The organism is Streptomyces sp. NPDC002838 (assembly GCF_040295365.1).
In the GTDB taxonomy this organism is placed as follows: Bacteria; Actinomycetota; Actinomycetes; order Streptomycetales; family Streptomycetaceae; genus Streptomyces.
This window is the reverse complement of the sequence record NZ_JBEOVF010000010.1, coordinates 68,388-126,058: the sequence shown is the minus strand read 5'-3', so window position 1 is coordinate 126,058 and position 57,671 is coordinate 68,388. Positions and strand designations below refer to the sequence as shown.

46 protein-coding genes and 2 pseudogenes (1 of these 48 only partly in view) are annotated in these 57,671 nt (G+C 73.2%); 21 read left to right on the top strand and 27 right to left on the bottom strand.

Features of this window, described 5'->3' with window-relative positions:
- Nucleotides 1-46, top strand: partial view of a PadR family transcriptional regulator gene (locus ABT063_RS16050; protein WP_351057960.1) — the 3' portion only. The gene continues 287 nt to the left of window position 1, outside the view; the window shows 46 of its 333 coding nt (coding positions 288-333); its start codon lies off the left edge, out of view; its stop codon occupies nt 44-46.
- Between the two features lie 430 nt (nt 47-476).
- On the opposite strand, the gene ABT063_RS16045 is transcribed toward ABT063_RS16050, so the two are convergent.
- From ABT063_RS16045 to asnB, 20 genes and pseudogenes are all read right to left on the bottom strand, one after another.
- Nucleotides 477-1,118 (bottom strand): permease prefix domain 1-containing protein, encoded by a 642-nt coding sequence (locus ABT063_RS16045; protein ID WP_351057959.1) that lies wholly within the window; start codon nt 1,116-1,118, stop codon nt 477-479.
- 246 nt (nt 1,119-1,364) lie between these two features.
- Nucleotides 1,365-7,694 (bottom strand): annotated as a pseudogene (locus ABT063_RS16040) (type I polyketide synthase); the annotation flags it as partial.
- Nucleotides 7,695-7,806: 112 nt separating this feature from the next.
- Nucleotides 7,807-11,352, bottom strand: coding sequence for a type I polyketide synthase (locus ABT063_RS16035; RefSeq protein ID WP_351057957.1), 3,546 nt, complete (start codon nt 11,350-11,352; stop codon nt 7,807-7,809).
- A 181-nt stretch (nt 11,353-11,533) separates the two neighbouring features.
- Complete coding sequence (locus ABT063_RS16030; RefSeq protein ID WP_351057956.1) at nt 11,534-13,144, bottom strand: FAD-dependent monooxygenase; 1,611 nt, start codon at nt 13,142-13,144, stop codon at nt 11,534-11,536.
- A gap of 148 nt (nt 13,145-13,292) precedes the next feature.
- Entirely contained in the window at nt 13,293-14,834 is a 1,542-nt protein-coding gene (locus tag ABT063_RS16025) for a multicopper oxidase family protein (RefSeq protein WP_351057955.1), read from the bottom strand.
- A 218-nt stretch (nt 14,835-15,052) separates the two neighbouring features.
- Nucleotides 15,053-16,543 carry a peptide MFS transporter gene (locus tag ABT063_RS16020; RefSeq protein ID WP_351057954.1) on the bottom strand — a complete coding sequence of 497 codons (1,491 nt, stop codon included), beginning with the start codon at nt 16,541-16,543 and terminating at the stop codon, nt 15,053-15,055.
- Entirely contained in the window at nt 16,540-17,544 is a 1,005-nt protein-coding gene (locus ABT063_RS16015; RefSeq protein WP_351058060.1) for a ketoacyl-ACP synthase III family protein, read from the bottom strand. The genes ABT063_RS16020 and ABT063_RS16015 overlap by 4 nt, the downstream gene beginning before the upstream one ends.
- 50 nt (nt 17,545-17,594) lie before the next feature.
- A complete protein-coding gene (locus ABT063_RS16010; protein WP_351057953.1) occupies nt 17,595-17,918 on the bottom strand; it encodes an antibiotic biosynthesis monooxygenase family protein in 324 nt (107 codons plus the stop codon).
- The gene (locus ABT063_RS16005; protein WP_351057952.1) at nt 17,915-18,259 is read right to left on the bottom strand and encodes an antibiotic biosynthesis monooxygenase family protein; all 345 of its coding nucleotides are present in this window, start codon (nt 18,257-18,259) and stop codon (nt 17,915-17,917) included. Before ABT063_RS16005 ends, ABT063_RS16010 begins: the two co-directional genes overlap by 4 nt.
- A gap of 2 nt (nt 18,260-18,261) precedes the next feature.
- The gene (locus ABT063_RS16000; protein ID WP_351057951.1) at nt 18,262-19,014 is read right to left on the bottom strand and encodes an SDR family oxidoreductase; all 753 of its coding nucleotides are present in this window, start codon (nt 19,012-19,014) and stop codon (nt 18,262-18,264) included.
- Nucleotides 19,011-19,493 carry an SRPBCC family protein gene (locus ABT063_RS15995; protein WP_351057950.1) on the bottom strand — a complete coding sequence of 161 codons (483 nt, stop codon included), beginning with the start codon at nt 19,491-19,493 and terminating at the stop codon, nt 19,011-19,013. Before ABT063_RS15995 ends, ABT063_RS16000 begins: the two co-directional genes overlap by 4 nt.
- Complete coding sequence (locus ABT063_RS15990; protein WP_351057949.1) at nt 19,490-19,753, bottom strand: acyl carrier protein; 264 nt, start codon at nt 19,751-19,753, stop codon at nt 19,490-19,492. Before ABT063_RS15990 ends, ABT063_RS15995 begins: the two co-directional genes overlap by 4 nt.
- 31 nt (nt 19,754-19,784) lie before the next feature.
- Entirely contained in the window at nt 19,785-20,999 is a 1,215-nt protein-coding gene (locus ABT063_RS15985; RefSeq protein WP_351057948.1) for a ketosynthase chain-length factor, read from the bottom strand.
- Nucleotides 20,996-22,267: a beta-ketoacyl-[acyl-carrier-protein] synthase family protein gene (locus ABT063_RS15980; protein ID WP_351057947.1), complete on the bottom strand. Its 1,272-nt coding sequence runs from the start codon at nt 22,265-22,267 to the stop codon at nt 20,996-20,998. The genes ABT063_RS15985 and ABT063_RS15980 overlap by 4 nt, the downstream gene beginning before the upstream one ends.
- Nucleotides 22,264-22,695, bottom strand: a complete 432-nt coding sequence (locus tag ABT063_RS15975; protein WP_351057946.1) for a cupin domain-containing protein — start codon at nt 22,693-22,695, stop codon at nt 22,264-22,266. The genes ABT063_RS15980 and ABT063_RS15975 overlap by 4 nt, the downstream gene beginning before the upstream one ends.
- Before the next feature lie 41 nt (nt 22,696-22,736).
- Nucleotides 22,737-23,063, bottom strand: coding sequence for a TcmI family type II polyketide cyclase (locus ABT063_RS15970; RefSeq protein ID WP_351057945.1), 327 nt, complete (start codon nt 23,061-23,063; stop codon nt 22,737-22,739).
- A gap of 75 nt (nt 23,064-23,138) precedes the next feature.
- Entirely contained in the window at nt 23,139-23,621 is a 483-nt protein-coding gene (locus tag ABT063_RS15965; RefSeq protein WP_351057944.1) for a PNPOx family protein, read from the bottom strand.
- Nucleotides 23,622-23,626: 5 nt separating this feature from the next.
- The gene (locus ABT063_RS15960) at nt 23,627-24,562 is read right to left on the bottom strand and encodes a hypothetical protein (protein WP_351057943.1); all 936 of its coding nucleotides are present in this window, start codon (nt 24,560-24,562) and stop codon (nt 23,627-23,629) included.
- A gap of 111 nt (nt 24,563-24,673) precedes the next feature.
- Nucleotides 24,674-25,717 carry a methyltransferase gene (locus ABT063_RS15955; RefSeq protein ID WP_351057942.1) on the bottom strand — a complete coding sequence of 348 codons (1,044 nt, stop codon included), beginning with the start codon at nt 25,715-25,717 and terminating at the stop codon, nt 24,674-24,676.
- Nucleotides 25,718-25,785: 68 nt separating this feature from the next.
- A complete protein-coding gene (gene asnB, locus ABT063_RS15950; RefSeq protein WP_351057941.1) occupies nt 25,786-27,648 on the bottom strand; it encodes an asparagine synthase (glutamine-hydrolyzing) in 1,863 nt (620 codons plus the stop codon).
- Between the two features lie 312 nt (nt 27,649-27,960).
- Between asnB and ABT063_RS15945 the strand changes: the two genes are divergently transcribed.
- Both ABT063_RS15945 and ABT063_RS15940 read left to right on the top strand, forming a co-directional pair.
- Entirely contained in the window at nt 27,961-28,416 is a 456-nt protein-coding gene (locus tag ABT063_RS15945; RefSeq protein WP_351057940.1) for an anthrone oxygenase family protein, read from the top strand.
- Complete coding sequence (locus tag ABT063_RS15940; RefSeq protein ID WP_351057939.1) at nt 28,413-29,891, top strand: MFS transporter; 1,479 nt, start codon at nt 28,413-28,415, stop codon at nt 29,889-29,891. Before ABT063_RS15945 ends, ABT063_RS15940 begins: the two co-directional genes overlap by 4 nt.
- 57 nt (nt 29,892-29,948) lie before the next feature.
- On the opposite strand, the gene ABT063_RS15935 is transcribed toward ABT063_RS15940, so the two are convergent.
- Nucleotides 29,949-30,833 carry a DUF6410 domain-containing protein gene (locus tag ABT063_RS15935; protein ID WP_351057938.1) on the bottom strand — a complete coding sequence of 295 codons (885 nt, stop codon included), beginning with the start codon at nt 30,831-30,833 and terminating at the stop codon, nt 29,949-29,951.
- 297 nt (nt 30,834-31,130) lie between these two features.
- Entirely contained in the window at nt 31,131-31,601 is a 471-nt protein-coding gene (locus ABT063_RS15930) for an anthrone oxygenase family protein (RefSeq protein WP_351057937.1), read from the bottom strand.
- Nucleotides 31,602-31,794: 193 nt separating this feature from the next.
- On the opposite strand from ABT063_RS15930, the gene ABT063_RS15925 reads away from it, so the two are divergent.
- The 5 genes from ABT063_RS15925 (at nt 31,795) to ABT063_RS15905 (ending at nt 40,519) form a co-directional block, all read left to right on the top strand.
- Entirely contained in the window at nt 31,795-33,054 is a 1,260-nt protein-coding gene (locus ABT063_RS15925; RefSeq protein ID WP_351057936.1) for an acyltransferase domain-containing protein, read from the top strand.
- A 43-nt stretch (nt 33,055-33,097) separates the two neighbouring features.
- Complete coding sequence (locus tag ABT063_RS15920; protein ID WP_351058059.1) at nt 33,098-35,158, top strand: multicopper oxidase family protein; 2,061 nt, start codon at nt 33,098-33,100, stop codon at nt 35,156-35,158.
- A 59-nt stretch (nt 35,159-35,217) separates the two neighbouring features.
- Nucleotides 35,218-36,213, top strand: a complete 996-nt coding sequence (locus ABT063_RS15915; RefSeq protein ID WP_351057935.1) for a methyltransferase — start codon at nt 35,218-35,220, stop codon at nt 36,211-36,213.
- 152 nt (nt 36,214-36,365) lie between these two features.
- On the top strand, nt 36,366-37,529 hold the full coding sequence (locus ABT063_RS15910; RefSeq protein WP_351057934.1) for an exonuclease SbcCD subunit D: 1,164 nt from the start codon (nt 36,366-36,368) through the stop codon (nt 37,527-37,529).
- On the top strand, nt 37,526-40,519 hold the full coding sequence (locus ABT063_RS15905) for an AAA family ATPase (RefSeq protein WP_351057933.1): 2,994 nt from the start codon (nt 37,526-37,528) through the stop codon (nt 40,517-40,519). The genes ABT063_RS15910 and ABT063_RS15905 overlap by 4 nt, the downstream gene beginning before the upstream one ends.
- 2 nt (nt 40,520-40,521) lie before the next feature.
- Here ABT063_RS15905 and ABT063_RS15900 read toward each other — a convergent pair whose 3' ends face one another.
- Nucleotides 40,522-40,968 carry an Lrp/AsnC family transcriptional regulator gene (locus ABT063_RS15900; RefSeq protein WP_124444108.1) on the bottom strand — a complete coding sequence of 149 codons (447 nt, stop codon included), beginning with the start codon at nt 40,966-40,968 and terminating at the stop codon, nt 40,522-40,524.
- Between the two features lie 85 nt (nt 40,969-41,053).
- Between ABT063_RS15900 and ABT063_RS15895 the strand changes: the two are divergent.
- From ABT063_RS15895 to ABT063_RS15885, 3 genes and pseudogenes are all read left to right on the top strand, one after another.
- A pseudogene (locus ABT063_RS15895) lies at nt 41,054-41,398 on the top strand (rhodanese-like domain-containing protein); the annotation flags it as partial.
- Between the two features lie 44 nt (nt 41,399-41,442).
- The gene (locus tag ABT063_RS15890; protein WP_351057932.1) at nt 41,443-41,958 is read left to right on the top strand and encodes an immunity 21 family protein; all 516 of its coding nucleotides are present in this window, start codon (nt 41,443-41,445) and stop codon (nt 41,956-41,958) included.
- A gap of 65 nt (nt 41,959-42,023) precedes the next feature.
- Complete coding sequence (locus ABT063_RS15885; RefSeq protein WP_351057931.1) at nt 42,024-42,869, top strand: SDR family oxidoreductase; 846 nt, start codon at nt 42,024-42,026, stop codon at nt 42,867-42,869.
- Here the strand turns inward: ABT063_RS15885 and ABT063_RS15880 are convergent, their stop codons facing one another.
- Entirely contained in the window at nt 42,870-44,561 is a 1,692-nt protein-coding gene (locus ABT063_RS15880) for a DUF885 domain-containing protein (RefSeq protein ID WP_351057930.1), read from the bottom strand.
- Nucleotides 44,562-44,593: 32 nt separating this feature from the next.
- A complete protein-coding gene (locus ABT063_RS15875; RefSeq protein WP_351057929.1) occupies nt 44,594-45,088 on the bottom strand; it encodes an Lrp/AsnC family transcriptional regulator in 495 nt (164 codons plus the stop codon).
- 60 nt (nt 45,089-45,148) lie between these two features.
- On the opposite strand from ABT063_RS15875, the gene ABT063_RS15870 reads away from it, so the two are divergent.
- Both ABT063_RS15870 and ABT063_RS15865 read left to right on the top strand, forming a co-directional pair.
- A complete protein-coding gene (locus ABT063_RS15870) occupies nt 45,149-46,324 on the top strand; it encodes a trans-sulfuration enzyme family protein (protein WP_502990821.1) in 1,176 nt (391 codons plus the stop codon).
- 15 nt (nt 46,325-46,339) lie between these two features.
- Nucleotides 46,340-46,501, top strand: coding sequence for a hypothetical protein (locus ABT063_RS15865; protein ID WP_351057925.1), 162 nt, complete (start codon nt 46,340-46,342; stop codon nt 46,499-46,501).
- On the opposite strand, the gene ABT063_RS15860 is transcribed toward ABT063_RS15865, so the two are convergent.
- Nucleotides 46,498-47,949 (bottom strand): GNAT family N-acetyltransferase, encoded by a 1,452-nt coding sequence (locus tag ABT063_RS15860; protein WP_351057924.1) that lies wholly within the window; start codon nt 47,947-47,949, stop codon nt 46,498-46,500. The two genes, ABT063_RS15865 and ABT063_RS15860, sit on opposite strands and share 4 nt — an antisense overlap.
- A 122-nt stretch (nt 47,950-48,071) precedes the next feature.
- On the bottom strand, nt 48,072-49,646 hold the full coding sequence (locus ABT063_RS15855) for an alkaline phosphatase D family protein (RefSeq protein WP_351057922.1): 1,575 nt from the start codon (nt 49,644-49,646) through the stop codon (nt 48,072-48,074).
- A gap of 280 nt (nt 49,647-49,926) precedes the next feature.
- On the opposite strand from ABT063_RS15855, the gene ABT063_RS15850 reads away from it, so the two are divergent.
- The 8 genes from ABT063_RS15850 (at nt 49,927) to ABT063_RS15815 (ending at nt 57,510) form a co-directional block, all read left to right on the top strand.
- On the top strand, nt 49,927-50,421 hold the full coding sequence (locus ABT063_RS15850) for a hypothetical protein (RefSeq protein ID WP_351057920.1): 495 nt from the start codon (nt 49,927-49,929) through the stop codon (nt 50,419-50,421).
- The gene (locus ABT063_RS15845; RefSeq protein WP_351057918.1) at nt 50,405-51,367 is read left to right on the top strand and encodes a bifunctional lysylphosphatidylglycerol flippase/synthetase MprF; all 963 of its coding nucleotides are present in this window, start codon (nt 50,405-50,407) and stop codon (nt 51,365-51,367) included. Before ABT063_RS15850 ends, ABT063_RS15845 begins: the two co-directional genes overlap by 17 nt.
- Before the next feature lie 43 nt (nt 51,368-51,410).
- Entirely contained in the window at nt 51,411-52,553 is a 1,143-nt protein-coding gene (locus ABT063_RS15840; protein WP_351057916.1) for an acyl-CoA dehydrogenase family protein, read from the top strand.
- Between the two features lie 153 nt (nt 52,554-52,706).
- Nucleotides 52,707-53,807, top strand: a complete 1,101-nt coding sequence (locus ABT063_RS15835; protein ID WP_351057914.1) for an SDR family oxidoreductase — start codon at nt 52,707-52,709, stop codon at nt 53,805-53,807.
- A complete protein-coding gene (locus ABT063_RS15830; RefSeq protein ID WP_351057913.1) occupies nt 53,804-55,087 on the top strand; it encodes an aspartate aminotransferase family protein in 1,284 nt (427 codons plus the stop codon). Before ABT063_RS15835 ends, ABT063_RS15830 begins: the two co-directional genes overlap by 4 nt.
- Before the next feature lie 35 nt (nt 55,088-55,122).
- Nucleotides 55,123-55,590 carry an aromatase/cyclase gene (locus tag ABT063_RS15825; RefSeq protein ID WP_351057912.1) on the top strand — a complete coding sequence of 156 codons (468 nt, stop codon included), beginning with the start codon at nt 55,123-55,125 and terminating at the stop codon, nt 55,588-55,590.
- Complete coding sequence (locus ABT063_RS15820; protein WP_351057911.1) at nt 55,562-56,191, top strand: flavin reductase family protein; 630 nt, start codon at nt 55,562-55,564, stop codon at nt 56,189-56,191. The genes ABT063_RS15825 and ABT063_RS15820 overlap by 29 nt, the downstream gene beginning before the upstream one ends.
- Nucleotides 56,188-57,510: an NAD(P)/FAD-dependent oxidoreductase gene (locus ABT063_RS15815; RefSeq protein WP_351057909.1), complete on the top strand. Its 1,323-nt coding sequence runs from the start codon at nt 56,188-56,190 to the stop codon at nt 57,508-57,510. The genes ABT063_RS15820 and ABT063_RS15815 overlap by 4 nt, the downstream gene beginning before the upstream one ends.
- Nucleotides 57,511-57,671: the final 161 nt, after the last annotated feature.

Here is a 57,671-nt window from a genome sequence, read left to right as displayed (position 1 = left end):
GGCGATGGTCGAGGGCGTCCTGCGCCCGGGACCGGCGACGGCCTGACGCTGCCGGGCAGCACCGTGCGGACGGGGGGTCCGGCCGTGCGGTGGCGCCCGGGTGCGGCGACGGCGCCTTGGCGCTCGAGCTCCGCCAGGCCCGTCGGCGGCTGCGGAAGCCTGCGGCCCGTCAGCGCACCGCGCATGGTCCGGTGCCGCGGATGTGGCGTGGCCCCAGCGGGTGCGGGCCTACGTGGTCGGCAGCGAGGGCGCCAAGGCCACGGTGGACCTGAACTCCGGTGCCGACGGGGGGCATGGGGTGGGCGATGAGCTCGCGTCGGCTTGTCGCGTCCGTCCTTGAAGAGTTTCGGGACGTGCCGTACGGGACCGGATTGGTGTGGGGCCGACCGGGGCCCGGCGCCGTTGTGCGTCGGGACCGGCGCGGCTCCCGCGCGTCGCTGGGACGGGACGTGAAGGGCGTGCGTCGCTCCGCGTGGTTACGCCGCGCTCAGGCAGCGGCGGCCCGCCACGGCGATACCGATCAGGGGCACCCCGAGCAGGAGCGCGGTGCTCGGCAGTCCCGTGACACCCAGGAGCGAGTCCGTGGCCGGGCTGTAGAGGGTCAGCAGCAGCCCCAGAACGGCGAACACGACGCTGACGGCGCATGCGAAGACGCCGGCGACGCGCACGAGGCGAGGGCGCGGACCGAGATAGCGCACTCCGGCACCCGTGGCGATCACCACCGCCAGTGCCATGACGATGGCACCGGCGCCGGTCCACCGCACCACGTCGTTGATCAGCGCGTAGCCGGCACTTCCGGATTCGTCCGCGCCCTGCCCGGCGAAACGCAGCAGTCCCCACCAGGCCACTGGCTGGACGGTCAGGACGGCACAGATCAACAGCGCCGTACGACGACCCTGGGCAAGGCCCAGCTCGACCTGGTAGTCGGGAGCGATGATCTGGACGGAACCGAAGTCGTCCACGGCGCACCGCTCGGCGCTCTCGCGGTCGAGGCCTCTCTCCTCGTACGCCTCGGCCGCGTCCAAGAGGCTGTCGCGTGCCTCGGCGAGCATGTCCGCCTTGACCGCCCGTGGGCCGCGCAAGGCCTGGTCGAGCTCTGCGACGTATCGGTCAATCACCCGGGTCTCCCTGGAGTTCCTCCGCCGCGTGCGGTCCAATTATAGGCAGTTGGCAACAGCTGCTGATCAGGGATGTCCCTGACCCGTCCCTGAGCCGGCCGTCCTTCCCGCGGTCGGGCACTGCGGCCGCCCGGCGCCTCGAGTACCCGGACGAGGGTTTTGAACCGGACTGCGCGCCGTCGGCTCCCGGCGTGGAACCGACGGTTCGCCGTCCTTCCTGCCCATGCGCAGGACATGTTCCCGCAGTCAGTCGCCCGCTGCGGGCGAGAGCGGGACGAGGCCGCCGAGAAGGTGGCCGACCAGGTCGGGGACCGTCGGGTGGTCGAAGACCACTGTCGCGGGCAGCCGCAGCCCGGTCGCCGACGTCAGCCTGTTCCGCAACTCGACCCCGGCCAGGGAGTCGAACCCCATGTCCTTGAACGACAGGTCGATGTCGATCTCCTCGCCCTCGCCGTATCCGAGCACGGCCGCCACCTCGGCGACCAGCAGCTCCGACAGGGTCTCACAGTGCCGGTCGGCGGGCAGCGCCGCCAGCTGACGGGACCAGGCGGGGCCGCCCCCGGCGTCGTCCCGCCGGGCCGTGCGCCGGGCCGACGGACGGACGCCGCCGAGCTCCCGCAGCAACGGCGGCAGGCTGTCGCGGTCGGCGAGGGAGCGCAGCGCCGACCGGTCCCACCGCACCGGCAGTACATGAGCTCCGTCCGCCGCCAGCGCGGCGTCGAACAGGGCCAGTCCGTCCGGAACCGAGAGCTCCGCGACACCGCCCCGGCTCATCCGGGCCCGGTCGGCCCCCGAAAGATGCCCGGTCATGCCGCCCGACGGCGCCCACAACCCCCAGCCGAGCGAGACGCCCGGCAGGCCCTCGGCGCGTTGCCGGTGCGCCAGCGCGTCCAGGAAGGAGTTGGCCGCCGCGTAGTTGGCCTGTCCCGCCGAGCCGAGGGTGGCGACCACCGAGGAGAAGCTGACGAAGGCCGACAGCCGTGTCTCCCGGGTCAGTTCGTGCAGGTGCCAGGCCGCGTCCGCCTTCGGGCGGAGCACGCGGTCCAGGGCCTCCGGCGTGAGCGTCTCGGCGGTGCCGTCCGCGAGGACGCCCGCCGCGTGCACGATCGCGGTGAGCGGGTGGGCGTCCGGGATGTCCCGCAGCAGGGCGGCCACCGCCGAGCGGTCCGCCACGTCGCAGGCGGCGAAGGAGACCCGCGCGCCGAGCGCGGCCAGTTCCTCGGTCAGTTCCCCGGCCCCGTCGGCGGCCGCGCCGCGGCGCCCGGCCAGCAGCAGGTGCCGTACGCCGTGTTCGGTCACGAGGTGGCGGGCCAGCAGACGTCCCAGCGTGCCGGTGCCCCCGGTGAACAGGACCGTGCCCCCCGGGTCGAAACCGGGCGGCAGGGTCAGCACGATCTTGCCGGTGTGCCGTGCCTGGGCCAGGTGCCGAAGGGCCCGTACGCTCTCCCGCACCGGCCAGGTGGTCACCGGCAGCGGGGTGAGCGCGTCCCGGCTGAACAGGTTCAGGACGTCGGTGAGCATCCGTCCGACGTGGCCCGGTTCGGCCCGGAGCAGGTCGAAGACGTCGTACCGAACGCCCGGATGACGTCGGCCGACCTCCTGGGGATCCCTGATGTCGGTCTTGCCGATCTCGATCAGATGGCCGGAGGTCCCCAGGAGCCGCAGCGAGGCGTCGAGCAGTGGACCGGTGAGCGAGTTGAGCACGACGTCCATCCCGGCCTCGCCGGTGACCTGCCGGAACGCCGCCTCGAAGGAGTCGGTGCGGGACCCGGCGATGTGGTCGTCGCGAACGCCCGCCGCGCGCAGCGTGTCCCACTTGGCGGGAGACGCCGTGGCGAAGACCTCCGCGCCCAGGTGCCGGGCGAGCTGTATGGCCGCGAGGCCGACACCGCCGGCCCCGGAGTGCACCAGGACCCGGTCGCCGGGGCCGACCCCGGCCAGCTCGACCAGGCAGTGGTACGCGGTCAGGTACACCACCGGCACCGTGGCGGCCCGTACGAAGGACCAGCCGTCCGGTATCCGCGCCACCGTGCGCCGGTCGGCGATGGCCACGGACCCGAACGCACCCTCGGACATCAGGCCCAGGACATGGTCGCCGGGTGCGAGGTCCCGCACGCCCGCCCCCGTCTCCAGGACGACTCCGGCGCCTTCCAGGCCCATCCCCTTCTGCCCCGGAACCATGTCCAGCGCCACGACGACGTCACGGAAGTTCACGCCCGCCGCCCGCATCGCCACCCGGACCTCCAGGGCGTCGAGCGGCCGCGTCGCGTGGTCGTCCGGGACCAGGGCCAGGCCTTCCAGCGTGCCCGGCGCACGGACGTCCAGGTGCCAGCTTCCGCCGGGCGGTGCAGCCTGCGTGCCGCGCGGCGGTGCCGCCGTCAGGCGGGGCGCGTGCCAGGCGGAGTCGCGCCACGCCAGTTGCGGCTCACCGGCCGCCGCGGCGCCGGCCAGGCGGACCGTCCAGTCCTCCTCGGCGTGGCCGCCGTCCAGGTCGAGGAGCGTGAACCGGCCGGGATGTTCGCTCTGCACACTCTTCAGCAACCCCCACACCGTGGCGGCCACAACCTCCGGGGCGGGCGCGGCGGGGCCCGCGGCGACCGCACCCCGGGTCACGACCACCAGTCCCGTGGAGCGCAGCCGGTCCTCGGCCAGGAGGCCCTGGACGAGGGCGAGCGCACGGTGGGCGGCCTCATGGGCGGCCGACACCGGGTCGCTCCCGTGGGGCGCGGCCTCTCCCGGGCGGGGCGGCCAGAAGACCGCCACCAGGTCGGGTACCGGAGCGCCCGCGTCGAGCGCCGCCGAGAGCGCCGACGGGTCGGCGTGGGCCGGTGCCTGCGGCAGGGCCGGGTGGGCGGTGCCGAGCACCGCCCAGCGGAGGTCCGGATCCGGCGCCGCGGCGGGCACCGGCTGCCAGGTCACCTCGAACAGGGTGTCCACCGGCGGCCGGTTCGTGGCCGGAACCGCGGAACGCGGTGTCCGGCGCAGGGTCACCTCGCGGACCGTGACCACCGGCGCCCCCGAGGAGTCGGTGAGCAGCAACTGTGCCCGGTGCGGCCCGGTGGGCGTCACCACCACGCGCACCTCGTCCGCCTCCACGGCGTGCGTCCGCACCCCGGTGAAGGAGAACGGCAGCAGGATCTGCCCCTCGTCCTCGACCGGGCCCAGGGCGTGCAGGACGAGCGCGTGCAACGCCGCGTCCAGCAGCGCGGGATGGACGGCGAACCCGGTGACGTCGGTGTCCGGGGCGAGCCGGACCTCGGCGTACAGTTCCGCGCCGTGTCGCCACGCGGCGCGCAGGTTCCGGAAAGCGGGACCGTACCGGTAGTCGGCTGCCGCCAGCCGGTCGTAGGCGCCGGCGACGTCCAACGGCTCGGCTCCGGTCGGCGGCCACGACGCCGCTGCCGTCGCGGGCTCCGGCGGGCCGGCGGGCGGTGCCAGCGAGCCGGAGGCGTGCCGGGTCCACGGGGCCGGCTTCTCGTGCCCGGGGCCGGCGGCGCGGGAGTGCACGGTGAGGGTGCGGCGGCCGGTCTCGTCGGCGCCGGTGGCGGCGAACTGGACGTCCACCGCGCCGGCCGCGGGCAGGACGAGGGGGGCCTCCAGGACGAGGTCCTCCAGGACGAGCCCGTCGAGCCGGTCGGCGGCGTGCAGGGCGAAGTCGACCACAGTGGTCCCCGACAGCAGCACCGTGTCGTGGACGACGTGGTCGGCGAGCCAGGGCTGGTCGGCCGTCGAGAGCCGGCCGGTGAGCAGCAGTCCCTCCTCGGCGGCCGCGTCGAGCGCGGCGCCGAGCAGCGGGTGCCCGGTCGCCGCCACACCGAGCCGGCCGGGGTCCCCGGTGGCCGGGGGCGGGGCCAGCCAGTGACGGCGCCGCTGGAAGGCGTACGTGGGCAGCTCCACCGTGTCCGGGCGGCCCGGCGGCAGCAGCGTCGACCAGTCGACGGTCGCGCCGTGGACATGGCCCTGCGCGAGTGAGGTGAGCAGCCTGCGCCGGCCGCCGTCACCCCGGTACAGGGTGCCCAGGGCAGTTCCCGTGATGTCGGCGGAGTCGAGGGCGTCCTGGACGGCGATGGTCAGCACCGGGTGCGGACTGCATTCGACGAACAGGTCGTGGCCCGCGTCGATCAGGGCGGTGACGGCGTCGTGGAACCGCACCGGACTGCGCAGGCTGTCGAACCAGTGCTCGGCGTCCATGCACGTGCCGTCGTCGAGCAAACCGCCGGTGAGGGTCGAGTACACGGGAACCTCGGGCCGGTGCGGGGTGATGCCGGCCAGCACCTCCAGTACCTCGGTGCGCAGCCCCTCCATGTCCGGTGTGTGGGAGGAGTAGTCCACCGGGACCACTCGCGCGTGCACACCCCCGGCGTCCCACTCGGCGACCAGCGCGGCCAGCAGCGGCGCCGGGCCCGCGATCACCGTGGCCGCCGGGCCGTTGACGCCCGCGACGTGCACCCGGCCGGTCAGCCGGGGGTCGGCGAGCCGGTCGTGTACCCGGTCGACGGGCAGCGCGACCGAGGCCATGCCGCCGGTTCCCGCGAGCGGGATCAGCGCGCGGCTGCGCAGGGCGACCACCCGCGCGGCGTCCTGGAGCGAGAGGGCACCCGCCACGCACGCGGCGGCGATCTCCCCCTGGGAGTGCCCGACGACCGCGTCGGGCATCACACCGTGGGCGCGCCACACCTCCGCCAGCGAGACCATCACCGCCCACAGCACGGGCTGCACCACGTCGACCCGGTCGAGCGGCGGAGCCTGAGGGGCACCGGTCAGTACGTCGGCGAGCGACCAGTCGGTGTGCGGGGCGAGCGCCTCGGAGCACTGCCGGACCCGCTCCCGGAAGACCGGTGACACGTCCAGCAGTTCGCGCGCCATCCCGGCCCACTGCGAGCCCTGCCCGGGGAAGACGAACACGGTGCGGCCCGCTTTCGCCCTGCCCCGGATCACGCCCGGCGGGTCCTCGCCGCGAGCCAGGCCGGTGAGCAGCTCGCGGAAGCCGGCGATGTCCTCGGCGAGCACCACCGCGCGGTGTTCGAGGGTGGCCCGGGTGCCGGCCAGCGCGTGTCCGACGTCGGCCGCACGCGGCGGGGCCCCGGTGTCCGACAGGGTGTCGGCGAGCCGGGCGGCCTGCTGTGCGAGGGCCGGTTCGGTACGGGCGGACAGCGGCCAGGGCAGCGGGCCCGTGTCGGTGGCCGGGACGGCGGACGGATTCACGGGGTCGGGCCCGGGCGCCGCTTCCAGGATCACGTGCGCGTTGGTGCCGCTGATGCCGAACGAGGAGATGCCGGCCCGGTGCGGCCGGTCGACGCGGGGCCACGGGCGGGCCTCGGTGAGCAGTTCCACGCCCCCCTGCTCCCACTCCACGTGCGGGGTGGGCGCGTTCACGTGCAGGGTGGGCGGCAGTTGCCCGTGGCGGAGCGCCTGGACCATCTTGATGACACCGCCGACTCCGGCGGCCGCCTGCGTGTGCCCGACGTTCGACTTGAGCGAGCCCAGCCACAGGGGTCGGCCGGCGGGCCGGTCCCGGCCGTAGACGGCCAGCAGCGCTCGGGCCTCGATCGGGTCCCCGAGCCGGGTGCCCGTGCCATGGGCCTCCACCGCGTCGACGTCCTCGGAGGTGAGCCCGGCGGCTCGCAATGCGTCCCGGATGACGCCTTCCTGCGCGGGCCCGCTCGGCGCGGTCAGGCCGTTGCTGGCGCCGTCCTGGTTGACGGCGGATCCCCGTACCAGGGCGAGCACCCGGTGTCCGTTGCGCCGGGCCGCCGACAGCCGTTCCAGGACGAGCAGGCCCACTCCCTCGGCCCAGGCCGTCCCGTCGGCGGCGGCCGCGAACGGCTTGCACCGACCGTCCGGGGCCAGCCCTTGTTGCCGGCTGAATTCCAGGAACATCCCCGGCCCGGCCATCACGCACGCCCCGCCGGCGAGCGCGAGGTCGCACTCGCCGGCGCGGATCGAGCGGGCGGCCAGGTGCAGCGCGACCAGCGAGGAGGAGCAGGCGGTGTCGACCGTGACGGCCGGTCCGCGCAGACCGAGGGTGTAGGCGAGACGTCCTGAGGCGACGCTCACGGTGGTGCCGGACAGCAGGTAGCCCTCGACGCCCTCGTCACCGGTCCGGCTCAGCGACGCGTACTCCTGGGCGGTGAGCCCGGCGAACACGCCGGTACGGCTGTCCCGCAGCCCGGTAGGGTCGATGCCCGCGTGCTCCAGCGCCTCCCAGGCGCCCTCCAGCAGCAGCCGCTGCTGGGGGTCCATGGCCAGAGCCTCGCGCGGGCTGATCCCGAAGAACTCCGCGTCGAACTCGTCGGCGTCGTGCAGGAAGCCGCCGAGGCGGGTGTACGTGCGGCCGGGGGTCCCGGTGTCCTGGTCCGCGTCGTACAGCTCGTCCGTGCGCCAGCCCCGGTTCGCCGGGAACGGCGAGATGGCGTCGGTGCCGGAGGAGACCAGGCGCCACAGGTCCGCCGGGCCGTGCACACCGCCCGGAAACCGGCAGGCCATCCCGATGATGGCGAGTGGCTCCCGGTCCCGGTCCTGGAGCTCGGCCAGCTGCTGCCGGGTCCGGTACAGCTCCGTGGTGGCCCGTTTCAGATACGCGCGGAGCCTGTCCTCGGTCATGACGGACCCGGTCTCCGTTCCGAACGCGGGCTCGGCCCCGGGCGTCGGTCCCGCCGTCGGGGCCGGGGCAGGTCCCGAGGCGGGCTCAGGCGTCGAACTCGTGGTCGATGAGGGCGAAGATTTCGTCATCGGTGGCGGTTCCGATCTTCTCGGTGAGGTCGGTGGCATCGGCGGGCACGGACGAGGGACGGACGGGCGCGCCCGTGGTGTGCGGAAGGCCGGAGAGCAGCTCCCGCAGACCGTCGGCGAGCCGCTCGCCCGCCACGGGGTCCGGCGGCTCCTCGCGCAGAGCCGTCCGCAGCCGGTCGAGGGCCGCCAGTGCGGCCGGAGCGGTCTGCCGCTCGGTTCGCGACACCTCGGCGAGGAGGTGTTCGGTGAGGTCGGCGGGGGTGGGACGGTCGAAGACGAGGGTCGCCGGCAGCCGCAGCCCGGTGAGCTCCGCCAGCCGGTCCCGGTACTCCACGCCGGTGACCGAGTCGAAGCCGGTGTCACGGAAGGAGCGGTGCGGTTCGACGGCGGCCGGCCCCGGATGCCCGAGTACGGCTGCGGCTTCGGACCGCACCAGTCGCAGAGCGGTGCGGTACCGCTCCCGACCGGTACGGCCCGCCAACGCCCGCTGCCAGTACGGCTGGTCGACCGACTCCCGCGGCGGTTCCGGCGGACCGGAGGCGTCGGCGTCCGGGACGAGGGCGGGCGCGGTCCGGGTGGCGGCGGGCCCGTCCGGCAGCCAGTGGCGGTTGCGCTGGAAGGCGTACGTCGGCAGGTCCGCGCGCGGTCCCGGGCCGAACAGGGCCGACCAGTCGACGTGTTGCCCCGCTCCGTGCAGGCGGCCGACCGCGGTCAGCAGCGCCGTCGGCTCGTCGTGGCCCGGCCGCAGCGTGGCGGTCACCGTCGGCGCCGGGGTCTCCTCGGAGTCGACGGGCGGCAGACTGCGGGCGGCCTGTCCGGCCAGAGCGGGCTCCGGGCCCAGCTCCACGTAGGCGCCCGTCCCGTACGCGTCGAGTGTGCGGATGCCGTCGGCGAACCGGACGGTGGCCCTGATGTGCCGGGTCCAGTAGTCCGGGGAGCACAACTGCTCGGCGGTCGCCAACCCGCCCGTGACGTTCGAGACGACCGGGATCCGGGGCGGGAGGTAGTCGATGCCGGCCGCGACGCGCCGGAAGTCCTCCAGGACCTGTTCCATCAGCGGGGAGTGGAAGGCGTGGCCGACGCGCAGCCGCCGGGTCCTGCGGCCCTGCGCGGCCCAGTGCGCCGCCATCCGCTCGACGGCCTCGGTCTCGCCCGAGACGACCACGGACTCCGGGCTGTTGACGGCGGCGATGTCCCACGCGCCCGGGACTTCCGGCAGCGCGGCCCGTATCTCTTCCTCGGTCGCCTGCACGGCGAGCATCGCGCCCTCGCCCCCGGCCCGGTGCATCAGCCGGCCGCGGGCGGCGACCACCGCGGCCGCGTCCCGTGCCGAGAACACACCCGAGGCGTGCGCGGCGGCCAGTTCACCGACGGAGTGCCCGGCGAGCACGGACGGCCTTACGCCCCAGGTTCCGAGCAGCCGCAGCAGGGCGGTCTGCAGGGCGAACAGGGCCGGTTGCGCGTAGTCGGTGCGCTGGGCCAGACCGGCCGCGGCGGGGTCGTCCGGAGCGGACAACATCAGGTCGCGCAGCGGTCGGTCGAGGTGGGGGTCCAAGTGGCCGCAGATCTCGTCCAGGGCCTGCGCGAAGGCGGGGAAGGCCGCGTACAGTCCGCGTCCCGCCCCGGGCCAGTGGGCGCCCTGCCCGGTGAACAGGACGGCGAGCCCGGCCCCGGCGCCGGACCGGCCGCGCGTCACGCCCGGAGCGGGGCGCCCCTCGGCGAGGGCCTCCAGCGCCTCCACCGGCGGCCGTCCGTCGGTGCTGAGCAGCGCGGCCCGGTGCTCGTGGTGGGTGCGGGCCGTGGCAAGGGTGCGGGCGGCGTCCACGGGCTGCGTCGCGGGGGTCCGGCGCAGGTGGTCGAGCACGGCGTGGGCCTGGGCCCGCAGGGCCGGAGCGGTCCGCGCGGAGAGCAGCCAGGGCACGGGCGGGGGAACGTCCGCGCTGGGTGCCGCGCCGGGGGTTCCCGGGCGCGGTGGTGCCTTCGCCGGCGGCGCCGTGACCACGACGTGGCAGTTCGCGCCGCCCATGCCGAACGAGGACACACCGGCCAGCGGCGGTCGGTCGGGGCGGGGCCAGTCAGTAAGCGCGCTCTGCAGGTGCAGGCCAAGGCCGGCGAGCGGGATGTCGGGGTGCGGGGTGGTGAAGTTCAGGCTCGGGGCGAGCTGCCGGTGGCGTATGCACAGGGCCGTCTTGAGCAGGCCCACCATGCCGGCGGCCCCTTCCAGGTGCCCGACGTTCGTTTTGGCCGAGCCGACGCGCAGGGCGTCGCCGGGGGACCGGCCGCCGCCGAACACGGCACCGAGGGCCGCGGCCTCCACCGGGTCGCCGGCTCGGGTGCCGGTGCCGTGCAGTTCGACGTACTGCACCTGGCCGGGCACGACGCCGGCGGCCGCGCAGGCGCGGCGCAGCACGTCCTCCTGGGCCTGGCGGCCCGGCACGGTCAGTGGGTCCGGACCGCCGTCGCTGTTCATGGCCGAGCCGAGGACGACGCAGTGGAGGCGATCACCGTCGGCGAGCGCCCGGGCGAGCGGCTTGAGCACCAGCAGGACGCCGCCCTCGCCCCGCACGTATCCGTTGGCGCGCGCGTCGAAGGTGTGGCAGCGTCCGTCCGGCGACAGCGCCCCGAACCGCGTGGTCGCCAGCACGCTGCCGGGCGCGAGGTTGAGGTGCACCGCTCCCGCGAGCGCGATGCCGCTCTCCCCACGCCGCAGTGCGGCGCAGGCCAGGTGCACCGAGGCCAGGCCGGAGGACTGACCGGTGTCCACGGTGAGGCTGGGACCGCCCAGGCCCAGTACGTTGCTGAGCCGATTGGCGATGACGCCGCGGCTGATGCCCGGCAGCGTGTGCGGGGTGACGGCGGAGCCGCCCCGTGCGTGGGTCAGTTGCGCGTAGTCGTCCGCCATCGCTCCCACGAAGACACCGGTGTCGGTGCCGCGGAGGCTGCCGGGGACGACGAAGGCGTCCTCCAGGGCCTCCCAGGCCAGTTCCAGCGTCAGCCGCTGCTGCGGATCCATGGCGGCGGCCTCGCGAGGGGCGATGCCGAAGAAGCCGGCGTCGAAACCGGCCACGTCGGTGAGGAACCCGCCCTTGGGCGGAGCGGGCGGCGCCGGGTCGTCCGGCCGTGCCGTGCCTAGTGCCCCGGCGGGCAACGTTTGCCCGTTAAGGGGCGGCGTCCGGTGCGTGCTCTCGGCGTGCCGGCCGGAAGCCCTCGTACTGGACGTACTTGGGCTTTCGGCCGGTGCGGCGAGTGGGGGCACCTCCCACGCCCTTAAGGCAGTGGGGGAGCGTGCCGGGCGTCGCGACGGGGCGAACGGTGCCTGTCGGGGCACCAGGTCGCCGTAGCGCTCGGCGGGCGCGTCGGTGATGGCGTCACGGCCGGTGCGAAGCAGCTCCCAGAAGGAGCCGGGGTCCGGGGCGCCGGGCAGTCGGCAGGCCATGCCGATCACCGCGATCGCGTCGGAGCGTGCGGAAGGTGCCGCCGGCACGGCGGCCGCGGTGCTCATGGTGATCTCCCTCGCTGGGTCGGATCGCTGTGGTTGCCGATCGTGCGGGCGGGGCGTGGAAAACGTCTGAAGGACCGCTGGTGGGGGAGTCGGCGAGCCGCGCCGAAGAGCCGAGGAGACGTCGGCACCCGCCCGGCGAGCGGGAGTCGACGATGACGCGGACCGGGCGGCTCGTCGCCGCTCAGGCGGTCGCGTGGGCGAGGATCCGGGCCACGACGGTGTCCAGGACTCGGTCGGGGGAGGGCTGGGCAGTGGGTGTGCGCCAGCCGACGAAGCCGTCGGGGCGGACCAGTACCGCTCCGTTCTCCGTGATCCCCAGGGCGTCGTGCCAGGACCGTTCCCGCTCGGTCACGCCGTCGCCCATGCGCAGGGCGTCGAGGCGGACGCCGGTGCGTCGCGTCACGGCGAGCGCGCTGTCGTACCACTCGGTGGCCTTGGCGCCGGCGATGAGCAGGGGACGGCGGTCCGCCAGGGAGAGCGTGGACACCGTACGGCCGCCGTCCGTGTCCAGCCAGAGGTGCGGGACGCGGGTGCCGGGAACGCCGGACAGGGCGCGGGGATCGATGAAGTCCGGTTCGGCGCCGACCTGTTCGTCCTCGTCGGCGACCACCGCGGTGGAGCGGTAGCGGTACCCGAACATGACGCTGAGGGGGTCGGCGACGGCCGTCTCCCGCCGCCCGTCGCCGGAGCCCGCCCGGGCCGCGAGCCGCAGCGCCGCCTGGCGCATGGTCGCCCGCGCGACCGGCCCGCGTTCCGCGTCGTAGGTGTCGAGCAGCGTTTCGCCGGCCTGGCCGTCCAGTACCGCGGCCAGTTTCCAGGAAAGGTTGTGCGCGTCCTGGATGCCGGTGTTGGCGCCGTAGCCGCCCACAGGCGGAATGACGTGGGCGGCGTCCCCCACGAGGAACACCCGGCCCTCGGCGTACCGTTCGGCCACCAGCGCGGCCATCTCCCAGGGCAGGGTGCTGAGGATGGTCACGGGCAGGTCGGGCACGCCGACAGCGGCCCGGACCAACTCGGCGCAGCGCTCGGGGGTGTACGTGTCGAACGGTTCGGCCTGGGGGTCGTGGGTGACGATGAGCGTGCCGCGCTCCAGCGTGTCGTCGTGTCCGAGCACGCCGTCCACCTCGGGGTTGGCGATCCGGCAGATGGCGAACCGGCGCTCGCGCAGCGGGCCGCGCAGATCGGCCCGGAAGACGATGCTGATCTGGTGGCGGAGCGTGCCGCGGCCCTGCCGGGCGATGCCGAGGCGCTCGCGTACGGGGCTGTGGGCGCCGTCGGCCGCGATCAGGTACCGCGCGGTGACGCGCCGTTCCGCGCCGGTCTCCCGGTCCCGGAGGGTGGCGGTGACGCCGTTGGCGTCTTGTTCCAGCTCGTGCAGTTCGGTGCCGAAGCGCAGGTCGGTGCCGAACTCGCGGGCGCGGCGCAGCAGGATCGGCTCGATCCGGTCCTGGCTCAGGGAGAGGATGCGCGCGACGGGGCTGATGTCGCTGACGTCCTCGGGTTCCGGGATGCGGGTCATGGAGAGCTCTCGCCCGGTCAGGGACTCGACCTTGCCGTTGAGGGTGTGTCCGGCGAAGCCGGCGGCCTCCGTCAGCAGGTCGTCGGTCACGCCGAGGGCGTCGAACAGTTCCAGGGTGCGTGGGTACAGGCCCCATGCCCGCGGGTGGATGGACGTCCCGGCGTGCCGCTCGACCAGGATGTGGTCGACGCCGTGCCGGGACAGGAACAACGACGTGGACAGACCGACCAGGCCGCCGCCCACGACCAGGACGGATGTGGTGTCGTCGCGCACGTCAGACCCCTTCCGCGAGTGCCGGACCCCCGACCGGGGCCCGCGATCCCGGGGAGCGTGCCAGGGCACCGTGAAGGACGGCTCGAACCGCGCTCGGGCGCCCGGGGTCCGGCGGCGCGGACGTGCGCGCACGCCCGCGCCGCGGAGGTCACTTCACACGGAAGTTCGCCATCATCCCCATGTCCTCGTGCTCCAGGTTGTGGCAGTGGAAGACGTACCTGCCCCGATAGCCGGTGAAGCGGGCGATGATCTCCATCTCCTTGCCGGACTGGAGGTCGATGGTGTCCTTCCACCCGGAGTCGTAGGAGCCCGGGTCGTTCTGGTTGCGGCTGAGGACCTGGAAGTGGGCGAGGTGCAGGTGGACCGGGTGGTGGGCGTCGCCGTCGAAGCGCCAGATCTCGGTCGCGCCGAGTTCGGGCACGGCGTCGTCCCGTTGGGGGTCGTACATCTGCCCGTTGATGTCCCAGCCGTCGTCGCTGCGCTGGTTGAAGTCGAACTTCCGGGTCACGGTGGCCGAGGAGCGGCTGAGCGGTTCGAAGTCCACCAGTTTGCTGGGCACCTGGCTCTCGTCCGAGGCCTTGCGCACCACGTGGAACTGCATGACCTTGCCGGTGTCGCCGTCGTCCAGCTTGTTGATCATGTTGATCTTCGTGCCGACGGGGAACTTGGAGAAGTCCACCACGACGTCGAAGCGTTCGGCCGATGCCATCTGGATCTCGTCGTGCCCGATCGGCCGGCCCAGCAGTCCCACGTCGCTGCCGACCTGTACGAAGGCGCTGCCCGACTGCGGGCCGGGGTCGAGGGCGAGCCGGTAGCGGCGCGCGTTGGAGGCGTTGAGCAGCCGGAAGCGGTAACGGGTGTTGGTGACTTCGAGGACGGGCCAGGGCGCGCCGTTGACGAGAATGACGTCGCCGAGCACGCCTTCCATGAAGTCCTCGGTGACACCGTGTTCGCCCTTGAGGGCCGGGTCGACGGACGGGTAGTCGAAGGCGCCATCCGCCGTGAACGACCGGTCGCAGATCATCAGGGGTATGTCCCGGTCGCCCTTGGGGAGCGGAAGGGCCTCCTCCTCGTCGTCGTGGACGAGGTGGAAGCCGGCAAGACCGAAGTAGACCTGCGGGCCGGTGAAGTCCATCCGGTGGTCGTGGTACCAGAGCGTGGCGGCCGGCTGTTGGAGCGGGTAGCGGTACTCCCGGCTGCCCTGGCTGACGTCGCCGCCGTGGCCGTCGTGACCATGACCGTCCCAGCCGCCCCTCGGCAGGATCAGGTCGGTCGGGAAGCCGTCGTGCTCGGGGGGAGTCTTGCCGCCGTGCAGATGGACGGCTACCGGTACCTCCAGCTCGTTGGTGTGCCGCACGACGATCGGCCGGCTGCTGCGGGTGGAGAGCGTGGGCCCGGGGAACAGTCCGTTGTAGCCCCATATCTCTGTCTTCGTCCCGGGGATGATCTCCACCTGGGCCGGCTTCTGGACGATGTCGTAGTAGTCGACGCCCCCTTCGGTTCTCGAGGGCTTGAGTACGGGCGGGACGGGCAGCGGGACCTTGTACGGGGTCGGGGCCTTGCCCCGGCTCTTGCGTAACGCGCCGGTGCTCCCTCCCTCGTCCTGGCAGCCGGTCAGGGCGGACGCGACGGGCAGTGCCACGGCGGCGCCTGAGGCGAGCCGCAGCAGCTTCCGACGGGTCAGGGACATCCCGAGCTCCTCACTGATGGTGGGAGCGGCCGCCGGTGTGCCGTTCCGGGCGTGCTCGCCCCGGGCGACCGACCCTCTTTTCGTCAACAGACAGCCTACATGTAGAGGTTCTACTTATGGGGAAGGGTGGGCGATCTCCGTACGACGGTCAGGGGGCACTCGGTCGACGAGTGCCCCCTGACCACCCTCGGCGGACCCCTTCCGCCCCCGACATCTCCTCAGCGCTTGCTCCTTGTCGGTGCGCGTGCCTCCGCTTCGGCCTGCGGCGCGAGACGGCCGTGCAACGGCCTGGAGGTCAGGGTGAGCCCCGTGCCCGCCAGCAGCCCCAACACGGCCAGCAGCGCGTAGTACACGGAGTCGGGGACGACACCCGCGAGCCGGGCGAACTGGCCGCCGCTCGCCGCACCGACGGCCGCGAACAACCAGAACAGCCCCAGCATCCGGCCGGTGAACCCGGCCGGGGCCACTTCGGCGGCGAGGCCCAGCCCGATCGGCGCGACGGCCAACTCCCCGCACACGAGCAGCAGATAGACCACGAATAGCCACAGCGGCGACACCCTTCCCTGCGTGGCGGCCGCCGCCGCCAGGGCCATCACCAGGAACGCGCCGCCGCCCAGCAGCAGCCCGGCGGAGAACTTGGCCGGCGCGCCCACCCGGCGCCCCATACGCACCCACAGGGCCGCCGCGACCGGTGACAGCACAAGCAGGAACAACGGCTGCACCGACTGGAACCAACTGGCCGGAACCTGGAACGCCCCCACCGTCCGGTCCACCTCGTCCCGCGCGAACAGATTGAGCAGCGCGGGCCCTTGGGCGAACAACAGCCAGAACACGGAGGAGGCCGACAGCATCCATCCCAGGGCCCGCAGCCGCACCCGCTCCGCCGGCCCGATCGCCGGGGCCCGCAGCAACGCGCGGAAGTACAGCACCGGGGCGGTCAGCACGACCAGTCCGACCAGCATCAGCACCCGCTGCAGGGGCAGCGCGCCGGTCACCGCGCCCACCCCCACGGCCAGCGCGGGCAGCCCGCCGAGCAGCCCGGCCCGGCGCAACACCCGCCGCAACTCCCCGGGCGCCGCCGGACGTTCCGGCCGCGCGCCCACGTCGCCGAACCCCGACCACCCCACCACGTAGCAGACCACCCCGACGATCATTCCCAGGGCGGCGGCACCGAACCCCAGGTGCCAGTGGACCGTCTCACCGAGGAAACCGGTCACCAGCGGGGCGATCAGCGCGCTGACCTGGATGCTCATGTAGAAGAGGGAGAACGCCGCCTCCCGCCGCTCGGGGCGCCCCTCGTACATCCGGCCGACCATCGCCGCCATACCGGGTTTGACCAGGCCACTGCCCGCGATCACCAGGCCAAGACCCGGGTACAGCCACCCGGAGGCCGGCACCGCGAGCAGGGCGTGCCCCGCGGTGATGAGCAGCCCGCCGTACAACGTCGCCCGGCGGGCGCCGAAGACGCGGTCGGCCAGCCAGCCACCCGGCAGCGCCGACATGAAGACCAGGGCCATGTAGAGGCCGGACAGCGCGGCGGCGTCCGCCTCCGACAGGCCGAGGCCGCCCTCGTCCGGGTCCGCCACGAGATAGAGGTAGAGGATGGCCAGCATGCCGTAGAAGCTGAAGCGCTCCCACAGGTCGACCACGAACAGAGTGCCGAACCAGCGGGGCTGCCCCAGGAAGCCGGTACGGCCCCGCCTCCTCACCGCCCGCTCCCCGTGCCGTCGGGCTCCGGCCGGCGCAGCAGCTCGACGACCGCGCAGGTCCACGAGAAACCGGCGCCCACCCCGGCCAGCAGACACAGCTGACCCGGCGTCAGCACGCCGGAGTCCACCAGGTGCCCGAAGCCCGCGAACTGGTCCCCGGCGCCCAGATGACCGACCCGGCGGCCCCACGACCACGTCGTACGGTCCACGTCGATGCCCAGCGGCCCCAGGAAGTGCGCCTCCAGCCGGGGCCGTCCCAGGTGCGGCAGTACGAACCAGTCCAGGTCCGCCGACTCCACCCCGGCCTCGGACAGACAGCGTTTGAGCGCCGCCCGCTGGCCGTCGTCGATCCTGCCGAGCACGGTGTCGAGGCCCGTCGCGGCCACGAAGTCGCGCCGCGGTGGCTCCAGGTCGACCGGTTGGCGGACCGCGAACGGCGCGTCGGCGAACGGGTCGTCGCCCCGGTGCATCCGCTCCAGGCCCGGATCGGCGTACGTCGCGAGGGCGCGCACCCGCGCGAAACCGCCACGCCGCGACAGCACCAGAGCGGTCCCCCCGTCCCCGTAGGCGGTGCCGGCGTCGCTGCGCCACCGGTCGAAGCCCGGCGGACAGAACCGGTCCCCCGTGGTGATCAGGGCCTGTCCCCGAGCCGGGCCGCCCCTCAGGTAACCGGCGGCGAGATCCAGGGCGGCCATACCGCCGTTGGACATCTGGCGTACCTCGATCGCCGGACAGGCGTTGCCCAGGGCCACCTGTTGGACGTAGGAGGCGGGCGCCCACATGTCGTGGCCCTGGTAGTAGGTGGTGGCGTGCAGCACCAGGTCGATGTCGTCGGGCATCCGCGGCAATGAAGCACCGGCCTGCCGAAGGGCCGCCCGGGCCGCCCGCGCCGCCATCTCGGGCCCGGAGTCACCCGGTGAGACCCGGACCGCCTCGACCTCGGTGCGCCACAGCGCCCGCCGCCGGCACAGCCCGGCGGCCTCGGCCTCGGCCACGGTCATCGCCGGGGGGAGCCAGCGGCCGGTGCCGGCGATGTAGAGGTCGGTGTGGGTCACGTGGGCGCCTCCACGAAGGCCGCGGCGACCTCGTACACCTCGAAGAAACGGTCCCGCGCGCGGTCCTGGTAAGGGCGCAGGGGTGAGGTGGACGGCCGGTGCTGCGTGGTCTCCTCCCAGGCCCGGAAGGCCGCGAGGCTCTCCCACTCGCTCATCACGACCAGGCTCCCCGGATCGTCGGCGGCCCTGAGCAACTCGTTGCCCAACAGGCCCGGTGTGCCCGAGAGATGGCGGCTGATCTGCTCGTACGCCCGCTCCACCGCCCCGGGATCGTCCGCGGGGGCCCGGTGCCAGAGCAGCACCCGGGCCCGTGCCGTCATCGGGCGCTCCCGGAGGGGGCGGTCGACCGGGCGGGCAGGAAGTGGACCCCGCGCATGATGTGCATCGCGCCGCCGCGCCGGAACGGGTGCAACTTCGTACGGTGCTCCACATGGGCGTCGCTGTGCTCGAACTCCCGGAAGCGCTCCTCGTCCACCCAGTCGCTGATCACGTAGTAGACCGACTCGTCCTCGGCGCTGCGCATCAGCCACTGGCCCAGGTTGGCCGGGTGGCCGGTGATGACGCTGCCGATGGAGAGCCAGGTCCGCTCGAAGTCGGCCTCCATCCCCGGGTTGATCTCGAAGCGCAGGAGCACCCGGAAGCGCTCGTCCTTGTCCGCCATCCTCAGATCCCTCCGTCCACCGCGATGGCGGTTCCGGTCACGTACCGCGACAGGTCGCTGACGAGGAACAGCACCACGTCCGCCACCTCGTCCGGTGCACCGAGCCGTCCCAGCGAGGTCAGCGCCCGGTACCGGGCCTGCAGCGCCTCGTACTGCTCGGGCGGGAGCTCGGCCGCCGCCTCCGTCTCGATCACCCCGGGGTCGACCATGTTGACCCGGACGCCACGGCCGCCGAGCTCCTTGCAGAGCGACCGGGTCAGCCCGATCAGGCCGGCCTTGGCGGCGGTGTAGTGCGCCCGCTGGGGAAGGCCGACGGTGGCCACCCGGGAGCCGATGTTCACCACCGAGGCACCCTGCCCGAGCAACGGCAGCGCGTGCTGCGTCACCAGGTAGGCGGCCGTGAGGTGAGTGTCGATCACCCGGTGCCACTCCTCCTCCGGCAGCTTCTCGAAGGGGATGTGACTGATGACGCCCGCGTTGTTGACGACGGCGTCCAGCGAGCCGAGACGGGCGCCCGCCTCCTCCAGCAGCCGCCGCACCTGCGCCGGGTCGCCGACGTCCGCGCGGATCACCTGGTGCTCGCCCGGTATCTCCTTCAGCTCGCGGGCCAGCGACGAGGCCGCCTCGTTCTCCTGCCGGTGGCAGGTGACGACGTTGGCGCCGGCCCGCGCCAGGGTGAGCACGATCGCTCGCCCGATGCCCCGGGTACCGCCCGTCACCAGCACGTTCCGATCGGTCAGCTGCGCACTCGTCATCGTTTCTCTCCCGTCTGCGCGGTGGTCGTGCGCCGGGCGGCGGCTTCGACGCGTTCCTTGATGTGCGCCATCTGGACGGCGCTGTTCTCCTCCAGGTGCGCGGCCATGGCCTGGTCGTCGAAGGGCATCTCGTCCTTGACGTGGAATTCCTGGACCCAGCGCATCTCCACGCCGCCGTCGGCCTCGCGGTAGTCCCAGAAGAGGCGCATGAACGCGAACGGGCCGGTCTCCACCCGGTGCGCCCGTACGGTGCGGGTCGCCGGGTCGGCGGTGCGCACCGAGACCCAGCTCCAGACCTTGCCGTTCTCGTCCGGATGCATCGTCAGCCGGAACCGCACGGTGTCGCCGTCCCGCTCCAGCACCTCCACCTTCGCGTACTCGGTGAACAGTTCCGTCCAGGACTCCAGGTCGTTCGTCATGTTCCAGACCAGGTCCATCGGCGCGTCGATGCGCACCGAGCACTCGGTACGGGCGCTCATGACGCCACGGCCCCGGAGAGCTGCCGGTGGACGTACTCGGCCAGTTTTCCGGGCGTGGTCAGCTCCTGGACCGCGTCCTCCGGAACGGCCGTGCCGTACTCCTTCTCGATCTTGCCGACGATCTCCAGCAGGGCCAGCGAGTCGTACCCGAGATCGGTGAACTCGATGCCGGAGATGTCTGATTCCAGGTCGACGGAGTCGTCGACTCCCACGGCTGCGCGCATCACGCGCCGCAGGTCGTCCAGGGTGAAGTCCTGCATGGATTCCTCCAGTTGGCGTGCGAGATGTCGTTCAGTGCGTCACGGCACGGACCACGAGGGCGGAGTTGAAGCCGCCGTGCCCCCGGGCGAGCACCAGGGCGGTACGGACCGGCGCGGGCCGGGGCCGGTCGAGCACGAGGTCGATGTCGCAGCCCGGGGCGAGTTCGGTGACGTTGGCGGTGGGCGGGATGATGCCGTCCCGGACCGACAGCAGAGCCGCCACCACGTCGAGGGCGCCGGCCCCGGCGTACAGCCTCCCGGTCATCGACTTCGGCGCGGTCACCGGGACGCCGTACGGGCCGAACACCGCCGAGATGGCCTCGGCCTCCGCCCGGTCGAGTGCCGGAACCCCGTAGGCGTCGGCGAACACCACGTCCACGTCCGCGGGACTCACCCCCGCGTCGGCCAGGGCGCGTTCCGCGGCCACACGCAGCGTCGGCGGCCGGCCGAGCCCGGGGGCCGGATCGAAGGTGGCGGCGTAGCCGGCGATCTCGCCGTAGCGGTGGGGAGCCCCGCGCTCGGCGGCCCGCCGCGCGTCCTCGACGATCAGGATGGCCCCGCCCTCGCCCGGCAGGTAACCGCACGCGTCGGCGTCGAAGGGCAGGTAGGCCCGGGCGGGATCGTCGCGGCGGCTGAGGTGCCCGGGCAACTGGGCGACCAGGCCGGCCGGCGACATCGCCGACTCGGTCCCGCCCGCCATGACCATCCGGTGCCCGCCGCGCAGCAGCCGGCGGCCCTGTCCGATGGCGTCCAGACCGCCCGCCTGCTCGCTGACCACGACACCGCACTGCCCGCGCAGCTTGTGCCGGATCGACAACTGCCCGGTGGTCGCCGCGAAGAACCACGCGATCGACATGTACGCGCCCACGTCCGACGGTGAGCCGCTCCACAGGTTCTGCAGCTCCCGCTGGCCGAACTCCACGCCACCGGTGGCGTTCGCCGTGACCACGCCCATCTCGTACTCGGGCAGTTCGGCCGGCACGACACCGGCGTCCGCCATCGCCATCTCCCCGGCCGCGAGCGCCAGATGACTCATGGCGGAGGTCTCCACCAGCAGCCGGCTCGGCACGTGGTCCGCCGGGTCGAAGCCGGTGACCTCCCCGGCGAGCGTGACCGGATACGGAGTGGGGTCGAAACGCTCGATCCGGCCGATGCCGCTCTTGCTGTCCAGCGTCGCCGACCAGTACGCCTCGGTGTCCGTCCCGTTGGGGGCCATCACGCCCAGCCCCGTGACCACGGCCGTCATGCGGGCACCGCCTCGGGATCGGCCACCACGATCGCGCTCTGGAACCCGCCGAACCCGCTGCCGACGGACAGGGCCACGTCCGTACGGTGCTCCCGTGCCGTCACCGGGACGTAGTCCAGGTCGCATTCGGGATCGGGCCGGGTCAGGTTGGCGGTCGGCGGCACCACGTCGTGCTCGATGGCCAGCGCGCACGCGGCCACCTCGATCGACCCGATGGCGCCCAGGGAATGCCCCACCATCGACTTGATGGAACTCATGGGCACCCGGTACGCGTGCTCGCCGAGCGTCGTCTTCACGGCCGCGGTCTCGTGCCGGTCGTTCTGCCGGGTGCCGGAGCCGTGCGCGTTGACGTAGTCGACGTCGTCCGGGTTCAGCCGTGCCTGGTCCAGCGCCACCCGGATCGCCTCGGCCATCTCCCGGCCGTCCGGCTTCAGCCCGGTCATGTGGTAGCCGTTGGCGCGGCCGCCGTACCCGGCGATCTCGCAGTAGACGTGCGCACCGCGGCGGCGCGCCGCCGCCAGCGACTCCAGGACGAAGAAGGCGGCGCCTTCCCCGAGGATCAGCCCGCGCCGGTCCCCGTCGAACGGGCGGCACGCCGATTCCGGCAGGTCGTTGAAGGTCGAGGTGGCCTTGATGGCGTCGAAGCAGGCCAGGGTGATGGGGGAGATCGGCGCGTCGGTGGAGCCCGCGATCACCACGTCCGCGGTGCCCTCGCGCAACAGCCCCGTCGCGTGCCCGAGTGCGTCGATGCCCGAGGTGCAGCCGGAGGAGACCACCGCGGTCGGCCCCTCGGCCCCGCACGCCCACGCCACTTCCCGCGCCAGCGAACTGGGCGCGAGGTAGTCGTACAGGTGCGGCACCGCGTACTGGTGGTCGACGAGCCACTTGCGGCCGCCGTCGCTGACCACCCGGTACTCCTGCTCCAGGCCCATGGTGCAACCCACCGCGTTGCCCACGGTGACCGCGGTGCGGGAGGGGTCCAGGGCGGCGAAGTCGAGTCCCGAGTCGAGCAGCGCCTCGCGGGTGGCGACGACGGCCAGCTGGGCGGCACGGTCCATGCGCCGGATCTCCTGCGGGCCCAGCCCGTGCGCGGCGGCGTCGAAGTCGGCCTCGGCGGCCACCTGGCAGCGGAAGCCGGCCGGGTCGAAGAAGGTGATCCGGCGGGTGGCGGTGCGCCCCGCGGTGAGCATCGACCAGAACGCCTCCCGGCCGACGCCCCCGGGCGCGACCACGCCGATCCCGGTGACGGCGACCCGTGGCGCGTTCACCGGGCACCGCCGACGGGCGGGGCCGGCGAGTCGGACCGGTCCGGCAGGAACTCCGTGTCGACGTGGCCCAGTTCGGGCCGCGGTGCCAGCGGCGCCAGGTGAAAGATCACCTGAGCTCGCTCACTGCCGAGGTTGACCATGCGGTGGCGTACTCCCATGGGGACCATGACGGAGTCGCCCTCGCCCAGGTCGATCAGTTCCTCGCCGATCCGGATCCGCAGCTGTCCGCCGACGACGTACACGAACTCCTCGGAGTACGGGTGGATGTGCTCGCACACGTACTCCTCGGGCTCCAGCGTCAGGGAACCGCCGAAGCCCGACGTCGACTGGACGGTCCGCGGGCTGAGCAGGATACGGACGTCTCCGCCGCGCCGCCGGTTCGGTTCGACCTCGGCGCGGCTGACCTTGCGCACAGGTGGGGCCGTCACTCTGTTCTCCTCGTGGCCGGGAACGCCGGCACCGGTCCCGCTCACCGGCTGGGCGTCCAGGTGTAGAAGGCCTGGGCCATGGCGTCCTTGGGCTCGCGCCAGTCGGGGTCGTACGGGGTCATGAACCGGGCGAGTTTGGTGTGGATGTCCTGGTACAGCGGGTGGCTGCGCGCTCGGTACAGGTTCTCGGTGATGTCCTGCTCGGCCTCGACGAGCTGGAAGTACAGCCCGTGGAACCTGAAGAGGGTGCGGCGCGAGACGCCGACCATGTACGGCAGTTCGGTCGCGTCCGACTCGGCCCAGACCTCGGCCACCGCGTCGGCGTCCTCGGGTTTCATCTTCGCGACGACGAGCGTCCTGTGCGCCATTGGTGCCTCCTTGTTCGCAATGGGTCGATCGTTCTGGTAGGGGCTCGAGTCCTCGTGCAGGTCGGCTCGAAGCCGTCAGCCGGTGAACCGGAACCGTCCGACCCGCACGCGGGTGCCGGCCAGCAGCAGCTCGTCGCGAGTGGGCTGCCGGTCGCCCGGCAGGCCCACGCGCAGTGCGGCGACCGCGCGGGGGCCCTGCCGGGCGGCCAGGTCGCCGAGCAGGTCGGCGACCTCCTCCGGGCGCTCCACGACGGTCGGCTCGGCCGTCCGCCAGCGACCCCGGACAAGCAGCCGTACCGGCTGACCGCCGCGCAGGTTGACCGGCCAGCCGGTGCCCACGCTGGTCGCGAGGACCTGCCCGCCGTCGTCGCCCCAGGGGCGGTAGGCCACCGGGATCCGGTAGCGGTTCCCGGTGCGGCGGCCGGTGTACTCCAGCAACATCAACCGGCGGCTGACCAGCACGTGCAGCGGGGACAGCAGCAACGGCCGGACGAGCCGGTTGGCCGCCCGGGCGACCGCGATCGGCGGTGGCTTCCAGTCGTCGACGGTGTCACCCACGCGGTTCACGCCAGCGTCACCAGCTTGTAGAAGCCGTCGAACACGCGCGGTCGGCCGGTCGTGCTGCTCGTGATCCACGAGGACAGCACGTAGCCGCCGGGCGGCAGTGACGCCGCCACCCGCGCGGAACGGCCGGGGGACAGCGGCGGGGACCCGGTCGCTCCGCCGATGATCGGGTTCGACGGCGGAGTGGTGCCGTCGCGCAGCGCCGCGAAGAACGCGTCCACCTCGGCGGCGGTCGTGCCCGGTCGCACCGGGAGCAGCACGGCTTCGTTGAGCACGCCCGAGTCGTTGATCACCAGGTGCGTGCCGTTCGCGTGCAGCCGGTCGCCGGGCACCCGGAAGCCGGACCGGGTGTGCCGGATCAGGTCCACGGGCTCGGGCGGCTCCCCGGTCGCCGTCCCCCGGACGGTCAGGGCGTGCGCGACCGGGCGCGCCGCGCTGTCGAAGTCGTAGGCGAGGAAGTAGTACCGGCCGGGCCACAGGATCTGGGTGTACGTCGCGCCGACACCGGGCTGGACCGCGGCCCCACCCAGGTTCACCGACTCCCCCTCCACCACCTTGGCGGCAGCGGCGGCCTCGGCGGGCGTGGTCGCGTTGTTCATCCGGGTCAGGTCGTCGAGGTACTTGTCGATCGGGACGCGGATGTGGACGAGGGGGAGCCCCATGCCACCCTCCGTGGGGGTGGTGACATGGAAGGTCACCGGACCGCTGGGCACCGTGCTCGGCGCGGTGATCGAGTCCTGGGTGACGACAACGTCGAAGGCGGCGGCCGGGCGTACGGGGCGGCGCGCCGGTGAGGCGGCCGCCGGGGACGCCGCGGGCAGCACGCCGAGCAGGGCGCCCGCGGTCACGCCGGCGCCGAACAGCATCCGCCGCCGGGACAGGCCGACGGTGGGCGAGGCGCCCTGGGTTCCGGGGGGCAGGGGTACGGAGGTCAAGGTACGGGTCTCCTTGTGTGGGCGGGTATGTGTGGCGTCACGGTGGTCGGGATGCCCGCGCCGGACCCGGCGCGGGAAACTACTTACGGGGGTGCGGCGTCGGCCGTGCCCTCACGCGGTCGCGGGCCCCTTGTGGCCGACGACCAGCGTGTCGGCCGCGGTCAGCGGCACCGTCTCGGTGCGGCTGAAGCCCGCCTCGGCCAGCCAGGAGCGGCAGTCGGCTCCCGTGTACTCCGAGCCGCCCGTGGTCACCAACTGCATGTTCAGGCTGAGCAGCAGGTTCTTCGGGTCGCGCCGCCCGTCGTCGATGAGGGCGTCGTAGATCAGCACCGCACCGCCCTCGGGCAGCGCGTCGTAGGCCTTGCGCAGCAGCGTCAGCCGCTGGTCGTCGTTCCAGTCGTGCAGGACGTGACCGAAGATCAGCACGTCGGCGGAGGGCAGCGGGCCCGTGAAGAAGTCGCCGGCGTGGAAGTCGAGCCGGTCCGCGAGACCGAGCCGGTCGACGTGCTCGTCGAAGAACGGCTCCACCGGCGGCAGGTCGAAGCTGCCGCCCCGCAGGTGCGGATGGGCCTTGACGATCGCCGCGGCGAGGTTGCCCCGGGCCCCGCCGACGTCGATGAACGACGTACGGCCGCTCCAGTCGAACTCCTTGGCCAGCGCGGGCCCGACCAGGGCGTTGGCGCCGTCCATGGCGACCATGAAGCCCCGCACCGCCTCGGGCTTGGAGTAGAAGTCGTCGAAGTGCGTGGGCCCCTTGGTCTGCGGTGCGCCGGTGCGCAGCAGCTCCGTCAGCTGCGCCCACAGGTTGAACTGCCAGTTCAGCATCTTCAGGAAGCCGCCCCGGTAGGGGAGCTTGCCCTCGTCGAGGTAGAGGTCGGCGGCCGGGCTGTTGCGGTACACCTCGCCATCGCGCTCGAGGGCGCCGAGACCGACCAGCGCGTCCAGGAAGTCGCGGGTCGCGCGCGGGTGGAGCGAGAGCCGTTCGCGGATCTCCCGCTCCGGGGCCGGCTCCTTGGCGAGAAGGCTGAACAGACCCAGTTCTACGGCGCTGAGCAGTGTCTTGGAGGCCCAGTAGCTCTGCCCGAGTTCCAGCAGAGCGGCGGCGTCGGGGGCTTCCGAGGCGTCGGAGGTGCCGTGGGCGTGCGTGTCGGGCATGCGGAACTCCCTGGAGGAGGACGGATGGGAACAACGGAAGGCGCGGTGCGGCGCTGCGGAAGCGGCGCTCAGAGGTCCAGCCGCACCCGGTACTCGTCCAGCCACGCGTTCAGCTGGAAGAGCATCTCCACGTGCGTGCGGGCCACCCAGGCGCGTGGCCCGGTGACCAGTGCCGCGGGGTCTTCGACGAACGTCTGCGCCGCCTCGGCGTCGATCAGCCCCGCGGCCGGCGCGTCCCGGTCGGCGGCCAGTCGGCGCAGCCCGTCGCACAGGGCCCGCGCGTAGGCGACGTCCTGCGTCACCGGGTACGGCGACTTGCGGCGCTGCAGGATCGACTCGGGCAGCACGTCGGCGAGCGCCGCGCGCAGCAGGCTCTTCTCGCGGCCGTCGAAACCCTTCATCGACCACGGCGCGTTGAACACGTACTCGACCAGCCGGTGGTCGCAGTACGGCAGTCGCAGTGCCAGGCCCAGCGACTGGGCCACCGACTCGCTGTGCGGCAGCAGGGTCTCCAGCCAGCTGGTGACGTTGAGGTACCAGATCTCCCGCATCCGGTGTTCCTCGGCGGACTGTCCGGGCACGTGCGGTACGCGCCGCATCGCCTCCTGGTAGCGGTCGGAGCAGTAGCCGGGCACGTCCAGCTTGCCGAGCAGGCCCGGCTCCAGCAGGTCGGTGCCCATCCCGTGGCGGCCGCCGCTCCAGTGCGCCATCGCCGTCCAGGGGAACGTCTTCGCCTCCAGCAGGGGCGGCATCGACATCCACATGGTGCCGCCGAAGACACCGTCCGCGGCGTCGCCGAGCACCGCCACGTCGGCATGTTCCTTGATGGCCCGGAACAGCACGTACAGGGAGGTGTTCATGTTCCCCAGCGGACTGGGGACGTCCTTCGCCCGCAGGGAGTTGGCCTTCACCACGGGGTCCAGCAGGTCCTCCGTGCCGAGCACCACGTCGGTGTGCTCGGCGCCGACCCGCTCGACCAGCTCCCGCGCGTAGGGGGCGTCGGGCGTGGACCACACCTCGTCCGCCTGGAACTCCGCCTCCTGGCGGAAGGAGGCGGTGAAGGTGCGCAGGGGCGCGGCGCCGCGCTCGCGCAGGGTCCGGGCGGCGAGCGCGGTGACCCCACTGGAGTCCAGCCCGCCCGACAGCATCATGCACAGCGGCACGTCGGCGTCGAGCTGCTCGGCCACGGCATGGTCCAGCAGCTCGCGCACGGTGCGTACCGTGGTGTCCAGGTCGTCGGTGTGTTCGTGGGCCTCCAGCGCCCAGTAGCGGTGCTCGCGCAGCCCCTCGCGGGTGACCCGGACCAGGTGCCCGGGGCGGACCTGGTGCATCCCGCGGAAGACGCCGTGCCCGGGCGTGCCGGCGTACGACAGAATCTCCCGCAGGCCGTCCATGTCGACCACCGGCTCGACCAGCGGATGGGCGAGGATCGCCTTGCGTTCTGAGCCGAAGATCACGCCGTCCGCGGTGGGACGGTAGAACATCGGCTTGTTGCCCAGCCGGTCACGGGCCAGCAGCAGCTCCTGGGACCGGTGATCCCAGACGGCGAGACCGAAGATCCCCACCAGCCGCCGCACACAGTCGGCGCCCCAGCGCAGATACGCCGCGAGGACGACTTCGGCGTGACCACGGCCGCGGAACCGGTGTCCGGAGGACTTCAGCTCCCGGCGTAGTTGCTCCGCGTTGTAGATCTCGCCGTCCAGCGCGGTGACCGCCACCGTCCGGCCGTCGGCGAGGAAGGCGACGGGCTCGGGCAGACCGTCGGGGTCGAGCACGATCTGACGGCGGTGACCGAGCACCGCGCGTTCCGAGGTCCACAGACCCTCTCCGTCGGGGCCGCGGCAGGCCATGGTCGCGGTCATCGCGCGGACGGTGGCCCGCTCGCGCGTCAGGTCGCGACGGTGGTCGACCCACCCGGCGATACCAGACATGTGCGCTCCTCGTGTTGGTCCTTGTCGTCCAGGTCGGGAGTCGTCCTGAGAGCTCCGGCCGCGGAGGGCCGGGCGTTGCCCTGGTGCGGCCGGCGCTTCCGGCCCGGGTACGGCTTCGGCGCGACCGGTGCCCGTCAGGCTGTCCCGCCCCCCTCGGGCGTTTCTCAAGCCTCGATGGAGCGGGCGGGCGCACCCGGATCAGGTCCTCGTGTCGAGCCCGCCTCCAACCGGTCTTGAGGCCGCACCGGCACTGTCCTGCGACGTCGTGTCATTCGTCGTCCGTCGCGGAACGCGAGGAGAAGGTGAGGGCCCATGATCGAGCTACTGGGCACGGCTGCCGTCATCGGCAGCGGCATTGTGGCGGGCGTGTTCTTCGCCGTCGCGGTCAGCGTGCTGCCGGCGGTACAGACGCTGCCCGCCGACCGGTACGTGGAGCTCCACCGCAAACTCGGCGAGGGCTATCACCCGGTGATGCCGCTGGTCGTCACGGTGGGAGTCCTGGCCGACCTGGTCCTGCTGTTCGTGGCCGACGAGGCGGGCGCCCGGGCGCTGTTCGCCGTGGCGCTGCTGGCCATGGTCGGGGTGCAGGTGGTCTCCCAGTTCGGCAACGTGCCGATCAACAAGCGCGTCCACTCCCTGGACCCGGCGGCCATCCCGCCGGACTGGCAGGACCCGCGTCTGCCCTGGCGGAACTGGCACCGCCTGCGCACCGCCTGCGCGCTGACCGCGCTGGCCGCGAACGCCCTCGCCGTGGCACTACTGCCATGAGCGCGACGTCACGGCCCGGGGCGGCCCCGGCAGGCCAGGAGGCCGCGTCCGGGCCCCGGCACCCCCTGCGCGCGCTCGCCGTGGTCCTGCTGGCCACGTTCATGAACCAGTTCGACGTCATGGGCGTCAACGTCGCGGTCCCCGAGATCCAGCGCGACCTCGGCGCCGGAGAGGCGACCGCCCAGTGGGTGCTCGCCGGCTACGCCCTGCCGTTCGCCCTGCTGCTGGTCACCGGCGGCCGCCTGGGTGACCTCGCCGGCCGCAGACGCGTCTTCCTGGCCGGGACCGTGGGCTTCACCCTCGCCTCGGCCCTGGCCGGAGCGGCCGGCACGGTGCCGCTGCTGGTGCTGGCCCGGGTCCTGCAAGGGATCTCGGCCGCCATGATGGGACCCCAGGTCCTCACCGTGCTCCAGTTGACGGTGCCGCCCGCGCGCCGGGGACCGGCGATGGGCCTGTACGCCGCCGTGATCGGCCTGGCCAGCGTCGCCGGCCCGGTGCTGGGCGGAGTCCTCGTCCAGGCCGACCTGTTCGGCTGGGGCTGGCGCTCGCTCTTCCTGGTGAACATCCCGGTCGGTCTGCTGGCCGTCGTCGGCGGCCTGCGCCACCTGGACGAGTCCCGGGCGGCCGACGGCCGCCGGCTGGACCTGGGAGGAGTGGCGCTGGCGGCGGTGGCGCTGCTGCTGTTCCTGTGCCCCCTGACGTACGGCAGGGAACTGGGCTGGCCCTGGTGGGCCTGGGCGGCACTGGCGGCCTCGGCTCCGGCGCTGTGGCTGCTGGTGACGCACCAGCGGCGGCGGGAACGCGCGGGCGGCGCTCCGCTGATCGCCCTGCACCTGTTCAGCGGCCGGGTCTTCACCGCCGGCGTCCTGGTGACGTTCAACCTCGCCGCGCTGATGACCGGATTCTTCTTCGTCTTCGTCCTGTTCCTCCAGCACGGCCTGGACTTCGGCCCGCAGCGCGCCGGGCAGTGCCTGCTGCCCTGGGCACTGGGCACGGCGCTCTCCTCCTTCCTGGCGATCCCGCTGGCCCGACGGCACGGCCGCCGGGTACTGATCGCGGGCTGCCTCGCCGCGGTGGCGGGCGTGGTGCTCGTGACGGTCACCGTCGCGGTCGCGGGCCGGTCCCTGTCGGTACCGGCGCTCGTACCGGGCCTGCTGCTGTTCGGCGTCGGCGTCGGCCTGGTCAGCACCCCCGTCCTCAATGTCACGCTGAGTGGGGTGGCGCACGCCGACGCGGGGTCCGCGTCCGGGGTGTTCTCCACGTTCCGGCAGGCGGGTGCCGCCGTCGGGGTCGCCGTCACCGGCGGTGTGTTCTACGCCCTCCTCGGCGACACAGCCGCCGCGAGCGCCGCCGACTACGAGAACGCCGTCCTCGTCACCATGCTCCTGCAACTCGCCGTCGTCCTCGTCACGCTCGCCCTGCTGTTCCTGCTGCCCCGCGGGAGCGGCAGTGCGGCGGCAGAGGACGCCCACTGAGCCGTCCGAGAGGCACCGCGCGACGCACGTCGCGCGGTGCCTCGCAGCGGGGACGCGTCAGCCCGTCGTCGGTGTACGGCGCCGCAGCCGCCGCACCCCCCGGACGACGGCAGTGACGATGCCGATGAGCATGATGCCGCCCCACAGCATGTCCGGAACGTTCGTCCCGGCCGGGATCGCGCACAGCAGGAACAGGGCCGCCAGCCCCCAGGTGCGCCGGTCCGGACCCGGCGCGCTCCGGCGGGCCCGCAGCGCCAGGCAGGTCACGGGCAGCAGCAGGACCAGGGCCCACCACATGGGCGCTTCATAGCCGTCGACCGCGTCCTCCACCGGGGAGATGACCAGCAGCAGAGGCACCACCCAGACCGCCACGAAGTAGCAGCCGGTCACCACCGCGCAGAGCGCCCACCACGGCCGCCGGCCGTCGCCGGGGGAGGTACGGAAGGCCAGTTCGGCACGGTCGGCGATGTTGAACGGCGAGTACAGCCGGTGCCCCCGCCGTCCGGTCAGCAGGGCCGGCAGGGCCGTGACCTCGGCCCCCGCGTACCGGGCCAGCGGGCACAGCACGAACCCGAGCAGCGTGTACAGGCCCAGCCCGTCATGGAGGGCGGACGGTCCGAGGTCCAGCGGGTAGAGCAGCGAGGGGAGAAGGAACAGGGCGGTGCCGGTCCACGGGCTCACCCGGTCCAGCACCAGCGCGGACAACAGCCGGTACGCCGCCGTGTACACCGCGGCGACCAGGAGGAAGCACAGCACCGTCCGCAGGAAGTAGGCCCCGTCGAACCGGCTGTCCCGGTCCACCCGGTACCAGACGGCGACGGCGGCGAACAGCAACCGCAGCGCCCGTCCGGCCGGGGGCATGTCCAGCCCGACGGTCGGACGGCCGCCCGGCACGGGGACGGGCCGGCGCGGCCGCACGGCCGCCCTTGGTTCGCTCGTCATTGCGTACACCTCCGAGGTAGGGGGATCGGGAGGTCCCTGCGCCAGGGCGTCCTACCGGGCCGGATCGCCCCAGGGCCTGTCCGGCGGATCAGGTCGCAGGAAATCGGCGGCGCCTCATCAGCGCCGGTGAGCGGGGGCGATGGGGGTCCCCCCGCGCGAGCGCATTCGAGCGTGGGGGTGCGTCCAGCCGCAAGGCGGAGGAGGGCGCCGACGCGATGGGGGAGTCGGCAACCGACGACAACGCCGCAGACGGGCGTGCCAGACCCCGCGTCCGCGGCATGATCCGCCGGACAGGCCCTAGACCAGGACGCCGATCGCCACGCCGTTGACGCCGACGGCGACGAGGGTGAAGGAGGCGCGCACCAGGTTCCAGTTGCGCCACCGGACCCGGCGGTGGATCAGCCGGTCGAAGTCGGGCGGCAGGGACTCGGGATCGAGCGTCTTGAGCCACTTGTTGATCGGCACGTTCCGCTTCAGCGAGACGAAGACGGTGCCGGCCAGCAGCACCACGGCCACGGCGTAGAGCGCCTGCGCGGCGTCCCGGGACACGACCAGCGCCAGGGCCAGGTTCGTCGCCAGCGCGGTGAGCAGACAGACCGGCATGAACGGGTCGAACCGCGTCACCAGTAGCTGGTGCAGGGCGACGTACCGCTGCGGCGGCAGGGTCAGCAGCAGGGGAGCGCCGAGTACGGCGATCATCATGCCGCCCGCCGCCATGCCGCCGCTGACCGCCGCCACCGGTACGAGGATGTGCGTCAACCAGTCCATGACTCTCCGCCCTCCCGGGCCTCACGGCCGCCGACCTGAGGCGCCCAGCGTCGACGGGAGCTCTCAAGCGCGCGCGGAGAATCGCTGGAGAAGGCGCCCCGGACAGGGACCGAGCCAGGGTTTCAGGGTGTCTCGACGGGTTTTCGAGTGGTCATGCCCAGGCTTCGTTCGGTCGAGCCCGGAGGTGAGCGCTGTGGAACCCACGCCCAAGGCCCCGTACCTGCTGCTGTGGTCGGCGTCGGACGAGGAACGCGAAAGTCGCCGGCGGCACGCCCTGCGCCGGTACCTGACCCTTGACGACGAGCCGGACCGGCTGCCGCGCGCGGTCCGGCTCGCTCATCGGCGCCGGGGCCTCGACCCCGTGCGCGGCGCCGTCGTCGCGGACAGCGTCGACGAGGCCGTACAGGAGCTGGCCGAGCAGCCGCGGCACCACACGCCCCAGCAGCGGCCGGTGGCGCTGCTCTTCCCCGGTCAGGGCACGCAGCACCGGGCGATGGCCACCGGGCTGTACGGCTACGAGCCGCTGTTCACCCAGGCCCTCGACCAGGTCTTCGCGGCGTTCGGGCGCGAGGGGTACCGGTTGCGCGACGAATGGCTGTCCGGCGACCCCGACGTGCCCCTGGACGACGCGACCCGCGCCCAGCCCCTGCTCTTCGGCGTCGGATACGCGCTGGGCCGCATGGTGCTCGGCTGGGGTGTCGTGCCGGCCGCGCTCCTCGGCCACAGCGTCGGCGAACTGGTGGCCGCCACCCTCGCCGGGGTGTTCACCCTGCCGGACGCCGTACGGGTCCTGCGCGACCGGATCGACGCCGCCGTGGCCACCGGGCCGGGCGGCATGCTCGCCGTCGCCGCACCCGCCGGCGAACTGGAGGGATACCTGCCGGCCGGCGGCCAGGTGGCGGTCGCCGCCGTCAACGCGCCCCGTCAGACGTTGCTGGCCGGTCCCGATCCGCAGCTGCGCGAGGTCGAGGAGAAACTCCGCGCAGACGGCTTCACCTGCCGCCGCGCGGCCGCGAGGCAGGCGTTCCACAGCCCCGTCATGGACCGGGCCGCCGAACGGGCACGCCCGCTCGTGGCCGCCGTACGGCCCGGCGCGCCGGCGTGGCCGCTGTACTCGGCGTACACCGGCGCGGCGCTCGACGCCGCACGCGCGGCCCGGCCGGGTTTCTGGGCCCGGCAGGTGGCGGACCCCGTGCTGTTCTGGCCGGCCCTCGACGCGCTGCTCGGCAGCGGACGCCACCTTCTCCTGGAGGCCGGCCCCGGCCAGGGCCTGACCACCATCGCCCGCCAGCACCCGGCCGTCCGTTCCGGTGACAGCGCCGTCGTATCCCTCCTCCCGGCCCGGCCGGGACCGCCCGACGAGGACCGGCGCACCCTGCTGACCGCCGCGGGCCGACTGTGGCTGGAGGGTCATGTCCCGGAGCTGACGGGCCCGCGCGCCGACTGCCTGTGAGCCACTTCCCGCCCCGCTCCCGGAGGACCCGACCGTGTTCGAGATGTTGCTCAACGCCGACATGCAGGCCGCCGCGCTCAACGTCCTCGTCTGGGGAGTGGCCGCGGTCTGCGCCGGCCGGCGGCCGGTGGAGCGGACCGCCCGGCGCGGGCGGGCCCGGGCGGTGACGTTGCTGACCCTGCTCGGGCTCGGCACGTTGCTCGTCCTCGGCAGGATCACCACCGTCGTGCTCATGGGACGGGAGAGCCTGCTGTTCGTCATCGACCGGCTCGCGGTGGCGCTGCCGTCGCTGGTCCTGCCGGCCCTGGCGGCGCTCGTCTGCACGGTTCCGCGCTTGCTGGCCTGGGCACGCCGGCCGTCCCTGGAGACACGAACGGCCGCCTTCTCGCCGACGGCCGTCGTACCCGTGCAGGTGACCGCCGTCGGCGCGTTCGTCGGGCTGTGGACGGCACTGGTCACGATTCTGGCCCCACCGCTGCTCGGGCCGGCCCTGCTGATCCACTCCGCGGTCGTGCTGCTCGCCGCCCTGGCCTGGTTCTGGCAGACCCGCAGATGGCTGGCCGCCCGGTCCGGGCCGCGCACGCGGCGTTCCGTCCCGGTACGAGCGCTGCGTGCGGTGGCCGCCGTGGCCGCCGTCGCGGTCGCCGGCACCGGGCTGGCCAATCTGGCCGCCGCGAGCAGCCGACTGCCCGCCAGCATGAGCATGGCGCCCCCGGGTGCCACGGCCGGGGGGCACCACGGAGGTGGGGAGTCCGTGACCGCCGCCGTCGGCACGACCTCCGTCACCGAGCTGACCGGGCCGCGCGACGAACGCCCCGACCGCCGGTTCACCCTGGTCGCCAAGGAGAAGACGATCCGGCTCGCCTCCGGCCGCACCGTCCGGGCGTGGGCGTTCAACGGCCAGGTCCCGGGACCGGACCTGCGGATGCGTCAGGGCGAACTGGTCGAGGTCACCGTACGGAACGAACTGCGCGGCGCGAACGTCGCCGTGCACTGGCACGGTGTGGACGTGCCCAACGCCGAGGACGGTGTCCCCGGCGTCACCCAGAACGCCGTCCGCCCCGGGGGCACCCACGTCTACCGCTTCCGCCCGGATGAGTCCGGGACCCACTGGTACCACTCCCACCAGCAGACCTCGGTCCAGCAGATGAGGGGACTCTTCGGCGCGCTGATCATCGACCCGCCGAAGCCCCGGCCGGCGGACCACGACTGGTTCCTCGCCATGCACTCGTGGGACACAGAGGACACCGAGGACGCCGACTCCGTGCCCGCCCTGGGCCTCGCCGACCGGCTGGAACGCCGACGCGCCGCACCGGGCAGCCGGGTACGGCTGCGCCTGCTCAACTCCGACCGTCTCACCCACGAGTTCTCGCTCACCGGGACCTCCTTCCGGGTCACCGCCCTCGACGGCAACGCCGTGCACGGGCCGACCCCGGTCAGCGGTCAGAAGCTGGCCCTCGGCGCGGGCGCCCGCTACGACGTGGAGTTCGTCATGCCCGACCGTCCGGTGCGGCTCACCGAAGTGCAGGACTTCGTCGGCGCCCGCGACCGGGGTCTGCTGATCAGCGCGGACGGTCGCGGCGAGGTCACCCCCGACATCCCCTCCCGGGTGTTCGACCCGACGACGTACGGCACTCCCGCCCCCACGCCCTTCGGGCCCGAAAGCCGCTTCTCCCGCACCCAGTCGACGGTGTTCGACAACGAGATCGGCTTCTACGACGGCCGTTTCCGGATCACCTGGACCGTCAACGGCAAGGCGTTCCCCGACATCCCGCACCTCACCGTGCGCGAGGGCGACCTGGTACGGCTGCGGTTCGCCAACCGCAGCCACTTCGACCACCCCATGCACCTGCACGGACACCACGTCCTGGTGCTGAGCAGGAACGGCCGCCCGGTGACCGGCAGCCCCGTGTGGCTGGACACGGTGAACGTCCGCGTCGGTGAGGTCTGGGAGGTCGCCTTCCGCGCCGACAACCCCGGCATCTGGATGGACCACTGCCACATCGGTGACCACGCCGTGCTGGGCATGATGACGCACCTGTCGTACGAGAACGTCACCACCCCCTACCGGGTCGGCCGGGAGACCGGCAACCGGACCGAATGAACGGCCGGGCCCGAGGACGCGGACCCGGCAGTCCACGACACGAGGACGGGAGAGCGAACGTGACGGACACGCCTGAGAAGCCCCAGGGGCCCGGCGGACAGCGGCAGTTCTCGCCGGGGGCGCTGCCCGGGATGCCCCCCGGCCACCAGCTGATGTTCTTCTCGGTGGTCGGCTCGGTCAGCCGCGCGATCTGGGCGCTGACCCGGCTCGGTGTCGCCGACCACCTGGCCGACGGCCCCCGCGAGGCGGCCGGGCTGGCCGAGGCCGTCGGCGCCGACGCGGACGCCCTGGCTCGGGTGCTGCGGGCGGCCTCCGCGCTGGGCGTCTTCGCCCAGCAGCCGGACGGGCGCTTCGCCCTCACCCCGGCCGCCGAACTGCTGCGCTCGGACGTGCCCGAGTCCCGACATGACCTGGTGCTGATGTACGGCGACGACCTCACCTGGCTGCCGTACCGGGACATCCTGGACACCTTGCGGACCGGAGAGCCGGCCTTCGCGAAGATCTTCGGACACCCCTACCACGAGCACCTGCGCGCCGACGCCGACGCCGCCGGACGCGTCGCCCGGGCCGTGGCCACCGGCCACCGGGGTGACCTGAGTTACCTGACCTCGCTGATCGACCTGACCCCCTTCTCCCGGGTGGCCGAACTGCGGGGCGACGGCCTGTTCCTTCAGGCGCTGCTGCGCGAGCACCCGCACTGCTCCGGGACCGTGGTGGCGGACACCGCGACCCTGCCCCGGGACGCGCAGGCCCATCTGCTCAAGCAGGTGCTGCACGAGCTCCCCGACGCCGAGGCGGTCCATGTGCTGCGTGCCGTGCGGCAGGCGATGGGAGACGACCCCGAGCGGCGGTTGTTCGTCCTGGAACGGGTGGTCGGCGCGAGCTCGCCGGACCTCGCGGCCGTGGTCGACCTGGACATGTTGCTGATCACCGGGGGCCGCGAACGTACCGCCGCCCAGTGGCGCGACCTGCTCACGACCGCCGGCTTCGACCTGCTCGCCGCGCCGTCCCGGGGCGCTTGGACCGTTTTCCAGTGCCGCCCGACCCAGGCGTGATGGAGCGAGACAAGTACCGCCGAACTGAGGTCCGTGGTGGATCAGGTGCTGACAGGCGTTAGCGTGGTCGGTGCTGACAGCGAGGACTGTGCTGGTTCGGTGCTGGGTCTCGGGGCGGAGCAGGGGGAAACATTGCGGGTCGGAGCGGCGTCTTGAGAATTCTGCACACTTCCGACTGGCATCTCGGCCGGGCGTTCCACCGGGTCAACATGCTCGGGGCCCAGGCCGAGTTCATCGGCCACCTCGTCACGACCGTGCGGGAGCGCGAGGTCGACGCGGTGGTCGTGTCGGGGGACGTGTACGACCGTGCGGTGCCGCCGCTCGCCGCGGTCGAGCTGTTCGACGACGCCCTGCACCGCCTCGCCGGCCTCGGTGTGCCCACGGTGATGATCTCCGGGAACCACGACTCCGCGCGCCGCCTCGGCGTGGGCGCCGGCCTGATCGGGCGCGCGGGGATCCATCTGCGGACCGAGCCGTCGGCGTGCGGGACGCCGGTGGTTCTCGCCGACGGGCACGGAGACGTGGCCTTCTACGGACTGCCGTATCTCGAACCCGCCCTGGTCAAGGACGAGTTCGCAGTCGAGAGGGCCGGGCACGAGGCCGTGCTCGCCGCCGCCATGGACCGGGTCCGCACCGACCTCGCCACGCGCGCGCGGGGCACCCGCTCCGTCGTCCTCGCGCACGCCTTCGTCACCGGCGGCGAGGCCAGCGACAGCGAGCGGGACATCACCGTCGGCGGAGTGGCCGCCGTGCCCGCCGGGGTCTTCGACGGCGTCGACTACGTGGCGCTGGGGCACCTGCACGGCAGCCAGACCATCACCGAGCGCGTGCGCTACTCCGGCTCCCCGCTGGCGTACTCCTTCTCGGAGGCCGAGCACCGCAAGAGCATGTGGCTCGTCGACCTGGCCGCCGACGGCGCGGTCACCGCCGAGCGCGTCGACTGCCCGGTGCCCCGCGCCCTGGCCCGCGTCCAGGGCACCCTGGAGGACCTGCTCGCCGATCCGGAACTCTCCCGGCACGAGGAGGCCTGGGTCGAGGCGACCCTCACCGACGCCGTCCGCCCCGCCGACCCCATGGCCCGGCTCACCGAGCGCTTCCCGCACACGCTGAGCCTGGTCTTCGACCCCGAACGCGCCCCGGACGACCCCGCCGTGTCGTACGCCAAGCGCCTCGCCGGCCGCGGCGACCAGCAGATCGCGGAGGACTTCGTGGCCCATGTGCGCGGCGCCGGGCCCGACGAGCGGGAGCGGGCGGTGCTGCGGGACGCGTTCGACACGGTGCGCGCGGACGAGGCCGTGCGGGAGGTGGCGCGGTGAGGCTGCACCGTCTCGACCTCACCGCGTTCGGGCCCTTCGGCGGCTCCCAGACCGTGGATTTCGACGAGTTGTCCGCCGCCGGGCTCTTCCTCCTGCACGGACCGACGGGAGCAGGCAAGACCTCCGTCCTGGACGCCGTCTGCTACGCGCTGTACGGCTCGGTGCCGGGCGCCCGCCAGGCCGGCCAGGGCACGACTCTGCGCAGCGACCACGCCGCGCCCGGCACGCGCACGGAGGTCCGCCTCGAACTCACCGTCGCGGGCCGCCGGCTGGAGATCACCCGGCAGCCGCCCTGGGAGCGGCCCAAGAAGCGCGGCTCGGGCACGACCCTCGACAAGGCCCAGACCTGGCTGCGCGAGTACGGCGCGACGGCCGGCGCCTGGAAGGACCTCAGCCGCTCCCACCAGGAGATCGGCGAGGAGATCACCCAGCTGCTGGGCATGAGCCGCGAGCAGTTCTGCCAGGTCGTGCTGCTGCCCCAGGGCGACTTCGCGCGCTTTCTCCGCGCCGACGCCGAGGCGCGCGCCAAGTTGCTGGGCCGCCTCTTCGACACCCGCCGGTTCGCCGCGGTCGAGCAGCGCCTCGCCGAGCGCCGACGCGCGGCCGAGGCCCACGTGCGTGAGGGGGACGCCGCCCTGCTGGCCGACGCCCATCGCATGCAGCAGGCGGCCGGCGACAGCATGGAGCTGCCGGAACTGGCACCGGGCGAGCCCGGGCTGGCGGAAGCCGTCCTGAGCGCCGCCGCCGTCGCCCGCAGCACCGCCCGCGAACGGCTGACCATCGCCCACTGCCGCCTCACCGCCGCCGAGTCCGCCCAGGCGGCGGCCGGGCGCGCGCTGGACGAGGCACGCGAACGGGCCCGGCTGCAAAGCCGGTTCGCCGAAGCACGGAAGCGGGCCGCACACCTGGAGGAGCGGGCCGAGGCTCACCGCCAGGCGCGGGCACGCATGGAGCGGGCCCGCAAGGCGGAGGCGGTGGCACCGGCCCTGGAGCTGCGGGAATCCGCCGACACCGAACACCGCCGGGCGGCCGCGGCAAAGGCACGCGCGCGTGGTCTGCTCCCGGAGACCTTCACGGACGCCGGCGCCGCCGGCCTCGCCACCGCCGCGCGCCGGGCCGCCGAGGAGCTGGGCGGGCTGGAGTCGGCCCGTCGCGCCGAGCAGCGGCTCACCGAACTCGTCGACGAGCGCGTCGATCTGGACCGTCAGGAGCGGGCCGACGAGGACGTCCGTCTGGAGACGGAGGCCTGGCTCGCCGGCTGGGAGGCGACCCGGGCCGGTCTTCAGGCCCGTATCGAGACCGCCCAGGAGGCCGCGACCCGCGCCGAGCAGCTCGCCGTGCAGCGCGAGCCCGCCCGGCAGCGGCTCGGCGCCGCGCGGATGCGCGACCAGCTGGCCGGCGACACGGAGACCGCCGCCGAACAGGCCCGTCTCGCACGGGAGCAGGCACTGAAGGCCAAGGCGCACTGGCTGGACGTCAAGGAACAGCGCCTGAACGGCATCGCCGCGGAGCTCGCCGCGCAGCTCACGGACGGCGAACCCTGTGCCGTCTGCGGCGCCACCGACCATCCCGCACCCGCGCGCAAGGACGCCGGGCACGTCGACCGGGAGGCGGAGGAGCGGGCGCTGGCGGCGTACCAGCAGGCGGAGGAACGGCACGCCGAGAAGGAACGGCGCCTGGGCGTCGTACGGGAAGCCCTGGCCGCCGCCACCGCCGAGGCCGGGGACACGCCGACTAGTCAACTCGCCGGAGCAGCCGACGAGTTGGAGCGGTTGTACGCGCAGGCCCGCAAGGACGCCTCCGCGCTGCACGTCGCGCGCGAGGAGCTGCGCCGGGTCGAGGACGAACACGAGCGGCGCACCGCCGCTCACCAGCAGGCGGCGGTGCGGGCCGCCTCCCGGGTCGGTCATCGCGAGCGTCTGGACCGCGAGAGGGCCACTCTGGAGGGGGAGTTGGCCCAGGCTCGTGGCGCGGCCGAGAGCGTGGCCGCGCGGGCCGCGCAGCTGGAGCGGCGGGTCGCGCTGCTGACCGACGCCGCCGACGCCGCGCGTGCCGCCGAGGACTCCGCCCAGCGCCTGAAGGACGCCGACGCCCGCCTCGCCGACGCCGCCTTCCGGGCGGGCTTCGACACACCGCAGGCCGCGGCCGCCGCGCTCCTGGACGACGCGGCCCACCGCGAGCTCCAACGCCGGCTGGACGCCTGGCAGTCCGAGGAGGCCGCTGTACGTGCCGTCCTCGCCGAGACCGACACCGCGGCCGCCGCCCAGCAGCCGCCCGCCGACCTCACCGCGGCGGAGCGGGTCGCGGCCCTCGCGGCCCAGCGGCTGCGCGACGCCGCCTCCGACCGCGACGCCGCCGACCGGCGCTGCGCCGAACTCGACCGGCTGTCCCGGCGAGCGTCCGCAGGGGTACGGCGGCTGGCGCCGCTGCGCGAGGAGTACGACCGCGTGGCCCGGCTGGCCGGCCTCGCCGCGGGCACCTCGGCGGACAACGAACGCCGGATGCGCCTGGAGTCGTACGTCCTGGCGGCCCGTCTGGAACAGGTGGCCGCCGCCGCGACCGTACGGCTGCGACGCATGTCGTCCGGCCGCTACACCCTCGTCCACTCCGACGACCGCAGCGGACGCGGCCGCAGCGGGCTCGGGCTGCATGTCGTCGACGCCTGGACCGGCCGCGAGCGGGACACGGCCACCCTGTCCGGAGGGGAGACCTTCTTCGCCTCCCTCGCGCTCGCCCTCGGCCTCGCCGACGTGGTCACGGACGAGGCCGGCGGGGTCCGGCTGGACACCCTCTTCATCGACGAGGGCTTCGGCAGCCTCGACGACCAGACCCTCGACGAGGTCCTGGACGTCCTGGACTCCCTGCGTGAACGCGACCGCAGCGTCGGCATCGTCAGCCACGTCCCCGATCTGCGACGGCGGATCCACGCGCAGTTGGAGGTCGTCAAGGGGAGGTCGGGGTCGGCGCTGCGGCAGCGCGGCGTGGGGTGAGGTCAGTGGCCCAGCGGGCGCCGGGGCAGCGGCGAGGAGTAGACGACGCTGGTGGTGATCGAGCCCAGCGTGCCGATCTTGCCCGACACCTCTTCCAGGTGCCGCATCGAGCGCACCGCGACCTTGATCACGAAGCAGTCGTCGCCCGTCACGTGGTGGGCCTCGAGGATCTCCGGGGTCACCGCGACGAGATCGTGGAAGGGCTTGTAGTTGCCGTTGGGGTAGCGGAGGCGGACGAACGCCAGGATCGGCAGGCCGAGCCGCTCGGGGTCCACGACGGCCGCGTACCCCTGGATGACACCCGCCTCCTCCAGCCGCCGCACCCGCTCCGTGACCGCGCTCGCGGACATGGACACGGCCCGGGCGAGCTCGGCGAAACTGGCCCGGCCCTCCCGCTGGAGGACGTCGAGGATGCGCCAGTCGGTGGCGTCCGGGGAATACACGGTCATGTCCGAGGAATAGCAGGGAAATCACCGGCCGATCAAGGGGTTCGCCGGGGAACGGCTCTTCAGGGTGTGGTCCGGCGACCGTAGCGGCGACCCCGGCTTCGTCGTGCTCGACTCCCGCTCCACCGAGTCCTGGGACCAGGGCCACATCCCGGGCGCGATCCACCTGCCCACCGCGCTCATCCCCGAGCAGGCCGAGCGACTCCTCGACAAGTCCGTGCCGGTGGTGACGTATTGCTGGGGTCCCGGCTGCAACGGCGCCACCCGTGCCGCCCTCGCCCTCGCCGAACTCGGCTACCAGGTCAAGGAGATGCTCGGCGGCTTCGAGTACTGGGCGCGCGAGGGCTTCGAGTTCGAGACCTGGGAAGGGCGTGAGCGCCGCGCCGCCGACCGGCTGACGGCTCCGGTGGACGCGGCGGACTGCGGCTGCTGACGGTAGGGTCCCGGCGGGGTTTGCATGCGTGTAGGTTCTGGCGCATGGAGCGATACGCGGAGGCGGGCGCGGTGGAGTGGGTGGAGTCGGGCGGAGGGCCGCTCATCGCGGTCCCGGAGACGGTCCTGCCGTTCTGGGCGGGAGCCGACGGGGACGAGACGGCGTCGGACTACGACCGGGCGTGCGAAGTGGACGGGTTCATCGGGCTGTTGCCCGTCGGCGACAGCGCCGCGCTGGTACTCGGCGACGAGCCCGCCTCCACCACCTATCTGCCGGATCACGGAATCTTCGTACGGTGGTCCGCGGCCGACTCCGAGGCCGCACTTCTCGCGGAGGTGCCGACGGCGCTCGACTCGGCGGCGTGGGAACCGGAGGTGTGCTGGGACGTGCCCGGCGCGGTGCTGCTGTTCGACGCGGCGTGGCCCGGAACGGACTCCACGCGCACCGATCACGTCAGAGTCGCCCTGGATCCCGGCCGGTACGCCGTCCGCGCGGCCCGTGTGCAACCCGGCCCGGAGACCTGGCTCGGCCTCGTCCAGCTGCGGCGGCTGCCGCACTGACCACAAGACCCCGCGGCTGAAAATCCACGTGCGTCACCACCGGGCCACCGCCCATCATGATCCGCATGCCCCGACTCCCGCACCCCACCCCGGAAGAGCTGCGCCGCGACCCCCTGCCCCTGCGCGGCAGGACCGCCCTGGTCACCGGAGCGAGCAGACGGGCCGGGATCGGGCACGCGGTGGCCCGGCGGCTCGCCGCGTACGGGGCGAGCGTCTATCTGCACCACCATGTCCCGCACGACGAGCGGATGCCCTGGGGCGCCGACCGGCCCGAGGACGTGGCCGCCTCCGTGCGAGCCGCGCTCGGCGACCCGGACGCCCGGGTCGTGGCGGGCCCCGGTGACCTGGCCGATCCGGCCGTCCCCGCAGAGCTGATCGCCACCGCCGCCTCGGCACTCGGCGGACGGCTCGACGTCCTCGTCGCCAACCACGCCCTCAGCGGCTCCGACGGCACCCTCGACACCATCGACGCCGCGATGCTCGACGCGCACTGGGCGGTCGACACCCGCTCGGTGCTGCTGCTCGTACAGGCGTACGCGCGGCTGCGGGCCGCACTGCCGCCACGGACACCCGGGGGCCGCGTGGTGATGATGACCTCCGGCCAGGACATCGCGGGCGGCATGCCGGGCGAGATGGCGTATGCCCTCCAGAAGGGTGCCCTCGCCTCCATCACCCGCTCCCTGTCGACCACCCTCGCCGAGCACGCGGTCACCGTGAACACGGTCAACCCCGGCCCGGTGGACACGGATTACCTGACCGGTGAGGCGTACGACACCGTCGAAGCGATGTTCCCGGCCGGCCGCTGGGGCATGCCCGACGACCCGGCCCGCCTCATCGCCTGGCTGGCGACGGACGAGGCGGACTGGGTCACCGGTCAGGTGATCGACTCCGAGGGCGGCTTCCGGCGCTGATCAGAGGGCCGACAGCTCGTCCACCAGGTCGTCCAGGCCCAGCGAGCCCTGCGAAAGTGCCGCCATGTGCCAGGCCTTGAGGTCGAAGGCGTCGCCGTGCCGCCTGCGCGCGTTCTCGCGGCCCAGCAGCCAGGCCCGCTCGCCGAGCTTGTAGCCGATCGCCTGGCCGGGAATCGTCAGGTAGCGGGTCAGCTCGCTCTCCACGAAGTCCGCCGGGCGGCTGCTGTGCGCGCCGAAGAACTCCTGCGCCAGCTCCGGCGTCCAGCACTCGCCCGGGTGGAAGGGGGAGTCCGCCGGGATCTCCAGCTCCAGGTGCATGCCGATGTCGACGATGACCCGGGCGGCCCGCATCATCTGCGCGTCCAGGTAGCCGAGCCGCTGCTCCGCGTCCGTGAGGAAGCCCAGCTCGTCCATCAGGCGCTCCGCGTACAGCGCCCAGCCCTCCGCGTTGGCGCTGACCATGCCGACGGAGGCCTGGTAGCGGGAGAGGCTCCCGGCGACGTGCACCCACTGCGCGAGCTGGAGATGATGACCGGGGACGCCCTCGTGGTACCAGGTCGAGACGAGGTCGTAGACCGGGAAGCGGGTCTGGCCCATCGTCGGCAGCCAGGTGCGGCCCGGGCGCGAGAAGTCCTCCGACGGGGGCGTGTAATACGGGGCCGCCGCACCGCCGGGCGGGGCGATGCGCGACTCCACCCGCCGTACCCGCTCGGCGAGTTCGAAGTGCGTGCCGTCGAGCGTGTCGATGGCCTGGTCCATCAGACCCTGCAGCCAGTCCCGCACCTCGTCGACGCCCTCGATGTGCTTGCCGTGCGCGTCGAGGTGCGCGAGCGCGACCCACGGCGTCTCGGCGCCGGGCAGGATCTTCTCGGCCTCCTGCCTCATCTCGGCGAGCAGCCGGTGGTACTCGGACCAGCCGTACGCGTACGCCTCGTCCAGGTCGAGGTCCGTGCCGTTGAAGTAGCGCGCCCAGCGGGCGTAGCGTTCACGGCCCACCGTGTTCGGGGCGCCCTCGATCGTCGGCGCGTACACCTCGCGCATCCAGTCCCGCAGCCCGACGACGGCCGCGGTCGCCGCGCGGGCGGCCTCGTCCAGCTCGGTGCGCAGCGCCTCGGGGCCGGCCGACGCGAAGTCCTCGAACCAGCCGCGCCCCTTGCCGTCCGTGTCCGCCCACTCGGTCAGCTGCTCGACGAAGGTGGCCGTCGGGCGCGGGGCCGCGTACAGCTTGCGTTCCAGACCGAGCGCGAGGGACTCGCGGTAGCCCGCCAGCGCGGCCGGCACCGCGCGCAGCCGCTCGCCGATCCGCGCCCAGTCCTCGTCCGACTGCGTCGGCGTGACGGTGAAGATCTCGCGCACCGAGTGCGCGGGCGTGGCCATGTTGCCGACCGCTCGCAGGCCCTCGTCCGCCTCGTGCACGGCGAGCTCCGCGGTGAGCCGCTCGCGCAGCAGGCGCGCGCACCGGCGCTCGATGTCACTGTCCGCGCCGGGCTGCCGCTCGGCCTCGTCGAGCCGCGCGAGCGTCGTCCGCTGGAGTTCCGCAAGCGCCTGCTGGCCCGCGGGCGAGAGATCGGGCAGCCTGCTCGAACTCTCCTGCACGCCGAGATAGGTACCGGTGACCGGGTCGAGGGCGATGAGATCGTCGACGTACGTGTCGGCGACCTCGCGGGGCAGCGGGCTCTTGGTCTCAGACATGCGGACCATCCTCATACGGAGGCCGCCGCACGTCACCCGGATTGCGCCGAGGGCGTATCCGGGGGCAGCAGGGGTCCGCAGTCCCACTGCTGGAAGATCAACCGGGTCTCCACGCGGGCCACTTCGCGCCGGGACGTGAACTCGTCGAGGACCAGCCGTTGCAGATCGGCCATGTCCGCGACCGCCACATGGACGAGGTAGTCGTCGGCCCCCGTGAGGTGGAAGACGGTGCAGGACTCCGGCAGCGCCCGGATCCGCTCCACGAACGGTCCCACCAATTCCCGCCGGTGCGGCCTGACCTGCACGAACAGCAGAGCTTCCAGCCCCCGGCCCAACCTGGCCGGGTCGAGCCTGAGCTGATGGCCGAGGATCACGCCCGAGCGGCGCAGCCGGGTCACCCGGTCCAGACAGGTCGACGGCGCGACCCCGACCTGGGCGGCGAGGTCGCGGTAGGTGGTCCGGGCGTCGTTCTGCAACAGCCGCAGCAGATGCAGATCCACCGGATCCAGTACGACAGTTTCGGCCATAGATCGAACGTAACACGGGACGATGCCGCTCAGGCCCGGCCGATGTTCATCCTTCTTGCCATGGACTCAGCGAGAGCACTGGCCACCGAGGCTGTCCACGCAGGCCGCGACGACCTCGCCCGGCAGGGACTGCACACCCCGCCGATCGACCTGTCCACCACCTATCCCTCTTACGACAGCCGGGGCGAGGCCGCACGCATCGACGCCTTCGCCGCCACCGGCGCCGAACCGGACGGCCCGCCCGTCTACGGTCGGCTGGGCAACCCGACCGTCGCCCGCTTCGAGACCGCCCTGGCCCGTCTGGAGAACACCGAGGCCGCGGTCGCGTTCGCCAGCGGCATGGCCGCGCTGAGCGCCGTCCTTCTGGTACGGGGCTCCCTGGGCCTGCGCCACGTCGTCGCCGTACGTCCCCTGTACGGCTGCAGCGACCACCTGCTGACCGCCGGACTGCTCGGGTCGGAGGTGACCTGGACCGACCCGGGCCGGATCGCGGACGCGCTGCGCCCGGACACCGGTCTGGTGATGGTCGAGTCCCCGGCCAATCCCACGCTCGCCGAGGTGGACCTGCGGGCCGTCGCCCACGCCTGCGGCTCCGTGCCGCTGCTCGCGGACAACACCTTCGCCACGCCCGTGCTGCAACGCCCCGCCGAACAGGGCGCGCGACTGGTGCTGCACAGCGCCACCAAGTACCTCGGCGGGCACGGGGACGTGATGGCGGGCGTGGTGGCCTGCGACGAGGAGTTCGCCGGGCGGCTGCGGCAGGTGCGGTTCGCCACGGGCGGCGTACTGCATCCGCTGGCCGGCTATCTGCTGCTGCGGGGTCTGGCGACCCTGCCGGTGCGCGTGCGGGCCGCGTCCGCGGGCGCCGCCGAACTCGCCTGCCGTCTCGCCGCCGATCCGCGTGTCTCGCGCGTCCACTATCCGCGCATCGGCGGCGCGATGATCGCCTTCGAGGTGGAGGGCGACCCGCACGAGGTCATCGGCGCGGTCCGCCTGATCACCCCGGCGGTGAGCCTCGGCAGCGTCGACACGCTCATCCAGCACCCGGCCTCCATCAGCCACCGCGTCGTGGACGCCGAGGACCGCCGGGGCGCGGGCGTGAGCGACCGGCTGCTGCGGCTGTCGGTGGGGCTGGAGGACGTCGAGGACCTGTGGGCCGATCTGGACCGGGCGTTGGGGCAGCGGGCGCGGCCGCCGGTGCCCGCCGGGGTGCGGGAGCCGGTGCGGAGGGGCTGAGGGCAGGCGCCGGGCGTGTCGCTCAGCGTCCGGCAGCGGCACGAGGACGGCGGCGACCCGCCCGACGGACAGGTCGGCCGCATCCGTGACCGTGCCGGTCCGGCGATGAGCGGCGCGGCGAACGGCCCGGCGAAGCCCGCCGGGCCGTTTCCGGTTGCCGAAGTGCGCAGGCCCTAGTCCCGCACGATCCGCTCCTCGAACTCCCGCTCCTGTGGCCCCTCGTACGGCCATCCCGAGGCGACCGAGGCCGCGTCCAGCCGCGCCGTGATCACCAGGGTGCCCTCCTCGATCTGGTAGTCGAGGGGGAGGCCGAGGCCGCGCATCGCGGCGACCATGCCGGTGTTGGACGACTGCGTCACGGCGTACACGCTCGCGCAGCCGGCCTCGACCGCCATCGCCACCAGCCGGCCGAGGAGTTCGCCGCCGATGCCGCGCCGCTGCCAGGCGTCCTCGACGAGCAGCGCGACCTCCGTCTCGTCCCCGTCCCACAGCAGATGACCGAGCCCGACGATGCGCCCGGAGGCGGTCTCCACGGCGAGCGTCCGGCCGAAGCGCGGGCTCAGCAGGTGGCCGAGGTAGCGGTCGGCGTCACCGACCGGGCCGTGGTACCGCATGCCGAGCGTGCGCGCCGAGCACCGCTCGTGCATCGCCTTCGCGGCCTCGAGGTCGCCCGCGTCGGCCCGCCGTACGGTGATGTCCTTGCCCTCGGGCAGCGTCAGCACGTCCTGGGTGCGCGGCACCCGCGGACCGAGCCGTGCGTCCAGCTCCACCAGCGCCCGCGCCCGCGCGAATTCCGTCGGCGTGAACGGCAGATACGGCCGCTCCACGGTGATCACTCCGCCCTCCGGCGCCCGCAGCCGTATCACGGTGTCCTCCAGCACCCCTTCGACCGGCACGGCATCCGGTCCCCGGCCGCCACCGGCAGGCGCGGCGGGCAGCGAACGGATCGTGCACCGGCCCAGCAACTGCCGCAGCGCCAGCGGCAGCTCCGCCGCGTCCAGCGCGGTGCGGGCCGCCAGACCGAGGACCCGGGTCGGCGCGTCCACCAGATCGTGGGCGTCCGCCCGCTCGATCCAGGTGTCGGCCCCGCCGGCCAGCGCTACCGCACGGGTGACGTCCCCGGCCGCGAGCTCGGCGGGAGCGCGCAGCAGGAACTCGTCCACCGTGCCGTCGGCCAGCGGATGGGTCTGCAGGCTCAGGATGTCGACCCGCTGTCCGGCGAGGGCCGCGCACAGGGCGGCGAGCGACCCGGGCTCGTCCTTCACCGTGGTCCGCATTCGCCACAGCGTGCTCTCCCCGGACACGGGGCCGGCCGTCGCCGCCGCCTGGTCGGAGGGCCCGGCCTGCTGCGTGGTCGGCAGCGGCCGGGCACCGGTATCGCCCGTCGGCGGGGCGTGACCGTGGCGGCGTGACCACCATGTGTGGAACCCGGCGGTGGCGATCAGGGCGATCGCCGAGATCACCAGCAGCGCCGGGCCGTCGGGGCCGTGCCCGACCAGGTTCGCCACGGCGTCCGCCACCGCGACCGCCGTGAAGAGGGCGGCGAGTTCGACCACGTCGCGCCGCCAGTGGTGGACGGGGCGACCGTTCTTGGTACGCGTCACATCAGACACTTTTCGAGTCATGCAGCCACTGTGAAGGAACGGTGTTGCGTGATCACGAACGCTTTGTGACTGAGCGGTAAAGTGTGTTTCTGTACCTTTTGTTGTTTCTTTAATGGTTGTGGGTGTGATGGTTGTGGGTCCAGTTACTGGCCGACCCGGCCCGGTTGCAGCACCTGGGTGAACAGCACCGTGCCGTCCTGCTCGCGCAGCCGCACCGTCATCTCGCCGTTGTCGCCGTCGATGTCGACCTCGCCGAAGAACTGGTAGCCGCCGGCGGGGGAGACGTTGGCCGTGGTGGGCGCCTTGACGAAGACGCGGTCCGGGCCGAAGGTGCCGTCCAGTGTGTTCGCCGGGAAGGCACCCGCGTTGAGCGGTCCGGAGACGAACTCCCAGAACGGTGCGAAGTCCTTGAACGCGGCCCGTGACGGGTCGTAGTGCTGGGCCGAGGTGTAGTGGACGTCGGCCGTCAGCCACACGGTGCCGGTGATCCGCCGGTGCTTGACGAACCGCAGCAGCTCGGCGATCTGCAGCTCACGGCCGAGCGGTGCGCCGGGGTCGCCCTGCGCGACCGCCTCGATGTTCGGCTTGCCGTCCCCGGTGTCCGGGACGACCAGGCCGAGCGGCATGTCGGAGGCGATCACCTTCCACACCGCACGCGAGCGGGCCAGCTCGCGCTTGAGCCACTCCAGTTGCTCCCGGCCGAGGATGCCCTGCGGGTCGGTGGTCTGGTTGTCGGGCGAGTTGGCGTTGCGGTACGTGCGCATGTCCAGGACGAAGACGTCGAGGAGCGGGCCGTAGCGCTGCACCCGGTAGACCCGGCCGTCGGGACGGCGCAGCGTCGAGATGGGGAAGTACTCCGAGAAGGCCTGCCGGGCGCGGGCGGCGAGGACGTCGACGTTCTTCTCGGTGTACCGGGTGTCGGCGAGGATCTCCCCGGGATACCAGTTGTTGGTGACCTCGTGGTCGTCCCACTGGATGATGGAGGGGACCTGGGCGTTGAAGGCCCGCAGGTTCTCGTCCAGCAGGTTGTAGCGGAAGTTGCCGCGGAACTCGGAGAGGGTCTCCGCGACCTTCGACTTCTCCTCGGTGGTGATGTTCCGCCAGGTCCGCCCGTCGGGCAGGGCCACGGTCTCGCTGATCGGGCCGTCGGCGTAGACGTTGTCACCGCTGCAGAGGAAGAAGTCCGGGTCGAGCTTGGCCATCGCCTCGTAGATCCGGTAGCCGCCGAACTCCGGGTTGATGCCCCAGCCCTGCCCGGCGAGGTCGCCGGACCAGACGAACCGCACGCCGTCGCGCCGCCTGGCGGAGGCCGTGCGGAAGGTGCCGGTGACCGGCTCGCCCGTGCGGCGCGGGTCGTCCGGGTCGGCGAGGAGCACGCGGTAGTGGATCCGCTCGCCGGACGGCAGCCCGCGCAGCGCGGTCGTGCCGGTGAAGTCCGTGTCCGCGCCGAGCAGCGGGCCGTGCCATCTGCGCGGGTTGCGGAACGACTCGGTCGCGGAGGTCTCGACGATCATCCGGGCCGGACGGTCGGACCGCACCCACACCAGCCCGGAGTCGCAGGTCACGTCTCCCGTCTGCACGCCCCAGCCCGCCTTGGGGCGACCCGACAGGGCGAAGGCCGGTGCCGCGCCGAGGGCGGACGGCAGTGTCAGGGCCGCCGACGCGGCTAGGGAGCCGCGCAGGACGCTGCGGCGACCGGGGAACGGACGGTGTGACATGGATGCGCCTCCAGGGACGGGATCCGGCCAGTGTGCAGAGCCACCATTACTGGTGCGCCGCAGCGCACCGGGAAACCACAAGTGAACAACTGACCGCGGGCACAGGGGAACCGGTGTGCGACGCGCGGACCGCGCCGCCGCCCGCGGTGAGAGGAGGCCGGGGTGTGCCCGCATTTACGAGGGGTCGTACCCGCTGGCGCGTAATCAGGAGTGAAAGGCCGCAGCGAGGGGGCAGGCTGATGCCGGGCCCCGGCATCGTACGCGCAATCCTGGAGCGCCCGTGGACGCCAAGAACCGATTCGAGACGAAAACCACCTTCGTACTCGCCCGACTCGAATGGCTGGCCATTCTGATCGTTTCGCTCGTGCTCGCCTTCCAGCACCTTTCCGAGATTCGGTGGGGCGTCTTCGTCGCGTTCTTCGCGGTGATCGACGTCATCGGCTACATTCCCGGGGCGCTCGCCTTCCGGCGCAGCCCCGACCGGCGCGTCGCACGCGGCTACTACGTGGCCTACAACGCGATGCACAGCCTGATCACGGCCGGTGTGCTGGCCGGAGCATGGGCGCTGTTCGTCGAGCCGGAATGGGCTCTGCTCGCCCTTCCCATCCATCTCATGGGCGACCGGGCGCTCTTCGGGAATTCCCTGAAACCCTTCGGTGTCGCCTTCGAACCGGAAACCAACCCGGCCTACCGGGAGTTCGAGCAGAAATACCGGTCCGTGACCGCCGACGCATCGCAGACTTCTCTGGAGGGCACGCATGCCGTCCGTGCTTGACACGCTCGCCGAGTACAGCGACAACCCCAGTTCATTTCTCGCACTGAACAGCGGCAACGAATACTTCCGCGACGACCGGTTCGACGGCGCATGCGCCTATCGCCGATCAGGACGTTACGTCTTCCAATTCGGCGGTCCCTTCACCGCCCCCGAACACCGGGCGTGCCTGCTGGACACCTTCGTCAAGGAGACCGGACCCCGTCTGGTGGCGGTACAACTGCAGCACGCGGACGCCGAGTTGTACGCCGCGCACGGCTTCACGGTCAACCAGATCGGAGCGTCGTACGCCGTCGACCTGTCCCGGTTCACTCTGCGCGGCTCCCGCTTCGTACGGCTGCGGAACAAGATCTCGCGGGCCCGGCGGGCGGGTCTGGAGGTGGCCGAGCTCCAGCACGACGACGACTGCTCCGAGCTGGACCGGCTCGACGACACCTGGCTGCGGGACAAGGGCCGGCACGTCAAGGAGCTCCGCTTCCTCGTCGGCCAGCGCACCGGGCCGCTGCAACCCCACCGCCGGCTGTTCGTCGGCCGTATCGACGGCGCGGCGGTCGGCTACATCACCTACTCGCCGGTCTACGGCAGCCGCCCCGGATGGCTGCACGACCTCAGCCGACGGCTGCCCGACGCCCCGCCCGGCGTGATGGAGGCGCTCAACGCCACCGCCATGGAACGGTTCGTCGCCGACGGCGCCGGCTGGCTGCACTTCGGGTTCACCCCGTTCACCGGGCTCGGCGACGAGCACGAACTGCCTGGCGCCAGCCGCATGTTCACCCGGTTCGCCCGACTGCTGGCGGACCACGGCCAGGCGATCTACCCCGCGGCCTCCCAGCTCGAATACAAGGAGAAGTGGGCCCCGCACGTGGTCCTCCCGGAGTACATCGCCTTCCTCGGCAGGCCCCGCATCGGCGCCGTATGGCGGCTGCTGCGCGCCACCAACGCCGTATGACCGACCAGCGCGTACCCATCGCACCCTGGAGGACCGCACGTCCATGAGATTCCTCGAACGTGAACGCACCACGCTGGCCAAGCTGCTGCCGGACCTGGACCCCGCCCTCGTGGAAACCCCGCTGATGGAGCTGGAGCGGCCCGGCAGCCCCGGCATCCGGCTGTTCCGGGACAGCGGTGGCCCGGGGCTCCTCGTGCCCGAGTCCCACCAGGGCCGGGGAGCGAGCGCGCTGGACGCGCTGCGCGTGCAACGGGCCATCGGCAGCCGCTCGCCGTCCCTGGCCGTGGCGACCACCATGCACCACTTCTCCATGGCCACTTTGGTCGGCCTGGGCCACCTCGGGGGAGAGACCGACGGCCTGGAATGGATGCTGATCGAGGGCGTGGCCTCCACCAACCGGGTCATCGCCTCCGGCTTCGCCGAAGGACGCAGCGGCGCCGGCATCCTGGAGCCGTCGATGACCGCCACGGTCACCGAGGACGGCGTACGGCTCAACGGCGTCAAACGCCCGTGCAGCCTGGCCCGCTCCATGGACGTGCTGACCGCGAGCGTGATGATCCCCCGTGAGGACGGCCAGGGCGACGAGCTCGCGGTGGCGCTGGTGCCCGCCGAGAGCGAGGGCCTGAGCGTCAGCGGCTTCTGGTCCAGTGCCTTCCTCGCCGGAGCGGAGAGCGAACAGGTCACCCTCACCGACGTCCTGGTACCGCCCGAACTCCTGCTGCGCACCGCCACCCCAGCCGGACACAGCCTCGACGAACTGCAGACGGCCGGGCTGATCTGGTTCCAGGTGCTGATGACCGGCAGCTACCTCGGCGCCGCGAGCGCCCTGGTGGAACGCGTGCTGCTCAACGACCGGATCCCCGAGCACGAGCGCGTACGGCTGTACGTGGACACCGAGGCCGCCATGGCCGCCGCCGAGGGCATCGCCCGCCGCGTGGACGCCGGCGACCTCGGCGAGTCCGCGCTCGTCCAGGCGCTCTGCACGCGCTACGGCGCCCAGGACACCCTCGCCCGGGTCGTCCCCCGCGCGGTAGAACTCCTCGGCGGGCTCAACTTCATGACGTCCGACGAGGTCGGCCACCTGGCCGCCTGCGCCAACGGACTGTCCCTGCATCCGCCGTCCCGGCCCCGGATGACCGGCCCGTTCTCCGGCTACCTGGCCGACCAGCCGCTGACCATCGCCTGACAGCCGGATCGTCGTACGGCAGCCGAGTCCCGAGCCGTCGTGCGCCCACCGAAGTCACGAGCCGTCGTACGCCGGCCGAATTCCCGGCCGTCGTACGCCGGCCGAGAGCCCCGCCGTCCTACGGCAGTCGAGTCCCGTTGGGGGAACACACCCATGCCGCCACACATCCCGAGTCCCACCGATCGCCCCACCCTGCTGCTCACCGGCGGCTCCGGGGTGCTCGGGCGGGCCCTGATCGACGAGTTGTCACCCGACTTCGACCTGGTCTGCCTGCGCCGGAACAGGCCCCTGCACGACCCCCGCGTGCGCGAGCTCCAGGGCGACCTCCTCTCGCCCCGCCTGGGCCTGGCTCCCGAGGCCTGGCAGCGACTCGCCGACGAGGTGGACGTCGTACTGCACTCGGCCGCCGAGACCAACTGGCGCACCCCGCCCGAGGACATCGTGCGGACCAACACCTCCGGCACCCGGGCCATGCTCGACCTGGCAGCCCGCGCCGACGCACCCCTCTACCTGGTGAGCACCGCCTTCGTGGCGAGCATCCCGGCCGCCGAGGACAAGCGGCGCTTCCCGGGAGCCGCCGCCTACCTCGCCTCCAAGACCGCGGCCGAGCAGATGGTGCGCGAGGCCGGCCTCCCCGGCGCCCTCGTGCGCCCCTCCGTCGTGATGGGCGACTCCGTCACCGGGCGGATCGCCGGACAGCAGGGCCTGACCAAGACGCTCGGCTCGATGGTGCTCGGGCAGGTGCCGGTGCTGCCCGGCGCTCCCGAGGCCCGGATCGACATGGTCCCGCAGGACTTCGTCACCCGGGCCGTCGGCGACCTGATCCGGGGCGGGGTGCGCGACGGCGAGTACTGGCTGACAGCCGGCAAGGAGGCGCCGCTGCTGCGGGAGATCTCCGACATCTGCGCGGAGTTCGCCGTCCGCCACGGCCTGCCCGAGCCGCACCGGCCACGGCTCATCCCGGTCGAGGCGGTGCACCGGCTGCTGCTGCCCATGCTGGAGGGCACCTCGATGCCCGCCTCGGTACGCCAGCGCCTCCAGCACTACGCGGAACTGCTCCTGGTCTTCCAGCGAGAGCTGCCCTTCGCCTCCTCCCTCGGCGACCCCGACTGCGGCCCGCGCCTGACCCACACCGACATCCGCGCCGCCCTCGTACGGAACCTGGAGAGCTGGGCCGAAGGCCGGGCCGGACTGCTCAGGCGACACCGCGCGGCCCGGCCCGCCGCCACCACTCCGAGGGAGCTGGCCTCATGACGATCTCACCCCCCGCACCGCTCAACCTGGCCGCACCCCTGCCCGGCGGCACGGAACTCGTCGAGCTGTACCTGAAGCACATCGGCTCCGGCCGCGCGGTCATGGGCCGGGTCATGGGCGGCATGGCCGAAGTACGCTCCGAAGGCCCCTGGATCCACACCGACGACGGCCGCCGCTTCCTCGACTTCGGTGGCTACGGCGTCTTCCTCCTCGGCCACCGGCACCCTGCCGTCGTCGAGGCGGTGCACCGGCAGATCGACACCCATCCGCTGGCCAGCCGCGTCTTCCTCGAACCGGTCGCCGCCCGGGCCGCCCAGGCGCTCGCCGCGCACACCCCACCGGGTCTCGACTACGTCCACTTCGTCAACTCCGGCGCCGAGGCGACCGAAGCCGCCCTGAAACTCGCCCGCGCACACGGACGCAACGCGGTCATCACCACGCGCAAGGGCTTCCACGGCAAGACCCTCGGCGCGCTGAGCGTCACCGCGAACGCCACCTACCAGAGGCCGTTCCAACCCCTGCTCCCGGACACCACACAGGTCTCCTACGGCGACCCGGCCGACCTGAAACAGGCGCTGGCCGCCCGTCGCGACCGGGCCTGCGTCATCGTCGAGCCGGTCCAGGGCGAGGGCGGGGTGCGCATCCCGGAGCCCGGCTACCTCCGTGAAGTGGCCGCGCTCTGCGAGGAGTTCGGCGCGCTGCTCGTCGTGGACGAGATCCAGACCGGGATGGGCCGGCTGGGCACCTGGTGGGGAGTGGACGCGGAAGGCGTCCGCCCGGACATCCTGCTGGTGGGCAAGGGGCTCAGTGGGGGAGTGGTGCCGATCGCCGCGATGGCCGCCACCGAGCAGACATACGCCCCCTTCAGCCGAGACCCCTACCTGCACACCTCCACCTTCGGCGCCTCCCCGATCGCCTGCGCCGCCGCGCTCGCCACCGTCGAGACCATGGAACGGGAGGACACCGTGGCGCGGGCGGCGACGCTCGGCGCGCGGATCCTCGCCGGGGTACGGGCCGTGTGCGCGCCGTACCAGGAGGTCCTGGTCCACGACGTGCGCGGCCGCGGCCTGCTGATCGGGATCGAGTTGACCGAGGAACAGGCGGTCGGCGAGCTGCTGCTGGAGCTCATCGCCCGGGACGTGCTCGTCAACCACTCGCTCAACTCCACCCGGGTGCTGCGGCTGACCCCGCCCGCGGTGGTGGACGACGACGCCCTCGACCTGTTCTTCACCACGCTCGCCGAGGCCCTGCACACCACAGCCCTTCGCATGACCGGGTGACACCACCGTCCGGCAACCGGAAAGGAACCGAAACCATGCGCCACGTGGTCCTGCACGCGCTCGCCGACGGCCTGGCCCCGGCCGACGTCTACCGACGCATCACCGACTTCCGCCGCTATCCCGAACTCACCGACACCGTGCGCGAGGTCCGCGTGGACGCCCCGCTGGCCGACGGCTCGCTGGTGTCGGAGTGGACCGTGACGTTCCGGGGCGGGCTCATGCGATGGCGAGAACGCGACATGTTCTCGCCGGAGACCCTCTCCCTGTCCTTCGAGCAGCTCAGCGGCGACTTCCAGACCTTCGAGGGAAGCTGGCGCTGCGAACCGCGCGACGGCGGCACGCTCGTCGTCTTCACCGCCTCGTTCGACCTCGGCATCCCCACCCTCGCGGAGATCCTCGACCCGGTGGCCGAGTCCACGCTGCGGACCAACATCGCCCGCATCCTCGTCGGACTGGTGGGCGCGGAGGTGATCGATGAGTGCGCCGCCGCGGCTCGCGGCTGAGCCCACGCCCCCGCCGCCCGCGGACCCCCTGGGCGACGAGCCGGGCCCCGGCGCCGCCCGCTGCCTGGGGCTGTACGCCAAGCTGGCCGCCGGCGTGACCGTCGTGACGGCCCGGGGCGCGGACGGCCCGCTCGGCATGACGGTCTCCGCCGTCACCTCCCTGTCGGCCCGGCCGCCGCTGCTCCTGGCCTGCCTGCGCGACGGCTCCCGCACGCTCGGCGCGGTCCGCGCCCACGGCGCCTTCGCGGTCCATCTGCTCCGGGAGGAACAGCACGGCCTGGCCGCCCGGTTCGCGTCCCCGACCACGACCGCGGCCCAGCGGTTCGCCGGTACCGACACCCGGCAGGTGCTCGGCGTCCCGGTGCTCGGCGGAGCGCTCGCCTGGTCGGTGTGCCTGGTGGACGACGTACGCCGCTACGGCGACCACCACCTCGTCGTCGGGCGGGTGGCGGCCGTGCACGTGGGCGGCGGGCGCCCACTGCTGTGGCACGACCGCCGGTTCCGGACCCTCGAAGAGCCCGAGCCCGAGCCCGAGCCCGAGCCCGAGCCCGAGCCCGAGCCCGAACCGGTGCCGGTGCCGGTGCCGGACGGCGCCGGATGACCCGGCCACCGGCCGGCTCCCCCGCCTGGGAGCCGGCCGAGCTACCGTCGCAGCCCCCGCTGCACGGCGTGGCCACCGCGGACGTGGCCGTGGTCGGGGCCGGCCTCGCCGGCCTCGCCTGCGCCTACCACCTCGCGGAACGCGCCCCGGGCCTGGACATCGCCGTGGTCGACGCCGAGCGGCCGGCCGCCGGGGCGAGCGGCCGGGGCACCGGCCTGCTGGGCCCCCGGGTCGGCCCGCCGATCGACCGCGCGGTACGCCGCTTCGGCCCGAGCACCGCACGCCGGATGCACCTGGCCAGCGTGCGGGCGGTGGAAGGCGTCCTCGAACTGTGCGCGCGCCTCGACGTGGGCTGCGGACTGCGACGCGGCGAGCAGATCATGGCGACGCGCTCGCCCGCGCACCTGAGGGCCCTGGCCGGACAGGCGAAGGCCTACCGGGCGCTCGGCCTGGACGTGCCGGTCCTGTCCGGGGCCGCCGTCCGCACGCGGGTCGGCGTGCCCTACACCGCAGGGCTGCTCCACCGCACCGCGGCCACCCTGGACCCGGCCGCGCTGACCTGCGCCCTCGCCCGCGCCTGCGCCGCCAGAGGCGTGCGCTTCTACGGGAACAGCACCCTGCGGGCCGTACACACCGGGGACCTGGTCGGACCCGAACTGGTCTTCCCGCACGGCAGGCTCTACGCCGGGCAGGCGGTACTGGCCGTCAACTCCGCCGCGCAAGGAGTGGGCCTGCCCGTCGGCACGATCCTGCCGCTGGAGGTGTACGCCGTGGCCACCGCGCCCGTCGGCCGTGCGGCGTACGAGGCCCTGGGCGGGCGCGCGGGATACGCCGTCGTGGACGCGGCACCGATGGCGCCGTACTTCCGGCTGCTGCCGGACGGGGGACTGGTGGCGGGCGGCGGGACCGTCACCGCCCCGGCCGGCCTCGACGCACCCGCACTCCAGGCCGTCCGCGAGCGGGCCTGGGCCTGGCTGGACCGCTGGCTGCGTTCCCTGCACCCCGACCTGTCCGACGTACGGGTCACCCACCGCTGGTCGGGCCGTATCGGCATGACCCTCGACGACCTGCCGGTGGTCGGGCCGGTCCACGGCCTCCCCGACGTCTGGTACATCGGCGGCTGCTGCGGGCACGGCCTGGCGATGTCCGTGGCCCACGGCGCGTACGTCGCCGCAGCCCTGCTGGGCGAGCCGGAACCCGGGGACCCGCTGCCCTGGCACCGCTCGAGCGCCCCACGACTGCCCGTCGGCGGGCCGACCCGCCGCCTGCTGCGGGGGTATGTGGACGCGCTCGGCAGATCCACACGACGGACGTGCTGACACTGGCGGGGGTGGGGCGTGTGGCGGGGCCGGCTTGGATGCGGGGGCCGACTTGGGTGTTGGGTCGGCTTGGATGCGGGGGCCGACTTGGGTGTTGGGTCGGCTTGGATGCGGGGGCCGACTTGGGTGTTGGGTCGGCTTGGATGCGGGGGCCGACTTGG

Excerpts from the sequence above, each read along its gene's own strand:
- ABT063_RS15890 (WP_351057932.1), top strand. The coding sequence starts at position 41,443 with ATGGAGCGATACGCGGAGGCGGGCGCGGTGGAGTGGGTGGAGTCGGGC.
- ABT063_RS15845 (WP_351057918.1), top strand. The coding sequence starts at position 50,405 with ATGCCGTCCGTGCTTGACACGCTCGCCGAGTACAGCGACAACCCCAGT.
- ABT063_RS15955 (WP_351057942.1), bottom strand. The coding sequence starts at position 25,717 with ATGCCCGACACGCACGCCCACGGCACCTCCGACGCCTCGGAAGCCCCC.
- ABT063_RS16035 (WP_351057957.1), bottom strand. The coding sequence starts at position 11,352 with ATGAGCACCGCGGCCGCCGTGCCGGCGGCACCTTCCGCACGCTCCGAC.
- ABT063_RS15875 (WP_351057929.1), bottom strand. The coding sequence starts at position 45,088 with ATGGCCGAAACTGTCGTACTGGATCCGGTGGATCTGCATCTGCTGCGG.
- ABT063_RS15990 (WP_351057949.1), bottom strand. The coding sequence starts at position 19,753 with ATGCAGGACTTCACCCTGGACGACCTGCGGCGCGTGATGCGCGCAGCC.
- ABT063_RS15930 (WP_351057937.1), bottom strand. The coding sequence starts at position 31,601 with ATGGACTGGTTGACGCACATCCTCGTACCGGTGGCGGCGGTCAGCGGC.
- ABT063_RS15830 (WP_351057913.1), top strand. The coding sequence starts at position 53,804 with ATGACGATCTCACCCCCCGCACCGCTCAACCTGGCCGCACCCCTGCCC.
- ABT063_RS15815 (WP_351057909.1), top strand. The coding sequence starts at position 56,188 with ATGACCCGGCCACCGGCCGGCTCCCCCGCCTGGGAGCCGGCCGAGCTA.
- ABT063_RS15900 (WP_124444108.1), bottom strand. The coding sequence starts at position 40,968 with ATGACCGTGTATTCCCCGGACGCCACCGACTGGCGCATCCTCGACGTC.
- ABT063_RS15870 (WP_502990821.1), top strand. The coding sequence starts at position 45,149 with ATGGACTCAGCGAGAGCACTGGCCACCGAGGCTGTCCACGCAGGCCGC.
- ABT063_RS15825 (WP_351057912.1), top strand. The coding sequence starts at position 55,123 with ATGCGCCACGTGGTCCTGCACGCGCTCGCCGACGGCCTGGCCCCGGCC.
- ABT063_RS16005 (WP_351057952.1), bottom strand. The coding sequence starts at position 18,259 with ATGGCGGACAAGGACGAGCGCTTCCGGGTGCTCCTGCGCTTCGAGATC.
- asnB (WP_351057941.1), bottom strand. The coding sequence starts at position 27,648 with ATGTCTGGTATCGCCGGGTGGGTCGACCACCGTCGCGACCTGACGCGC.
- ABT063_RS16000 (WP_351057951.1), bottom strand. The coding sequence starts at position 19,014 with ATGACGAGTGCGCAGCTGACCGATCGGAACGTGCTGGTGACGGGCGGT.
- ABT063_RS15970 (WP_351057945.1), bottom strand. The coding sequence starts at position 23,063 with ATGGCGCACAGGACGCTCGTCGTCGCGAAGATGAAACCCGAGGACGCC.
- ABT063_RS15920 (WP_351058059.1), top strand. The coding sequence starts at position 33,098 with ATGTTGCTCAACGCCGACATGCAGGCCGCCGCGCTCAACGTCCTCGTC.
- ABT063_RS15840 (WP_351057916.1), top strand. The coding sequence starts at position 51,411 with ATGAGATTCCTCGAACGTGAACGCACCACGCTGGCCAAGCTGCTGCCG.
- ABT063_RS15820 (WP_351057911.1), top strand. The coding sequence starts at position 55,562 with ATGAGTGCGCCGCCGCGGCTCGCGGCTGAGCCCACGCCCCCGCCGCCC.
- ABT063_RS16010 (WP_351057953.1), bottom strand. The coding sequence starts at position 17,918 with ATGACGGCACGGGCCCGGGTGCTGCTCTGGCACCGGGCCCCCGCGGAC.
- ABT063_RS15860 (WP_351057924.1), bottom strand. The coding sequence starts at position 47,949 with ATGACTCGAAAAGTGTCTGATGTGACGCGTACCAAGAACGGTCGCCCC.
- ABT063_RS16015 (WP_351058060.1), bottom strand. The coding sequence starts at position 17,544 with ATGACCGTGGCCGAGGCCGAGGCCGCCGGGCTGTGCCGGCGGCGGGCG.
- ABT063_RS15995 (WP_351057950.1), bottom strand. The coding sequence starts at position 19,493 with ATGAGCGCCCGTACCGAGTGCTCGGTGCGCATCGACGCGCCGATGGAC.
- ABT063_RS15880 (WP_351057930.1), bottom strand. The coding sequence starts at position 44,561 with ATGTCTGAGACCAAGAGCCCGCTGCCCCGCGAGGTCGCCGACACGTAC.
- ABT063_RS15940 (WP_351057939.1), top strand. The coding sequence starts at position 28,413 with ATGAGCGCGACGTCACGGCCCGGGGCGGCCCCGGCAGGCCAGGAGGCC.
- ABT063_RS15885 (WP_351057931.1), top strand. The coding sequence starts at position 42,024 with ATGCCCCGACTCCCGCACCCCACCCCGGAAGAGCTGCGCCGCGACCCC.
- ABT063_RS15945 (WP_351057940.1), top strand. The coding sequence starts at position 27,961 with ATGATCGAGCTACTGGGCACGGCTGCCGTCATCGGCAGCGGCATTGTG.
- ABT063_RS15985 (WP_351057948.1), bottom strand. The coding sequence starts at position 20,999 with ATGACGGCCGTGGTCACGGGGCTGGGCGTGATGGCCCCCAACGGGACG.
- ABT063_RS16025 (WP_351057955.1), bottom strand. The coding sequence starts at position 14,834 with ATGTCCCTGACCCGTCGGAAGCTGCTGCGGCTCGCCTCAGGCGCCGCC.
- ABT063_RS15935 (WP_351057938.1), bottom strand. The coding sequence starts at position 30,833 with ATGACGAGCGAACCAAGGGCGGCCGTGCGGCCGCGCCGGCCCGTCCCC.
- ABT063_RS15855 (WP_351057922.1), bottom strand. The coding sequence starts at position 49,646 with ATGTCACACCGTCCGTTCCCCGGTCGCCGCAGCGTCCTGCGCGGCTCC.
- ABT063_RS15835 (WP_351057914.1), top strand. The coding sequence starts at position 52,707 with ATGCCGCCACACATCCCGAGTCCCACCGATCGCCCCACCCTGCTGCTC.